Annotated in this window: 47 protein-coding genes (2 of these 47 running past the window's edge); 16 read left to right on the forward strand and 31 right to left on the reverse strand. The window is 65.5% G+C overall.

What is annotated here, in order from left to right:
• A protein-coding gene (locus tag EH231_RS31895; protein WP_090429252.1) for a class I SAM-dependent methyltransferase crosses the window boundary here: on the reverse strand, positions 1–701 show its 5' portion. It extends 262 nt beyond the left edge of the window; only the first 701 of its 963 coding nucleotides appear in the window; it begins with the start codon at positions 699–701; the stop codon falls past the left edge of the window.
• 72 nt (positions 702–773) lie between these two features.
• On the reverse strand, positions 774–1,409 hold the full coding sequence (locus EH231_RS31900) for a TetR/AcrR family transcriptional regulator (protein ID WP_075922178.1): 636 nt from the start codon (positions 1,407–1,409) through the stop codon (positions 774–776).
• A gap of 123 nt (positions 1,410–1,532) precedes the next feature.
• On the opposite strand from EH231_RS31900, the gene EH231_RS31905 reads away from it, so the two are divergent.
• Complete coding sequence (locus EH231_RS31905) at positions 1,533–2,108, forward strand: TetR/AcrR family transcriptional regulator (RefSeq protein ID WP_124714035.1); 576 nt, start codon at positions 1,533–1,535, stop codon at positions 2,106–2,108.
• Between the two features lie 11 nt (positions 2,109–2,119).
• Entirely contained in the window at positions 2,120–4,276 is a 2,157-nt protein-coding gene (locus tag EH231_RS31910; RefSeq protein ID WP_164481104.1) for an FUSC family protein, read from the forward strand.
• Positions 4,277–4,312: 36 nt separating this feature from the next.
• Here the strand turns inward: EH231_RS31910 and EH231_RS31915 are convergent, their stop codons facing one another.
• The 3 genes from EH231_RS31915 to EH231_RS31925 all read right to left on the reverse strand — a co-directional run bounded on the left by EH231_RS31915 (position 4,313) and on the right by EH231_RS31925 (position 10,242).
• Positions 4,313–7,963 (reverse strand): nSTAND1 domain-containing NTPase, encoded by a 3,651-nt coding sequence (locus EH231_RS31915; RefSeq protein ID WP_124714036.1) that lies wholly within the window; start codon positions 7,961–7,963, stop codon positions 4,313–4,315.
• The gene (locus EH231_RS31920; protein ID WP_124714037.1) at positions 7,960–9,327 is read right to left on the reverse strand and encodes a toll/interleukin-1 receptor domain-containing protein; all 1,368 of its coding nucleotides are present in this window, start codon (positions 9,325–9,327) and stop codon (positions 7,960–7,962) included. Before EH231_RS31920 ends, EH231_RS31915 begins: the two co-directional genes overlap by 4 nt.
• Before the next feature lie 174 nt (positions 9,328–9,501).
• Positions 9,502–10,242: a hypothetical protein gene (locus EH231_RS31925; RefSeq protein ID WP_090429264.1), complete on the reverse strand. Its 741-nt coding sequence runs from the start codon at positions 10,240–10,242 to the stop codon at positions 9,502–9,504.
• Positions 10,243–10,445: 203 nt separating this feature from the next.
• Here EH231_RS31925 and EH231_RS31930 point away from each other — a divergent pair, with 203 nt between their 5' ends.
• Positions 10,446–11,291, forward strand: coding sequence for a caspase family protein (locus EH231_RS31930; protein WP_090429267.1), 846 nt, complete (start codon positions 10,446–10,448; stop codon positions 11,289–11,291).
• Between the two features lie 12 nt (positions 11,292–11,303).
• The gene (locus EH231_RS31935; RefSeq protein WP_124714038.1) at positions 11,304–17,030 is read left to right on the forward strand and encodes a CHAT domain-containing protein; all 5,727 of its coding nucleotides are present in this window, start codon (positions 11,304–11,306) and stop codon (positions 17,028–17,030) included.
• 7 nt (positions 17,031–17,037) lie between these two features.
• Here the strand turns inward: EH231_RS31935 and EH231_RS31940 are convergent, their stop codons facing one another.
• Together EH231_RS31940 and ptsP are read right to left on the reverse strand one after the other, a co-directional pair.
• A complete protein-coding gene (locus EH231_RS31940) occupies positions 17,038–18,012 on the reverse strand; it encodes a pirin family protein (protein ID WP_124714039.1) in 975 nt (324 codons plus the stop codon).
• A gap of 81 nt (positions 18,013–18,093) precedes the next feature.
• On the reverse strand, positions 18,094–19,776 hold the full coding sequence (gene ptsP, locus EH231_RS31945; protein ID WP_164481105.1) for a phosphoenolpyruvate--protein phosphotransferase: 1,683 nt from the start codon (positions 19,774–19,776) through the stop codon (positions 18,094–18,096).
• 102 nt (positions 19,777–19,878) lie between these two features.
• On the opposite strand from ptsP, the gene EH231_RS31950 reads away from it, so the two are divergent.
• The 7 genes from EH231_RS31950 to EH231_RS31980 all read left to right on the forward strand — a co-directional run bounded on the left by EH231_RS31950 (position 19,879) and on the right by EH231_RS31980 (position 27,307).
• Positions 19,879–20,646, forward strand: a complete 768-nt coding sequence (locus tag EH231_RS31950; RefSeq protein WP_090429278.1) for a DeoR/GlpR family DNA-binding transcription regulator — start codon at positions 19,879–19,881, stop codon at positions 20,644–20,646.
• Positions 20,643–21,611 carry a 1-phosphofructokinase family hexose kinase gene (locus EH231_RS31955; protein ID WP_090429281.1) on the forward strand — a complete coding sequence of 323 codons (969 nt, stop codon included), beginning with the start codon at positions 20,643–20,645 and terminating at the stop codon, positions 21,609–21,611. Before EH231_RS31950 ends, EH231_RS31955 begins: the two co-directional genes overlap by 4 nt.
• Positions 21,608–23,647, forward strand: coding sequence for a PTS fructose transporter subunit IIABC (locus tag EH231_RS31960; RefSeq protein ID WP_090429282.1), 2,040 nt, complete (start codon positions 21,608–21,610; stop codon positions 23,645–23,647). Before EH231_RS31955 ends, EH231_RS31960 begins: the two co-directional genes overlap by 4 nt.
• A gap of 22 nt (positions 23,648–23,669) precedes the next feature.
• On the forward strand, positions 23,670–23,927 hold the full coding sequence (locus tag EH231_RS31965; RefSeq protein WP_029110534.1) for an HPr family phosphocarrier protein: 258 nt from the start codon (positions 23,670–23,672) through the stop codon (positions 23,925–23,927).
• A gap of 247 nt (positions 23,928–24,174) precedes the next feature.
• Positions 24,175–25,524, forward strand: a complete 1,350-nt coding sequence (gene mycP, locus EH231_RS31970; RefSeq protein ID WP_090429285.1) for a type VII secretion-associated serine protease mycosin — start codon at positions 24,175–24,177, stop codon at positions 25,522–25,524.
• A complete protein-coding gene (gene eccE / locus EH231_RS31975; RefSeq protein ID WP_090429288.1) occupies positions 25,521–26,918 on the forward strand; it encodes a type VII secretion protein EccE in 1,398 nt (465 codons plus the stop codon). The genes mycP and eccE overlap by 4 nt, the downstream gene beginning before the upstream one ends.
• A gap of 50 nt (positions 26,919–26,968) precedes the next feature.
• On the forward strand, positions 26,969–27,307 hold the full coding sequence (locus tag EH231_RS31980) for a YbaB/EbfC family nucleoid-associated protein (protein ID WP_090429293.1): 339 nt from the start codon (positions 26,969–26,971) through the stop codon (positions 27,305–27,307).
• A gap of 157 nt (positions 27,308–27,464) precedes the next feature.
• Here EH231_RS31980 and EH231_RS31985 read toward each other — a convergent pair whose 3' ends face one another.
• From EH231_RS31985 to EH231_RS34050, 7 genes are all read right to left on the reverse strand, one after another.
• Positions 27,465–29,015, reverse strand: coding sequence for a PPE domain-containing protein (locus EH231_RS31985; RefSeq protein ID WP_124714040.1), 1,551 nt, complete (start codon positions 29,013–29,015; stop codon positions 27,465–27,467).
• A 232-nt stretch (positions 29,016–29,247) separates the two neighbouring features.
• On the reverse strand, positions 29,248–31,539 hold the full coding sequence (locus tag EH231_RS34560) for an EspK C-terminal domain-containing protein (RefSeq protein ID WP_241177845.1): 2,292 nt from the start codon (positions 31,537–31,539) through the stop codon (positions 29,248–29,250).
• 113 nt (positions 31,540–31,652) lie between these two features.
• Positions 31,653–32,810, reverse strand: coding sequence for an ESX-1 system-associated protein (locus EH231_RS31995; protein ID WP_124714041.1), 1,158 nt, complete (start codon positions 32,808–32,810; stop codon positions 31,653–31,655).
• A 34-nt stretch (positions 32,811–32,844) separates the two neighbouring features.
• On the reverse strand, positions 32,845–33,630 hold the full coding sequence (locus tag EH231_RS32000) for a WXG100 family type VII secretion target (RefSeq protein WP_164481106.1): 786 nt from the start codon (positions 33,628–33,630) through the stop codon (positions 32,845–32,847).
• Between the two features lie 468 nt (positions 33,631–34,098).
• Positions 34,099–34,698, reverse strand: coding sequence for a hypothetical protein (locus EH231_RS32005; protein ID WP_090429318.1), 600 nt, complete (start codon positions 34,696–34,698; stop codon positions 34,099–34,101).
• Between the two features lie 49 nt (positions 34,699–34,747).
• Positions 34,748–35,068 (reverse strand): ESX-1 secretion-associated protein, encoded by a 321-nt coding sequence (locus tag EH231_RS32010; RefSeq protein ID WP_164481107.1) that lies wholly within the window; start codon positions 35,066–35,068, stop codon positions 34,748–34,750.
• Positions 35,061–35,948: an EspA/EspE family type VII secretion system effector gene (locus EH231_RS34050; protein ID WP_164481108.1), complete on the reverse strand. Its 888-nt coding sequence runs from the start codon at positions 35,946–35,948 to the stop codon at positions 35,061–35,063. The genes EH231_RS32010 and EH231_RS34050 overlap by 8 nt, the downstream gene beginning before the upstream one ends.
• A gap of 127 nt (positions 35,949–36,075) precedes the next feature.
• Here EH231_RS34050 and EH231_RS32015 point away from each other — a divergent pair, with 127 nt between their 5' ends.
• Complete coding sequence (locus tag EH231_RS32015; RefSeq protein WP_124714042.1) at positions 36,076–36,513, forward strand: hypothetical protein; 438 nt, start codon at positions 36,076–36,078, stop codon at positions 36,511–36,513.
• A complete protein-coding gene (locus EH231_RS32020; RefSeq protein ID WP_090429327.1) occupies positions 36,510–36,974 on the forward strand; it encodes a hypothetical protein in 465 nt (154 codons plus the stop codon). The genes EH231_RS32015 and EH231_RS32020 overlap by 4 nt, the downstream gene beginning before the upstream one ends.
• Before the next feature lie 68 nt (positions 36,975–37,042).
• Here EH231_RS32020 and EH231_RS34885 read toward each other — a convergent pair whose 3' ends face one another.
• The 15 genes from EH231_RS34885 to EH231_RS32095 form a co-directional block, all read right to left on the reverse strand.
• Positions 37,043–37,273, reverse strand: a complete 231-nt coding sequence (locus tag EH231_RS34885; protein WP_164481109.1) for a DUF4333 domain-containing protein — start codon at positions 37,271–37,273, stop codon at positions 37,043–37,045.
• A gap of 196 nt (positions 37,274–37,469) precedes the next feature.
• A complete protein-coding gene (eccD, locus tag EH231_RS32030) occupies positions 37,470–39,002 on the reverse strand; it encodes a type VII secretion integral membrane protein EccD (RefSeq protein WP_090429332.1) in 1,533 nt (510 codons plus the stop codon).
• Complete coding sequence (locus tag EH231_RS32035; protein WP_090429335.1) at positions 38,999–40,429, reverse strand: MinD/ParA family ATP-binding protein; 1,431 nt, start codon at positions 40,427–40,429, stop codon at positions 38,999–39,001. Before EH231_RS32035 ends, eccD begins: the two co-directional genes overlap by 4 nt.
• Positions 40,430–40,560: 131 nt before the next feature.
• Positions 40,561–40,848: a WXG100 family type VII secretion target gene (locus EH231_RS32040; protein WP_090429337.1), complete on the reverse strand. Its 288-nt coding sequence runs from the start codon at positions 40,846–40,848 to the stop codon at positions 40,561–40,563.
• A 30-nt stretch (positions 40,849–40,878) separates the two neighbouring features.
• Entirely contained in the window at positions 40,879–41,181 is a 303-nt protein-coding gene (locus tag EH231_RS32045; RefSeq protein WP_090429340.1) for a WXG100 family type VII secretion target, read from the reverse strand.
• A 91-nt stretch (positions 41,182–41,272) separates the two neighbouring features.
• Positions 41,273–42,598, reverse strand: coding sequence for a PPE family protein (locus EH231_RS32050; RefSeq protein WP_090429343.1), 1,326 nt, complete (start codon positions 42,596–42,598; stop codon positions 41,273–41,275).
• Between the two features lie 41 nt (positions 42,599–42,639).
• A complete protein-coding gene (locus EH231_RS32055; RefSeq protein WP_077739742.1) occupies positions 42,640–42,933 on the reverse strand; it encodes a PE family protein in 294 nt (97 codons plus the stop codon).
• A 180-nt stretch (positions 42,934–43,113) separates the two neighbouring features.
• Positions 43,114–44,865 (reverse strand): type VII secretion protein EccCb, encoded by a 1,752-nt coding sequence (eccCb, locus tag EH231_RS32060; RefSeq protein ID WP_090429346.1) that lies wholly within the window; start codon positions 44,863–44,865, stop codon positions 43,114–43,116.
• Positions 44,866–44,867: 2 nt separating this feature from the next.
• Positions 44,868–47,096 carry a type VII secretion protein EccCa gene (eccCa, locus tag EH231_RS32065; protein ID WP_090429349.1) on the reverse strand — a complete coding sequence of 743 codons (2,229 nt, stop codon included), beginning with the start codon at positions 47,094–47,096 and terminating at the stop codon, positions 44,868–44,870.
• Complete coding sequence (gene eccB, locus EH231_RS32070; RefSeq protein ID WP_090429352.1) at positions 47,093–48,535, reverse strand: type VII secretion protein EccB; 1,443 nt, start codon at positions 48,533–48,535, stop codon at positions 47,093–47,095. The genes eccCa and eccB overlap by 4 nt, the downstream gene beginning before the upstream one ends.
• Positions 48,536–48,537: 2 nt before the next feature.
• Positions 48,538–50,262: a type VII secretion AAA-ATPase EccA gene (gene eccA, locus EH231_RS32075; protein ID WP_124714043.1), complete on the reverse strand. Its 1,725-nt coding sequence runs from the start codon at positions 50,260–50,262 to the stop codon at positions 48,538–48,540.
• A complete protein-coding gene (locus EH231_RS32080; protein ID WP_090429355.1) occupies positions 50,255–50,824 on the reverse strand; it encodes a secretion protein EspD in 570 nt (189 codons plus the stop codon). Before EH231_RS32080 ends, eccA begins: the two co-directional genes overlap by 8 nt.
• Positions 50,825–50,838: 14 nt before the next feature.
• Positions 50,839–51,687, reverse strand: coding sequence for an ESX secretion-associated protein EspG (locus EH231_RS32085; protein WP_090429358.1), 849 nt, complete (start codon positions 51,685–51,687; stop codon positions 50,839–50,841).
• A 15-nt stretch (positions 51,688–51,702) separates the two neighbouring features.
• Positions 51,703–52,014: an ESX-1 secretion-associated protein gene (locus EH231_RS32090; RefSeq protein ID WP_090429361.1), complete on the reverse strand. Its 312-nt coding sequence runs from the start codon at positions 52,012–52,014 to the stop codon at positions 51,703–51,705.
• A gap of 31 nt (positions 52,015–52,045) precedes the next feature.
• Positions 52,046–53,617, reverse strand: a complete 1,572-nt coding sequence (locus EH231_RS32095; protein ID WP_124714044.1) for an EspA/EspE family type VII secretion system effector — start codon at positions 53,615–53,617, stop codon at positions 52,046–52,048.
• Positions 53,618–54,006: 389 nt separating this feature from the next.
• Here EH231_RS32095 and EH231_RS32100 point away from each other — a divergent pair, with 389 nt between their 5' ends.
• Positions 54,007–55,509: a MinD/ParA family ATP-binding protein gene (locus tag EH231_RS32100; RefSeq protein ID WP_090429367.1), complete on the forward strand. Its 1,503-nt coding sequence runs from the start codon at positions 54,007–54,009 to the stop codon at positions 55,507–55,509.
• A gap of 11 nt (positions 55,510–55,520) precedes the next feature.
• On the opposite strand, the gene EH231_RS32105 is transcribed toward EH231_RS32100, so the two are convergent.
• Complete coding sequence (locus EH231_RS32105) at positions 55,521–56,303, reverse strand: transcriptional regulator (RefSeq protein WP_090429369.1); 783 nt, start codon at positions 56,301–56,303, stop codon at positions 55,521–55,523.
• Positions 56,304–56,691: 388 nt separating this feature from the next.
• Between EH231_RS32105 and EH231_RS32110 the strand changes: the two genes are divergently transcribed.
• On the forward strand, positions 56,692–56,985 hold the full coding sequence (locus EH231_RS32110; RefSeq protein WP_090429372.1) for a WhiB family transcriptional regulator: 294 nt from the start codon (positions 56,692–56,694) through the stop codon (positions 56,983–56,985).
• Between the two features lie 233 nt (positions 56,986–57,218).
• Here the strand turns inward: EH231_RS32110 and EH231_RS32115 are convergent, their stop codons facing one another.
• The gene (locus EH231_RS32115) at positions 57,219–57,485 is read right to left on the reverse strand and encodes a DivIVA domain-containing protein (RefSeq protein WP_044514378.1); all 267 of its coding nucleotides are present in this window, start codon (positions 57,483–57,485) and stop codon (positions 57,219–57,221) included.
• A gap of 44 nt (positions 57,486–57,529) precedes the next feature.
• On the opposite strand from EH231_RS32115, the gene EH231_RS32120 reads away from it, so the two are divergent.
• A protein-coding gene (locus EH231_RS32120) for a pirin family protein (protein WP_090429374.1) crosses the window boundary here: on the forward strand, positions 57,530–57,671 show its 5' end (the start). The gene runs 827 nt beyond the window's last position; 142 of the gene's 969 nt are visible here — the first part of the coding sequence; it begins with the start codon at positions 57,530–57,532; the stop codon falls past the right edge of the window.

The following is a 57,671-nucleotide window of genomic DNA, read 5'->3' on the forward strand; positions in this document are numbered from 1 at the left end:
TCCGGGGTGTAGCGGGCCGGGTCCATGGTGAAGTCCTCGACCGCCAGGCGGCTGCCCGGTGCGCTGTGGGCGCCGACGAGTTCGAACAGCCGGTCCTGGGCCTCGCCGGGCAGGTACGGCAGTAGGCCCTCGGCCAGCCACGCGGTCGGCTGCTCCGGGTCGAATCCGGCTTCGATCAGGGCTGCGGGCCAGTCCTCGCGCAGATCGATCGGCACCGGGACATGTTGTGCGCGGGCGACGGCCCCGTGCGCCCCCAATGTCGCGGTCTTGTATTCCAGCACCTTGGGCTGGTCGATCTCGTACACCGTGGTTCCGGCAGGCCAGTCCAGCCGGAACGCCCGCGAGTCCAGACCGGCGGCGAGGATGACGACCTGGCGGATGCCGTCGTGGGTGACCTCGGTGAAGTAGTCGTCGAAGTAGTGGGTACGCACGGCCTGGTAGTTGCGGGCCATGACGTGGATCCGGTGGGCCTCCGGGTTGTCGCCGATCCAGTGCGGTTCGCTGCCGGCCAGCTGCGCCCACGCTGGGCCGGCGGCCGCCACCAGCAAGAAGGCGAACTCGTCGCGAATCAGTGGTTCAGGTTGTGCGGTCTCGGCAGCACGAGAGGCGGCCACCCCCAGCGCGGTCGCCCCGACGCTCTCGGTGATGTCCCAACTGTCGCCTTCGGCCCGACCCGGCCGTACATCGCTCAGATCAGTCATTTGCCAAACAATGCTACCGAAGAACTTAGCCAAGCTATACGGTGATGTGGGGCACCTCACGGTGCCGATGTGTCAGTCGCGCAGCTGCCAGAGCTTGTTCGCCATCAACAGTTCGAACTTGTCGACGATGACGGCCACGTCGTCGCGATGCCCCACGTAACCGGCGTAAAAGCCCATCCCCCACATCACCGCGACCAGCATCTCCACGATCGCCGGGATGTCCGTGTCGGTGCTGAGCTCGCCACGCTGGATCGCCTCGTCGACCGCCCACTTGACGAACTCCCGCGAGCTGCGCAGTGCGTCGTGCTCCTCGGAAATCAGTTCGGGATGACGCTGGGCTTCCAGAACGGAGGTGACCAGGAACGCGGCGGCCGACCGATCAGTCGACTCGGCATCCATCGCCGCGGCGAAGAACGCGGAAATCCGGTTCAGCAGAGTGGTCGCTTCCCGGGCCTTGGCAATGCCCGCGGCGATTACTTTCGCGTTGGTCTGCTCGACCACATCGCGATACAGAACGCGTTTGCTGCTGAAGTAATGATTGATTGCCGGGCGGGTGAGATCGGCACGGATGGCGATCGCTTGAAATGTAGCTGCGTCGTAGCCGAGTTCGCTGAAAACTTCACGGGCAGCACGCACGATGCGCTCACGAGTTTCCGCTGCCTTTGCTGCGGGAGGGCGTCCCGGTCCTCGGCTCGCTGTGTGGGCCACACACAAATTGTGCCACACGTCACCTGGGAGTCCCGGTGCCGCCAAGTTTGACTGCGTTAAATGCGGCTGACCAGCAAAGCCCCACCGCGCCCGAAAATCGGCGACGAACTAGCGTGGTCCTTCATGGCGGGGGTTGTTTCACGGGAGTCGTACTTCGAAACCGGTCTGGACGTGTTGGCCGATCGCGGATACGGCGGCCTCAAACTTGCCGAAGTCTGCAACCGGCTGGGCGTGACAACCGGGTCCTTCTATCACTACTTCCCCAACTGGGCGTCCTACACGAAGGAACTGATCGCGCACTGGCGTGAGGCCCGCACCTTGCGGGTGGTGGAGATGGTGCGCGCCGACGAGGATCCGGACCACCGCATCGAAACCCTGATCGGCGAGGCACTGGACCTGCCGTACGGCGCCGAAGCAGCGATCCGGGTGTGGAGCTCGCTGGATCCGGACGTCTACGCCGTCCAGGCCGTGGTCGACCAGCTGCGCTTCGACATCCTCTTCGAATCCGCGCTCGAGCTCATCGGCGACGAGCGCAACGCCAGGTACTTCGCGGCCTGGGGCGTCTATCTGATCGTCGGTTTCGAGCAGAGCACCCTGCCACGCGACGTCGGCGCCCTGCAGTGGATCACCACGCAGATGCGCGACGCGCTGGAGTCGGGCCGATTCAGTCCGGCCGCCGGATCCGACCAACCGGTCTAACATCGGCGATCATGCTGACCCCGGCCGAGATCTGGCGCGGGACGGCAGAGCGTCTCCGTGATCGGCTGCGGGACCGGGACCCCGAATACGACGCGCTGCGCCGCGCCCTGCGAGCCGCCATCGTCCTGCCCATCGCTGCCGCAGTGGGCTTCGCCCTCGGCGGCGACTCCCAGACTCCGCTGTTCGCGATCTTCGGCGCGGTATCCCTGCTCATCACCGCCGATTTTCCCGGCAACCGACCGGCCAGGGCCGTCGCGTACGGCGGCCTGGCCGTCAACGGCGCCATATTGATCGTGTTGGGCACGGTGCTCGCCCCGTATCCCTGGCTGAGCGTGGCGGCGATGTTCGTCGTCGGCATGGTGGTGTCGTTCTCCGGAGTGCTCAGTGAGATCGTCGCCGCCGGGCAGCGCGCCACGCTGCTGCTGTTCGTCCTGCCCCTGTGCACACCCGTCGGCCCGATACCCGACCGGCTGCTGGGCTGGCTGATCGCGCTCGTGATCTGCGTGCCTGCCGCGCTGTTCCTGTTCCGCCCGAAGCACCACGACGAGCTGCGCCGCTACTCGGCGCGGGTGTGCCGGCTGCTGGCCGACCGGCTCGAGGGTCAGGCCTCGGCCCGCGACGTCACCCGCGCGATGAACAAGCTGTACGAGAGCTTCCTCGGTGCGGACTATCGCCCCGTCGCCCTCAGCGCGGGCAGCCGGGCGCTGGTGCGCGTCGTCGACGACCTCGGCTGGATCTGTGACCAGGTCACCGATGACACGGGGGAACTGCTCGGCGCAATGCGCGACCCCGCGGTGCGGGTGCTGCGAGACAGCGCCGCGCTGCTGCGGATCCATGATCCAGCCGAACGAGCCGCGCGCGGAATCGATCTGCGTGCGGCACTGGCCGAGCAGCGCACCGTAGCCCAGGGCAGTTATCGCGACGACATCACCCAGATCCTGGGTACCGCCGACGACGCCGCCGCGGTCGAACTCGGACGGGGACTGCTGGTCCGGCGCACCATCTCGGCGACCATCGCGGTCACCGGACGGGTGATCGGCAATGCGGCACTGGCCGATGCGCGCCCGGTGTGGGCCCGGGTGCTGGGCCGGCGCCTGCCCGAAACCGGCGCAGCCGATTGGGTGATGCCCGAGGCTGTCGCCGTCGCGGCCATCGCCAAAGGTCTGGTGGCCACCCGGGCGGTGGTGCTGCGCAACAGCCTGCGCACCGGGCTGGGTTTGGCCCTGGCGGTGGCCGTCACGCACGTGTTTCCGGTGCAGCACGGATTCTGGGTGGTACTGGGCGCGATGTCTGTGCTGCGCAGCAGCGCCCTGACCACCGGGACGCGCGTGTTGCGGGCCGTGGCCGGCACCGCGATCGGGTTCGTGCTGGGTGCGGTGCTCATCGAGTTCGTCGGGGTGGACCCCGTGGTGTTGTGGATCCTGTTGCCGCTCGTGGCATTCGGGTCCGCCTATGTACCCGAAGTCGGATCGTTCATCGCCGGGCAGGCGGCGTTCACCATGATGGTGCTGATCAACTTCAATCTGATCGTGCCGACGGGATGGCGCGTGGGGCTGGTCCGGGTCGAGGATGTCGTGGTCGGCGCGATGGTCGGGATCGTGGTGTCGCTGCTGTTGTGGCCGCGCGGCGCGACAGCATCGGTGTCGAAGGCGATCGATCAGGCCCGCGCGGTTGGTGCGCAATTCCTGAAGCACGCCGTTCTCCGCGTGACCCGGGGCGCTTCCGAACAGGCCACCGACCGCGTCGTCGCACTGGGCCACGACGCGCTTTCCGCGTCCCGTACCCTCGATGATGCTGTCCGTCAATATCTTTCGGAGAACGGCGGGCCCAGCGATCAACGAGCCCCGGTGGTACGCGCCGCCAACCGGGCCAACCGGGTGCGGGCCGCGGCCGAGCTGATCGCCGACGTCGTACCCCCGCCGCTCGGTGTCTACGCCCGCACGCGCGAAGTGATCGAGGAACACGCCGCGGCCATCTGCGCCCGGCTCACCGGCGACGACGCCACCGCTGTGCTGGTACCGATCGGGGAGAGCTTCGTGGTGTCGTTGCGCGCCGAGGCCGCCGGGACGGATCTCGCCGTTTCGGCAGCCCTGCCCTTGGTGACGGCTGCCGCGCATCTCGGCGAGCTGGAGTTGCTCTACCCGCAGCCGGCCGAGTCGGTGGGTTAGCCGGTCAGCCCAGCGGCCAGTGCGGCATCAATGTGGTCATTTCCCGGGGCAGAGTTCCGCGTCATAGTCGACTGCGTCGAGATCGGAATCGTTGGAAATCAAACGATTCCATTGCTCTTCAGTAAGGTTGGATGCCAGCTTGTCGCACACCAACTCCGTCCAGGCGCCGGGTCCGGGAATCTCCCAAATTCCCCCGCCGTGGCTGCCTGCTCGGTCCTCCACACTCATGGCGGTGACAAACACCTTCCGTCCATCGTCACTCGCAGCCACATAGCTGACCTCCCCCACCGGCCGGATGGGAACATTCATCCCGGCCTGCTCCCCGGAACTGGCGTCCCAGAAGCGGACGGAGGCATCCCGTCCCACGGACACCAGGTAGCGTCCGTCCAGGGTGTAAACAATCGAGACGATGTTCTGGATATGTCCCGTGAGCGGCTGGCCACGGTTCTGGCCGCTACTTGCGTCGTACTGCTGGATCACGTAGTTGCCCTTGATCACGTCGACGACCGCCATCGTGTCCTCGCCACCCGGGCCATCTGCGAACGCCCAGGCGGTGATCAAATGTCCAGTGATCGGCTCGCCGACCGGCTGGAGCTGGTCGTCCCAAATCTGTACTGAATCAATACCTCTGGAATAGACCCGGTCTCCGTCCTCGCTGAACGCGACAGCACTGGGGATGTGTTCGGTATCCGCAGCGGACAGCTGGTTGCCGTTTCGCCAGTCCCACAGTCGGATCTTGCGGTCGTCACCGACGCTGGCAAGCGTGTCACCGTCAGGACTGAACGCGACCTGGCTGACACGTCCGGTGCCCGCCTGGTTCAGACTGGCGCGAACGTCTCCGGTGGCCGCGTCGATTACACGAATGCCCGCACCGGGACCGGCCAGCGCCAACCACTGCCTATCGCGGCTGATGCCAAGGGCGAGCTCGATGTCCGAGCCTTGCTCTATCTGGGCAACATCGCGCAGCGCATCCGACACCATGGTTGGGCCCATCTGCTCGCCTGTGTCGGGGTTCAACCAGCGCAAGGTGTTGTCTCGGATGGCCGCGATTCGCGGACCGTCGCTATCGACATACAGCGCGTACCCATCAGCCTCGACTCGATAGGGCGACTTGCTGCCCGGTAACTCGGCAGCCAGCGTGGCATCCGGAGTCGCGTCCGACATCGAGAGGCTTTGCCCTGAAATCGTGGCGATCCGGTTGCCGTGGAACGCAACCTGGGTTACCGGCTCCATGAATCCGATGGTGTCGCCGATCTGCTTCTGGCCGGCGACGTCGATTATTCTGACGTTTCCGTCGCTGCCACCCGTGACCACCCGGGTGCCGTCTGCATTGAATCCCACCGAGACGTCTCCTGGATTGCCGGACACTTCGGGACTGGGAATGTGACTCCTGACTTCGCCCGTTTCAGCATCCCAAACGCGCACCCACGCCTCGGCGCCTTCACTGCCGCCGGCCGCAATGGTCCGTCCGTCCGGACTGAAAGCGACGTTCCTCACCGAGTTGTCCAAGTTGGTCGCCGGCTGGCCGGGTGGCGTCAATCTACGCGGAACCTGCTGCGTACCATCCCATTCCATGACCGTGCCGAACCACGTTCCGATGGCCAGCGTGCGCCCGTTGGGGCTGAACTTCAGATCCCTCACATAATCACCGCTGAGCCGGTAGCGGGCGATCTCCTGACCGGTCTGCGTATTCCACAGTCGAACCGTTACCGTCAGCACATCGCCGGTGATCTCAGCGGAAGCGACTCGGTTACCTTCCGAACTAACTGCCGTACGCGTCATCGGCACGCTACTGGCGATCGCTTCACCGACCGGTGTTCCGCTGTCCGTGTCCCAGACGTGAACATCGCTGTCGCCCTGCGCAACGACGATGTAGCGGCCGTTCCAGCTCACGGCGCGGAGTTCGGACATGCGATCCCCGAACGGTTTTCCGACCAAGTCGCCCGTCTCAGCATTGACCTTTTGAACACCTCCGTCGGCTGTTGTGAAAACCCACTTGCCATCTCCACTGAACAGACCGCCTTCAGCCGGGAGATCAACCACCTTTTCAAGCCGTGGCTTGGTGATGAGCGCCGTGAGCAGGGGGCCGATCCCCGGCTTGGTCGAGAGCTTCTGCGCGGCCAGTATCTTGCTGAAAGCCTCCATTTCGCTCCCGGAACCGGCATTGAACAACATTGACTGCCCTCGAGCGCTCAGCCGTTCAGCGAGCGCTTCGTTGAGCCGGTTCTCGGCATTTTTGGTTGACCGGATTGCCAGCAAGCCAAAGGTGAGCGCCGCGGCGCACACGAGCGCAAGCGCCACTGACAACCATTTCAGTTTCCGTCCGGCCCGTCGCTCGCGATCGAGTTCTGTGCGATGTCGCTCGGCGGCTTCTTCAAATGTCCGCTTCTCTTGTTCTGCACGGGCCGCTACTTCTGCCTTCTCATCCTCTAATCGTCGTCTGTCGCGGTGATCACGCACTGTGCCCGTGAGCACATCGTGGATTAGCTCGATCCGTTGCGTGCCATGGTATTCCGCGAGGCGCACCAGTCGTGAATCGATCAGCTGGTCGAGTTCCTCGTGGGTCAGATGCGATGGCACCGCATCCTCGACAGCTTCGAAATCACGGAACCCCGTCTTGGTGATCAACTGGTTCTCGATGAATTCCGCGACCTCTGGCCGCATGCCGCCCACGCACGAGATGTAGTAGTTCGGAATCGTCGATCGGCCATGTTCCTCGATGAGCTGCTCATCGAACGTGGCTTTACCGAGGCGCTTACGTTCCTCGTTGAGCTCACGGCAGACCAAGCTGAGCAGCGTAGGTTCGACATCGGCCGCACCACGGCGGTCGACGGCACAGTCGCCGCCCCCCAATGCAGATTCGCCGCCAGGATGCAGACCCTCGCCAGCGATGATACCGACGACTTGATGCGCCAATTCAGGTGTCATCAGGTGTTGAGCCGGCTTGTACACGGCATCGAATGCTTCGTCAGTACCCAAGGGAAGCAGCCGCATTCGCGAGCGCCCCAGCGCAGGAATGAACCGGCACCAGTCCTCGAGGTGCGCAAGAAAATCCTCCCGCAGACTGATCAGCAGCTTGCAGTTGTGCGACCGCAAATTCAATCGACGCGCCTCAGCAGGGTCATTCTTGATTCGCGCGGCCAGATCCGCGGGTATCCGGTTCTCGGCGAGATCGGCAAGGTCGTACTTGAATGCCTCCACCTCGTCGGGTACCCCCTCGCCGAGCGTGAACAGCTCTTCGAACTGGTCGAGCAAGATCACGGGGGTGAGTAGGTAGTTCCGTGCACTCCACAGCTCGAGGTCGGCGCGATGCAGGTATTCCCATAGTGATTCGTCGTCCCCGGGAAGCACTGCATCGGGCGCTTCGGCTTGTATGGCATTGCGGACCGCCTCGTGGAGCTGGCGGCTGAGTGACGCCGCGCCTGGCTTGAGGTCGAACCGGACATAGATCGGCAGATAGTTTTCGTTGCGCAACAACGGGAACAGGCCCGCGTGGAGCAGCGACGTCTTACCCAGGCCCGAGCGACCGAACAAGACCGTGACGGGTGCGTCGAGAACCTTCTTCAGAAGTTTTTGACACTCATGGACGCGGCCGTAGAAGAAGCCCTGCGCGTCTTCGCAATACGACTCGAGGCCTGGCCACGGGTTGTCGGCGTCCAGCCTCATGGTGATCGTCGCGTGCGTCATGCTGCGTCGTTACGTCGGATTTCCCGGATTGCGGAGATCACATCCTTGGTCAGGTCCGCGTCCGGCTCGCCGCCGGGCGCATGACCGAACTGGAAGTCCTTGAACTCCCGCGGCACTTGCTTGAAGCGGTTCGTGTCGCCGTCGTAGTCATCGTCGATGACGACCGGCATGATGAAGCGCTGCCCCAGAATGCCGCGCGTTCGCTCTACGGCCTCGTTCCATTCCCTGAAGACGTAGCTTTCTTTCTTCCGTTCGGTGTTCGCGGAAATTACCGGGACGAACAAGCTGACAGTCTGACGAATACATCTCAGAATCTCGTCTTCCCAGGCGTCTCCGGTGTGCAGCTCTCGCTCGTCGAGCCAGGCCACCCCGCCAAGTCTGGTGATCGCGTCGTACAGACGCCGTGCCGCGACCACATCCTCGTGCTTGTAACTGATGAAGATCTCCGCGTTGTCCAGCGATGGCGGTTCCGTGTCTTGAGGTCCGGGCGGGGAGGGTGCACGAGGACTCGGCTGTCTGGCCTCCCAGCGGCTACGCAACTGCGCGACGAACTCGGTCGGCTCCATGTCCAACTGCTTGACCATCGTTCGGCGGCAGTAGGTCGAGAAGAAGCTCGACAGCGACGGTTCCCGCGAGTTCGCGGCGAAGAAGAACGGTTTGCCGCCGAGCGACAGCCGTTTGTCGCTGGACAGCCGGACGAGAAACCGCCCGAACCAGTCGGGGATCTGGCATCCGATGAACAGCATCGGTTGATGCTTCAACGGGTAGTCGAGCCAGTCAGGAAGGCTGGCTTTCTCCGTCAGTAGTGCGTGGATCCACTCCAGTCGGTCTTCCTCGTGGATCGCATACTCCGGCATGGCCGCGGTTTGACCGAACAGACTCAGCACGACGGTATCGGCCGGCCCTGGCTCTCTGGCATTCCGCTCCTGGTCCGGGGTGGACTTATTCGGGGAGAACGACACCTCACGCACCGGCCGACCGCGGCTGGCACTCAACGCCTTTGCGAGCAATCGGTCGGGCGTGGTCGTCACGAACAACCTCAGATCATCGATGGCCGCGAGGTCTCTCAGCGCGTCGCCGGGTTCCGGATCGAGGTCCACGACAATTTCGTCGATCACGCCGTACAGGTCGTCGACCTCGTCTCGACCGCGCTCGCGCAGAAACGCGGCCACCGCCTGATCGGTGGTCGTGACCCCGGGCGGAACCGTCAGCCCATACCTCTCAGTGAGCCGTTCGCCCACGAGGGTCGTCAATCTCTGCTCAGACCCGTCGACCTCGACCACAGTGACATCTGGACCCACGACGGGCACCAGCACCTGATGCCGGATATGAGAGAGAAGGCTGCCCCAGAATTCGTCGTTCATGTCGAATTGCTCGATTCAAATTGCGCCAGAAAACTACCGGCGTCGCTGGGGTGGCGCAGCACCAGCGCGGGGCGACCAGGGAACGCTCCAGGCACAAACCAATGGTCCTCGCCCATGGGATGGCGGCGTAGCGTAGTCGACTACTCGAATTCGGCGGGAACTGTCGGGGTCAATTCACTCAACACCCGCACCGAGAACCGCCTCGAGTAATTCAGCAAGGCATTCCGGCGCATCCGCCGGCACCGAACGGATCAGCCCGGACCGAACCAGCGCGGCAACCGGTTCATCAACCAACTCACCTGCCAACGCATTCGCGAAAGCGTCGGCTGTCCGTCCCGATCCGGCGATCGCCACGACGGGGCGTCCGGCTTTGACGCTGAGCTCGACATCGTCGTAGGCGATATCGCCGCCGTTGATCAGCACAGTGATCGAAGGTGCACTGTCAGCGAGAACGGTTGCGGCCTCAGCGATCCACGGGGCTTCCGCACCCCACTTGTCACCGGGTACGACCAGGAAATGGGTGTGCCGAGGCTCCAGCTCAAAGCCCTCTCCACGGTCAGGCGCGCAGGCACCGGGCAACTGCACGGTGCCCTCCGCGACCACACCCAGGAGCGGAAACGCGGCACCTGCGCGAACCTCGCCGAAGAGCTGCATGACGCCGGCCAGCGTTCCGCCGTCCACACCGACCGCTCCGTACTTCTCCATCACAGGCGCAATCCCCGACGCGAACAGTGGGCGCAGGCGGTCCATGTCAGTGGCATCGAGCCCGGCAGCACCACCCACCACCACCACAGTCGGTCGTGGCGGAAACAGCTCCAAAGCGGTGAGCACCGAGCGCAATTCCGCAGTTTCCGCGACGCGTGCCGCAAATGCACGGCCGGTGTTCGGAAAATCCAACCGGAACGGTGACGTCACGGGTGGCCCGTCCTCTCCGCGCCGCAAATTCGAGTACCCGACTACTCACGACCCCTACGCGTCACGTGCACATACTGCAATTGCCCACCTGACGTTTCGCTGTCTCAGGAGAGGATACTGCGATGCCCGAGCCGGCCTGCCGCTTCTCCGGACCGGAATTTCACCATCAATCCTGACCGAGGCCCAATGCAAAGGAGAGCACCATGACCAAGAAAGCGGTGCTCATCGGCGTCAATCGTTACCGAATTCCAGGCAACGACTTACGCGGCTGCGTTCCCGATGTGAAAAACATGGCCAATCTGCTTCAGCGACAGTACGAATTCGAGTCCGGCGATATTTCCTTGATCACGGATTTCGACGCCACCAAAGAAGCCATCCAGAGCGCCGTCACGGGGTTGATCCGAGAGGCTCGGCGCGGCGATGTCTTGCTCGTGCACTACTCCGGTCACGGGTCGAACGTGCCCGATGACAACGGGGATGAGGACGACAACCGCGACGAGATACTGTGCCCGACCGACCTCGACTGGAACGACCCGCTGCGCGACGACTGGCTCCGCAATGTCTTCGACGGCCTGGGTGCCGGCGTGAGCCTCACCGTGATCACCGACTGCTGCCATTCCGGCACCATCACGCGGGCCCTCGAACCGCCCGACGCTCCTCTGATCGAGCGATACCTGCCGAGCCCGTGGGACCTGGAGGCGGTGGAGTCCGGGCGCAGCCTGACCGGGAAAACGCGGGGAACTCCCCGCCGCAAGTCCGCGGCCGACCACGGCACCAGCGACATCGTTCACGTCGACATTCCCGAGGTGCTCATCTCTGGCTGCCGGGCTGACCAGACCTCGGCCGACGCCGCGATCGGCGGTGGCTTCGCCGGAGCACTGACCTATAACCTGGTCGAGGCGCTGACCGAATCCGCCACCCCGCTGTCATATCGGGAACTGCACGACCAGACCAGCACGAAGCTGAAACGCGGCCGCTACGAGCAGGTTCCACAACTCGAAGGCAGCGAAGCACGCCTCGAGCAGCCCTTCCTGTCGCCCCTCGACTAGCACTGTCGAACCATGACCATCAAGCTGCAGATTTCCGGTCTCAAGGACACGGCCGACACCCATTCGGTACGCGGAGGCATGCCCGGCATCGAAGCCGCAAATCCCGACACCGGCCTGCTCAACGTGATCCAGGTGGTCGACTCCTACAACCTCTCTCCGTCGGCCCGCGAGCAAAGTCCGAAACCCCAAGGTATCTCGGTGGAGGACGACGCCGTACTCGAGATCGAGATCGAAGGCGGGATCACCACGTGGGTCTCGGCCAAGCGGTATTACGAGGACGCCCCGCTGCTCAAACCCGAAGCGATGGTCGGCGACGCCGTCAGCGTCAACTCGCTGCCGCGAGCTTCGGAGCGGGGCGTCAAAGAGTGGCTGACCACTCGGCTTCGGGTGCTGCGATTGAATCCTGACGCCATCACCGACAAGCTCACCGATCCCACGCAATGGCCGATCGATCTCGTCGACGAAGCCAAAGACCTCGGCGTCAACCTGCTGGCGAAGATCCCGGCCTGGTACGCCACCAAAGCGTTGATCAGAATGATCGAGAACAATCTCGAACCCGGCCCCGGGCTGTACAAGTGGGACGACGCCACAGGTAAGACCGGGACACCGGCTCAGGCCGTCAATTTGAGCGACTTCGACGCCGACAAGCGCATTTTGGTCTTCATCCATGGCACTGCGTCCTCCACCCGCGGTAGCTTCGGCGCCTTCCTCAGCACCGAAGCGCAACCACAGTGGCAAGAGTTGCAGCGGCGGTTCGACAACAACATCTACGCCTTCGAACACCGCACCTTGAGCGAAAGCCCGATCGACAATGCCATCAAGCTACTCAGGGTGTTACCCCGCAATGCCCGGGTCAGCATCGTGTCGCATTCACGCGGCGGACTGGTCGGCGACCTCGTCACGCTGACGTCGATCAACACCGAACTGGTCGCGAACTTCAAACGTGGCAACTCCGATCTGGACCTGGCAGACCTGCACGACCGCAGACAACTCGGCCGGCTCGCGGAACTCGTTGCTCAGAAACAGCTTCGGGTGGAACGGTTCGTGCGCTGCGCCTCGCCGTCCCGCGGCACGCTTCTGGCGGGCGAGAACATCGATGTCTTCCTATCGGTGCTGACCAACCTCGTCGGTTTCATTCCGGGCGTCGGCGGAACGCCGCTCTATGAAGTGGTCAAGCGGATCGCACTTGAGATCGTCAAGAATCGGACCGTGCCGTCGCTGGTGCCCGGGCTCGAGGCGATGATGCCGCAATCACCGCTGGTCGCGCTGCTCAACAATCTGACCGATCCCGCACTCGGGGCGATGGGGGTCATCGCCGGAGATATCCAGGGCGGCAACTGGCTCAAGAAGATCGGAGTGTTCGCCAGCGATCACATCATCTATGAAGGTCGGGACAACGATCTCGTCGTCAATACCGACGCGATGTTTCACGGGGCCCGCCGGACGGTCGCCGGCTACATATTCGATCAGGGCGCCGACGTCAGCCACTTCAACTACTTCAGCAATCCGAGCACGCGTGGGGCGCTGGTCGAGTGGCTCGCGGCGACGGACATGCGTCCGGCGATCTTCCGGGACATCGTGACCGAAGCGCTCGAGCCGGTGCCGATGCTGCGGTCACTCCAGACCCGTGCCAACGCAGATCAGCCGATTGTCTTTGTCCTTCCGGGAATCATGGGCTCTCACCTCAATGTCGGCGAGCGTGAGGTGTGGATGCGCTACCTCGCCTTGTTACGCGGTGGGCTCGGCGATCTCGCCGACGTCACCGCGGAGAATGTGCGCCCCGTCGCCTTGGTCGGCGATGGCTATCGCGAGCTGTGCGAGTTCCTGCAGAACACACACGAAGTCATCCCGTTCGCCTACGACTGGCGCCGGTCGGTGACCGCCGCGGCGCACTTGCTGATCGTCGAGCTCGAGAACGCCTTACGACGAACGCAACAGCCGGTACGCATCATCGCCCACAGCATGGGCGGGCTGGTGGTGCGCGCGATGATCGCGCAAGCACCCGACCTGTGGGACCGCATCTGCAAACGCGACGGCGGGCGCCTAATCATGCTCGGCACCCCGAACCGCGGCTCGTACGACATCGTCGAATCCTTGCTGGGCACTGCAGCAACCGTGCAGAAACTAGCACTGCTGGACCTCACCCACGACACGGCGAGAATCGTGGACATCATCTCGAAGTTCCCCGGCGTACTCGAGTTGCTGCCCGACGACGAGCGTTACTTCACCGTGCCGCACTGGCAGGAGTACCAGAAGAAGCTCCGCGGGTCGGCCATTCCCGGTGAAGCGCTGCTGAACGACGCGCGCACGACGCACGACGCCATCAAAGACCACCTCTCGGGTCTACCCCACCCCGATCGGGTGCACTACGTGGCAGGAACCTCGCCACGCACCGTAAAGGGCATCGACCGCGTCGGCGACCGGATAGTCCTGGAATGTACGACGGAAGGCGACGGTCGGGTCACGTATGCCTCGGGCCGCCTGCCCGGCGTCCGCACCTGGTACATGGATGCAGTGCACGGCGACCTGGCGTCTCACGCGCCGAGCTTCCTCGCGCTGCAGGACCTACTCGATTCCGGTACCACCTCACGACTCTCGGAGACTCCGCTCAGCTCAGCACGCGGAGGCCCGCAGGACTTTCGGGCCCTGCCCGAACCGGTGCTCTATCCGACAGAGACGTCGCTGGCCGCTGACCTCCTGGGAAAGTCCGCGCAGAAGCCGTATCAGGAAGGTGCGCAGCCGAGCTTCCGGGTATCAGTGGTCCACGACGACCTGCGCTACGCGCGCTATCCCATTGTGGTGGGGCACTATGAGGGCGACACCATCATCGGCGCCGAGGCCCAATTGGACGGGCTGCTGCGGGGCGCGCTGACGGAGCGCTACGCGCTCGGCCTCTACCCCGGCGTGTTCGGATCTGTGGCGGTGGTCTTACGCAAGCCGACGGCGCTACAGAAGGCGCTGGCCCTGCCAACCGGTGCGATTGTCGTAGGCCTCGGCAAATGGGGCGACCTCAGCGCGGGCCAACTCTGCGATCTGCTTCGACGTGCCGCACTCCAGTACGTTCTCGAACGCCGCGACGGTCTGTCCGCATCACCGGATGACGACTCCGCAACGGAGAAGATCGGCTTGTCGGTGCTACTGGTCGGCGGCAATTCGACCGCCAACATCGCGGTGGGGGACTCGGTCGGCGCCATTCTGCGCGCTATCGGCCAGGCCAATCGCGAACTCGCCGACGGTAATAGCACCCCCCTCACCATCCAGGAAGTCGAGATCGTCGAGCTCTACGCCGACACGGCGATCGAGGCCGCGCATGCGGTCAAGCGCCTGGCTCCGCTGATCGGCAAGGAGCTCGAGACCGAGATCGAGGCGGCTCCCCTGCTACGGCGCGGCCGCGAGGGCCGTCGGCGCCTGACCGCCTCGGCAGGTCGCCAGCACGCCTGGCGCCGGTGGGAGGTCAGCGTGGTGGTGCCGCCGCACAAGTCCGAACCGGCGTGCCTGCCCAAGCCGTTGGCCGACCGGCTCAAGCGCGCGGTGCTCGAATCGGACAACGCTGACCCCGAACTCCTGGCCGCGCTGGCGGAATTGGCGATCAGCGCACCTGCCGGCCGGGCTGAAGCGCACCGTCAGATCAAGTTCCTCACCCTGTCGGACCGCGCCCGCGCCGAGGCAACCGCGCAGCAGCGGCAGCCCGAGCTGGTGGACCGGCTGATCAAGGACTCGATCTCCCAAACCCGATTCAGGGCAGACGAATCGCGTGTGCTGTTCGAACTCACGGTTCCCAACGAGCTCAAGTCCGGGCTCGCACAGGTCGACAACCTGGTGCTCGTCCTGGACGCCGAAACCGCCGCCTATCCATGGGAACTGATGAGCGCCGGCGACAAGGCTCTCTGTCTCGACAAGGCTCTGGTACGGCAGTTACAGACCTCGAACTACCGCCCACAGATCGGCGCACGGGCAGGCACGGCGGCTTACGTCGTTGGCGATCCGCTGGTCAGCCCACCGTTCAATCAATTGCCCGGCGCGATGGCCGAAGCCAGTGCCGTGTACGACCTACTGCGCGGGAGATTCGACGTCGACAAGCCAGTGACCAAGCCGACGGCGCTCGAAGTGCTCGCCGGGCTGTACCGAAAGCCCTACCGCGTCGTGCATTTGGCCGGCCACGGCTACTACGAGCCGCCCGTGACAGCGGACGGCAAGGCCCGTAGCGGGATGGTGCTCGACAACGGGGTGTTTCTGACCGCTGTCGAGGTCGGCCAGATGCAGCAGGTACCGGAATTGGTCTTCCTCAACTGCTGCCACATCGGCCAGACCGGACCCGAGGCACCAGCGCAGAGGCCCACTGTCGAGTTCAATCGACTGGCCGCCAGCGTTTCCCGCGAACTGATCGAGATGGGCGTCCGCGCGGTGGTAGCCGCCGGTTGGGCTGTCAAGGATGACGCCGCCAAGGAGTTCGCCCAGAAATTCTACGAATGCATGCTCGGCGGAGAGACTTTCGGCTACGCGCTCAAGGCCGCTCGCGGCCACACCCACGAAGAGTTCCGCGACAGCAACACCTGGGGCGCATACCAAGCGTATGGCGACCCGGACTACCGGCTCGATCCCACCGCTACCGGAACTACGGCGGCAGGGCCGGGGCGGGTGGACGTGGCCGAGTTCATCGAAGCGGTGAGCTACGTCGGCCGCAAACCGGAAGCTGGTTCGGCGCCCACGATTGCGCCCAGTGAAGCCGCCCAGCAACTCAACGCGCTGGTGAAGGAATGCCCCGCCGACTGGCTTGAGCAAACCGATGTCCAGATGGCGATCGGCTACGCCTACGGCAATCTGAGGCGGTTCGAAGATGCCCGCCGCTATCTGATCGCCTCCCTGGCCGGAGAGGGCGAAACATCAACCACGACGATGCGTGCCGTTGAACAACTCGCCAATTTCGAGGCACGCATGGCCAACGATCTCGCCGACAGCGAGGCCGACCGCGCCCGGGAGTTGTACGGGGAGGCCATCGCGCGCCTCGAACGGCTGCTCGAGGTGTCCAAGACCGCGGAGCGGTACAACCTGCTCGGTAGCGCTTACAAGCGTCGTGCCGCCTCCGAACCGACCGCCAGGGCCGCCGCGGAGATGCTGTGTCAAGCGCGCGAGCAATACCGTCAGGCGCATCTGCTCACCCTGCAGCGTCAATGCCTCGATCCCTACTCCGTGCTCAACTGGTTGACCCTGACGGCAATTCTCGACCAACAGGTGCCGGACGCCGATGCGTTGATCGATCGTTGTGAGGCCACCGCGCGCGAGCGATTCTCGGTCGACCGCACGTTCTATACCGCAGTCGCGATCGCCGACGCAGCCTTGGTGCGCGCGCTCAGGTCGGGCAGGCTCGGGCGGAATGGCCATGCCGGACAACAGGAAGTAGCCCGATTGCTGACCCGTTTCGAAGAGGTGGTTCAGCTGGCGGCACCTACTCAGAGCAACCTCGATTCGGTCTGTACGCACCTCGACGTCACCAGCAGGCTCTTGACAAAGATCCATCCCAACCGCGCCAGCAGCCGGATCACAGTGGCTCACCTCGACGAGCTGCGCCGGCGAATCGGCGGTGATCAGCGCAACGGGCAGAGCCCCGAACCCAAGGTCTCCATGAACCAGACCAACGGGTCCTCCCCGAACCAGACCAACGGGTCGTCCCCCAAAACGACTGCCGGACAGCCTAAGCCGCCCAGTCGCAGACCGGGCGGCGTCGGTATTTCCGGGTAGTTGGCTGTCAGCTCAGGGGCCGGTGCGGCATGAGCGCATTCGGCGGGATCTGGCCGAACTTGCCCGCCTGGTAGTCCTCCAGCGCCTGGATGAGCTCGGACTTGGAGTTCATCACGAACGGGCCGTAGTGGAAGACCGGTTCCCGAATCGGCTGACCGCCCAGCAGCAGAACCTCCATCGCGGGCCGGTTCGAGTCCTGAGTTCCCTCGGCCGAGACCGTGATCCGGTCACCGGGGCCCAGCACTGCGAGTTGGCCCTGATGGATCGGGTGGCCGACCGGGCCGACGCTGCCGCGTCCGCTCAGTACGTAGACCAGTGCGTTGAAGTCGCGGTTCCACGGCAGGTTGAGCTGCGCACCCGGTTCGATCGTGGCGTGCGCCATGGTGATCGGGGTGTGCGTGCTGCCCGGGCCCTGCGCACCATCGATCTCGCCGGCGATGATCCGGACCAAGGCGCCGCCGTCCTGCGAGGACAGCAGTTTCGCGTCGGGACCCTCGATGGCCTGGTAGCGCGGCGTCGCGAACTTGTCCTTCTTGGGCAGGTTCACCCACAGCTGGATGCCGTGGAAGGTGCCGCCGTTCTCGACCAGTTCGGCCGGCGGCGTCTCGATGTGCAGGATGCCGGATCCGGCCGTCATCCATTGGGTGGCGCCGTCGGTGATCAGACCGCCGCCGCCATGTGAATCCTGATGGGCGAAGCGGCCGTCGATCATGTAGGTGACAGTTTCGAACCCGCGGTGCGGGTGCCAATCGGTGCCCCGCGGTTCGCCGGGCTGGTACTCCACCTCACCCATCTGGTCCATGTGGACGAACGGGTCGAGGTCGGCGGCGCTGACTCCACCGAATGCGCGCACGACGGGGAATCCCTCGCCTTCGTACCCGCGCGGGCCGGTCGTGATCGAACGGACCGGGCGTTCGGTGTCCGACGCCTGAGCTGCCGCGATACGGGGCAGGGTCAAGGTGTCTGCGGTGATGGCTGGCATCTCCTACCTCCTGTTTGTGTAAGCCTGATGCCAGCTATAACCGGACTGCGGTCCGATTATTCCCCGGGGGTCTCTACCCGGTCAGGACAGGCGGGCCAGCGCAGCCTCGCGGGCCTCCGCGGCGGAGCCCGTGGCCAGGACCGCCTCGGCGGCGGCGCGGCACTGCTGCAGCGTTACCTGCGCGATCCGCGAACCCACCGCGGCGATGGCCGCCGGCGCCATCGACAACGACGTCACACCCAGGCCCACCAACACGGCGGCCAGCAACGGGTCGGCCGCGGCCTCGCCGCACACCCCGACCGGCTTGCCCGCCGCCGCGCCGGCTCGGGCGGCCATCTCCACCAGGGCCAGCACCGCGGGCTGCCACGGGTCGGTGAGGGCGGCCAGGTCGGCCGACATCCGGTCCGCGGCCATCGTGTACTGCGCGAGGTCGTTGGTGCCGATCGACAGAAAGTCGACGTGATCGAGAATCTTGTCGGCCAGTAGAGCCGCGGCAGGCACCTCGATCATCACGCCTGGCGTGAGCCCATGCGAACGCGCCTTGGCGGCAAAGCTTTTCGCCTCCGCAGCGGTGGCAATCATGGGCGCCATCACCCACGGCTGGTTTCCGGTGGCCTTGCCCGCAGCCGCCACCGCTTCGAGCTGGTGCGCCAGCAGGCCGGGATTACCCTCGGCGATCCGGATCCCGCGGACACCGAGCGCCGGGTTGGCCTCGTCAGGGTGGCCCGCGAACTTCAGGGGCTTGTCCGAGCCGGCGTCGAGGGTGCGGACCACGACCTTGTGCCCGGCGTACGCCTCGAGCACCTCGCCGTAGATCGCCGCCTGTTCCTCGACGGTCGGCTCGGTGTCGCGATTGAGGAAGCACAGCTCGGTGCGGAACAGGCCGACGCCTTCGGCAGGGGTTTCGCGTGCCGCCTTGGCGGCCGCGCCGTCCTGGACATTGGCCAGGATCGCGACGGTGTGGCCGTCGGCCGTCGCACCCGGTCCGGTCCACTGCCGGGCCGCCAGGGCGTTCCGTTGCGCGGCGGCCACGTCTTTGGCCGCAGCAGTGGGGTCCGGGTCTGTGGTCACCGTGCCCGCGGTGCCGTCGAGCAGCACCATCGCACCGGCGGCAACCGAATCGAGCCCGCTCACGGCCACGACGCACGGAATCCCCAGCTGACGGGCGATGATCGCGGTGTGGCTGGTCGGCCCGCCCAGCGTGGTCGCCAGTCCGACCACCAACTGCGGATCCAGCCCCGCGGTGTCGGCCGGGGCCAGGTCCTCGGCGAAGAGGATCGACGGGATATCCGGCAGCGGCACACCAGGTTCGGGCAGTCCGGACAGCTCGGCGATGACCCGGTCGCGGATGTCGCGCAGATCGGTGACGCGTTCGGCCATCAGCCCACCGAGCTGTGTGAACAGGTCCACGAACTGGTCGACGGCCTCCGATACGGCGCGGACCGCCGGCGCCCCCGCGGCAATCCGTTTGTCAGCGGCACCTATCCAGGCCCGGTCCTGCGCCAGCGTCGCGGTCGCGGCGAGCACCTCCGAGGCCGCACCGGTGGCGTGCGCGGCCCGGTCTCGCAGCCGGGTGGCGACCTCCGTCGCCGCGGCCGCGAAACGCCCCGCCTCTGCCGGCCGGTCCGCTTCGTCGATATCGCCGGCGGGGACCTGGATCTCCGGCAGCCTGCTGACCCGGATCACAGGTGCGTACTGCACACCCGGAACCACCGGAACCCCGCGCAAGACGATGGGTGACGCAACCGATGATGTAGTGCCCATGTGAGACAGATTACAAGAAAGCGTTGACAAGTCAACACAGTCAAGCGTAAAACAACATATACCAACATTCGAACGGGCTTGACCCCACATAAACGGAGGCTCATGTACGCCGAGGAGCGCCAGCAGGCCATCGCCGCGCTGGTCATGAGCAGGGGCCGCGCCTCAGTCGCCGAACTGGCGCAGACATACGACGTCACCACGGAGACCGTCCGCCGCGATCTCGCCGTGCTCGACAAAGCCGGTGTCGTGCGCCGCGTGCACGGCGGGGCCGTGCCCACCCGGACACTGCACCTCGTTGAAGCCGGCGTCGGCGAACGCGACACCACCCGCGCCGCGCAGAAAGATGCCATCGCCGCGGCCGCGGTCGACTTCTTCCCCCTCAGCGGTGCCAGTGTCCTCGTGGACGCCGGGACAACCACAGCCCGCGTCGCCTCCCAATTGCCGACGGACCGTGAGCTCACCGTGGTGACCAACTCGGTGCCGATCGCCGGCATCCTCGCCACGGTCCCGACCGTAACCCTGCAGTTGCTCGGCGGACGGGTCCGCGGCCTCACCCAGGCCGCCGTCGGCGAGCAGGTACTGCGCGTACTCGAAACCCTGCGGGTGGACATCGCGTTCATCGGTACCAACGCCATCAGCGTGCGGCATGGATTATCGACCCCGGACACCGAGGAGGCTGCCGTCAAGCGGGCCATGGTGCAGGCCGCGAATTACGTTGTGGTGGTCGCAGACTCATCGAAGGTCGGCGAGGAGGACTTCGTCAGCTTCGCCCCCATCGACAGTGTGGACACCCTGATCACCGACAACGAGATCTCCGACGCCGACCGCACACTGCTCACCGAGCGCGGCGTCGAGGTGGTGATCGCATGATCATCACCGTCACTCCGAACCCCAGCCTGGACCGCACCGTAACCCTGGGATCGCCGCTGGCGCGCGGAGCGGTGCAGCGCGTCGACTCCGTCACCGTGGAACCCGGCGGCAAGGGCATCAACGTGGCCCGAGCTCTGACCTTGGCGGACGTGGCCGCCGAGGCGGTGCTGCCCGCCTCCGACTCCGATCCTCTGCTCGGCGCTCTACTCACGCTCGGTGTGCCGTTCACCAATGTTCCGATCGCAGAGCCCGTCCGTACCAACCTGGCCATCACCGAATCCGACGGCACCACAACCAAACTCAATGAACGTGGCGCTGTTGTGGACGCTGACGCGCTGGAGGCGCTGACCCGCTGCGTGCTGGCCAAGGCGCAGGAAGCGTCCTGGGTGGTGCTGTCCGGGTCGCTGCCGCCCGGGATTCCGGAAGACTGGTATGCGCAGGTGGTGTCGCTGCTGGCGCCGCTTGACTGCCGGGTGGCCGTCGATACCTCCGAGGCGCCGCTGGCCGCGCTGGCGGCCGGGTTCCAGGTGGCCGCGCCCGACCTGATCAAGCCCAATTCCGAGGAGTTGGCCGACCTGGCCGGCGTTCCGGCCGCTGACCTGGACGACGCTGCCGCCCAGGGTGACATGTCGCCGGTCGTGGCCGCCGCCGACGCGCTCGTCTCGCGCGGTGTCGGCACGGTGCTGGCCACCCTCGGCGCTGCCGGCGCGGTGCTGGTGAACCGTTCGGGCGCCTGGCTGGCCACGCCGCCGCCGATCGTTCCGCGCAGCACTGTCGGCGCGGGCGATGCCTCGCTGGCCGGCTACCTGCGCGCCGCCGTCGCCGGTGCGGAAGCCCCGCAACGACTGCAGATGGCCGTCGCCTACGGCAGTGCCGCCGCGGCGCTGCCCGGTTCGGCCCTGCCCGGCCCCGCTCAACTCGACCTCGACGCTGTCCGTACCCACCCCGTGAAGGTGCCACTATGACCCAACCGATCATCACCCCCGGTCTGGTCCTGCTCGATGTCGATGCGGGCGGCGACAAGGAGGCCGTCATCACCCGTCTCGTGGGCGCGCTCGCGGAGGCGGGCCGCACCAGCGACACCGACGGCTTGGTGGGCGCGGCGATGGCACGTGAGGCCCAGTCCGCCACCGGACTGCCTGGCGGCATCGCGATTCCGCACTGCCGCTCGCCGTACGTCGACACCCCGACGATCGGCTTCGCCCGGCTCTCCCCCAAGGTCGACTTCGGCGCTCCGGACGGCCCGGCAGATCTGGTGTTCGTGATCGCCGCACCGGAATCCGGTGGGGCCGAGCATATGAAGCTGCTGTCCAGCCTGGCTCGAGCGCTGGTTCGCAAGGACTTTGTGGCGTCATTGCGCGAGGCTGCGAGCGTCGATGAGGTGGTGACGCTCGTCGACGGTGTCGTGAACCCGGCACCCGCCGCTCCCCCGGCCTCGGCTCCTGCTGTGGCGCCTGAACCCGTCGCTGAGCCTGTCAAGGCGGTGTCGATCGTCGCGATCACGGCCTGCCCCACCGGTATTGCCCATACCTACATGGCTGCCGATGCGCTCAAGCAGGCCGCCGAGACCGCCGGCGTCGACTTCACCGTTGAAACCCAAGGCTCGTCCGGCAGTACGCCACTGTCCGCAGCGACGATCGCCGCAGCCGATGCCGTCATCTTCGCCACGGACGTCGGCGTCAAGGACAAGCAGCGTTTCGCCGGCAAGCCCGTCGTCGCCTCCGGCGTCAAACGCGCCATCAACGAGCCCGACACCATGATCTCCGAAGCCGTCAGTGCCGCAAGCAATCCCAATGCTGCGCGGGTGGCCGGCTCAGCCGAGGCCACCGCCGCTCCAGCCACGGCAGGCGACGTGGGCTGGGGTACCCGGATCCGGCAGATCCTGCTCACCGGCGTGAGCTACATGATCCCGTTCGTCGCGGCCGGCGGTCTGCTCATCGCGCTGGGCTTCCTCTTCGCCGGCTACGACATCGGCAATACCCCGGACGGTGCGGAACCGCTGGCCTACGGGATGAACTCGCTGGGCCACCACATCGCCGTCACCAACACCCTGGCCGACCTGCCGCCCGGTGGCCTGACGCAGTATCTCGGAGCGGTGCTGTTCACCCTGGGCGGGCTGGCCTTCATGTTCCTGGTGCCCGCCCTGGCCGGCTACATCTCCTTCGCGATCGCCGACCGGCCCGGTATCGCGCCGGGTTTCACCGCAGGCGCGGTGGCCGTGTTCGTCGGCGGCGGGTTCATCGGCGGCATCGTCGGCGGTCTGATCGCCGGGTTCGCCGCACACTGGATCAGTTCGTTCAAGGTTCCGCAGTGGTTCCGGGGCCTGATGCCCGTCGTGGTGATCCCACTCGGCGCCTCGTTGATCGTGGGCCTGCTGATGTTCCTGCTGCTCGGGCGACCGCTGGCCGCGCTGACCACAGGCCTGACCAATTGGCTCAGCGGCATGACCGGAACCTCCGTCGTGATCCTCGGTGTCATTCTCGGGTTGATGATGTGCTTCGACCTCGGCGGGCCGGTCAACAAGGCGGCCTACGCGTTCGCCACCGCGGGCCTCAACGTCGCCGACCCTGCCACGCTCCGCATCATGGCCGCGGTGATGGCGGCCGGCATGGTGCCGCCGCTGGCGATGGCGCTGGCCTCGACAGTTCGACCGGGACTGTTCACCGAACCGGAGCGTGAGAACGGGCGTGCGGCATGGCTTCTGGGCGCTTCCTTCATCTCCGAAGGTGCCATCCCGTTCGCCGCGGCCGATCCGCTGCGCGTGATCCCGTCGATGATGCTCGGCGGCGCCGTCACCGGCGGGCTGATCATGGCGTTCGACGTCACGCTCAAGGCACCGCACGGCGGCATCTTCGTGTTCTTCGCGATCGGCAACCTGCTGTGGTTCCTGGTCGCCCTCGCTCTGGGCACCGTCGTCGCCGCGCTCGCGGTCATCACCGCCAAGCAGTTCGCCAAACCAACCGTCACCACGCCGGAAGCCCCGGCGCTGGCCACCACCTAAGTCACGACCCTAAGGAGAAAACATGCCCAGCAAGACTGTCACCGTCGGTTCGGCCATCGGCCTGCACGCCCGCCCCGCCGCGATCATCGCCGAGGCTGTGGTCAACGCCGGAGTCCCGGTCACCCTGTCCATGGATGGCGGCGAGCCCGTCGACGCCGGCTCGGCCCTGATGATCATGACGCTGGGCGCCGGCAACGGGGCGCAGGTGACCGTGGAATCCGACGACGCCGACGCGTTGGCCACCGTTGCGGGGCTGGTGGAGCAGGACCTGGACGCGTAGCGGGCTCTATCGGTGGCAAATCCACCGGGCTGAGGAACCCCGTCACACTCCCGCCTTGCCGCGTGCAACACTCACCGCAGGCACAAAGCGTTATCAGCCTCACCTGGGCACCCTTATGATTGCCTGCGTGCAACTAGCCGGACGGCTTGAAGTGAGAAGATGCATTGTCGAGCAGACCGGACTTTGTTTGCTGAAAGTGCATCAGCACACTGCAGACATGTCCGATGTCCTTGGGGGAGTGTGAGGCGTGCAGCGCTTAGCCGTGATGCTGCTGGCAGTTTTGTTGGCCCTATTCAGTGCGCCTCCGGCGTTTGCGATCGATCCGCCGGCGATCGATGCCGCGGCCGTTCCACCTGATGAAACCGGGCCCGACCAGCCGACCGAGCAACGCAAGATCTGCGCTGCGCCGACTGTCATGCCGAATTCGAACTTCGCCGACAAGCCATGGGCGGCCGACTACCTCAAGCTGGCCGAGGCGCAGAAGTTCGCAACCGGCGCCGGCGTAACTGTCGCGGTGATCGACACCGGGGTCAACGGGTCACCCCGCGTGCCGGCCGAGCCGGGTGGCGACTTCGTCGACGCCGCCGGCAACGGGATGTCCGACTGTGACGCCCACGGCACCCTGACCGCGTCGATCATCGCCGGGCGCCCGTCCCCCACCGACGGATTCGTCGGTGTCGCCCCCGATGCACGACTGATTTCGCTGCGTCAGACGTCAGTCGCGTTCCAGCCCAAGGGTTCGCGCCAGGATCCCAACGACCCGAACACCACCCAGACCGCGGGCTCGATCCGCAGTCTGGCCCGTTCGGTGGTCCACGCGGCCAACCTCGGCGCGCAGGTGATCAACATCAGCGAGGCCGCCTGCTACAAGGTGACCCGCCGGATCGACGAGTCCAGTCTGGGCGCGGCCATCAACTACGCGGTGAACGTCAAAGGCGCGGTGATCGTCGTCGCCGCCGGTAACACCGGCCAGGACTGCACGCAGAACCCGCCGCCGGATCCGTCACTCCCTGCCGATGCCCGGGGCTGGAAGGGCGTCCAGACGATCGTCAGCCCGGCCTGGTACGACCCGCTGGTGCTCACCGTCGGCAGCGTCGGCCAGAACGGCCAGCCGAGCAACTTCTCGATGTCCGGTCCGTGGTTGGGCGCGGCCGCTCCCGGCGAGAACCTCACCGCGCTGGGCTACGAGGGCCAGCCGATCAACGCGACGCCCGGTGAGGACGGCCCGGTGCCACTCAACGGCACCTCGTTCTCGGCCGCCTTCGTTTCCGGTCTGGCCGCGCTGGTCAAGCAGCGTTTCCCGGATCTGACCCCGGCCCAGGTCATCAACCGAATCACCTCCACCGCACGCCATCCCGGCGGCGGCGTCGACAACTACGTCGGTGCCGGCGTGGTCGATCCCGTGGCCGCCCTCACGTGGGAGGTCCCCGAGGGCCCGGCCAAGGCGCCGTTCCGGGTCAAGGAAGTTCCACCGCCGGTGTACATCCCGCCGCCAGATCGCGGCCCGATCACCGGTGTCGTGGTCGCCGGAGGCGCGCTGGCGCTGATCCTCGGGATCGCCGCGATGACCCGACGCGCGTTGCGGCGGCGCCAATGAACTTTCTGCGGCGGCATTTCGGTTTCCGCTTCACGACGGGGCACGCCATCTGGGCGGCCACCCTGATCCCCGCGTGCATCGCGGTGTGCCTGCACTTCAAGCTGCTATGGCTCGGGATCACACTGTCGGTGCTGATCGCGATCTTCTCGGTGCTCACCATCCGCGGATACCGGCTCACCGGCTGGGTCAAGGCGGTCTTTTCCTGGCGGCGACGCCACCGCAGCACCCCTGATGTGCCGTCGGAGCCTGCGGTCGGAGCCACCGTCATGCCGGGGGATCACGTCGCCGTGCGCTGGCAGGGTGACTATCTGGTCGCGGTAATCGAGTTGATACCAAGGCCTTTCACCCCGACCGTGATCGTCAACGGCGAGGCCGTCTCTGATGACACGGTCAGCACCAAGCTCGTCGAGAAGCTGCTGCGGGCGCACTGCCCCGACCTGGAGGCCGACGTGGTGTCGGCCGGCTATCGCGTCGGCAAGACCGCACCGGCCAGCCTGGTGGCGCTCTACGAGCAGGTGGTGGGCCCGTACCCGGCGCCGGCGAACCGGCGCACCTGGATCGTGCTGCGCGCCGACCCGGAGCAGACCCGCCGCTCGGCTCAGCGCCGCGACAGCGGGGTATCCGGGCTGGCCCGGTATCTGGTCGCTTCGGCCACCCGCATCGCGGACCAGTTGGCCAGCAACGGAATCGACGCGCGGTGCTCGCGCAGCTTCGACGATTACGACAAGGCCACCGAGATCAGCTTCGAGAAGGAAACCTGGTCGGTGATCAAGGGCCGCAGTACCTTCACCGCTGCCTACAACGCCCCCGGCGGCCCGGATGTCTGGTGGTCGGCGCGCGCCGATCACACCACGACGTGCGTACGGATTCGGCCCGGAGCGGCACCGACGTCGACGGTCTTGCTGACCACCTTGTCCAATCCGACTACGCCGCGCGGGTTTTCCTGCCTCTACGGCGGGCAGCGGGCAGCCCTGCAGGGCCTCACTCCGGTGACGGACAAGCACTACGACCTGCCGATCGGCTCGGCCGGGGTGCTCGTCGGCGAGACCTCGGACCGCTACCCGGTGTACATGCCGTTCGACAACGTCGACGTCAGCATCAACCTCGGCGACGCCCGACTGTTCACCCAGTTCGTCATCCGCTCCGCCGCATCCGGCGCCGTCGTGACACTCGGTCCTCAGTTCCGTGAGTTCGCCACGATGATCAACGGCCGCGTCGGGCGGGTACCGCGCGTCGCGTGGCCGAATGCCACGACCTACCTCGGCCCGCATCAGGGTGTCGGTCGAGTGATCATGCGTCCCAACTTCATTGACACACCACGACACCGTCAGCTGCCGATCACGTTGATCAATCCGCGTGAAGAGAGCCGCTACCAGATGGCGCTCGAGCAGTGACATCAAGCTTCCTGGGAGAGGGGTCCCAGAAAGGTCGGGAGGAATAAGTCATGACAGAGGAGATGCATCCGCAGGTCGCTGCGGTCCTGCGCCAAGCGCAGCAGCTGCAGTCGCTCATGGACGATCAACTGCACAAGATGAACAGCGAAACATTCACGGCGGCAGACGAAGCCAAGAGTGTCGAAGTCACGCTCAACGGGCATCACCACTTGATCGACGTGTACATCAAGGAGGGATTGCTGCGGCTGGGCGCCCAGGCGGTCGAGCAGCGACTCAACGAGGCGATCCAGAAGGCAACAGCCGCGGCGACGGCATCCATCGAAGCCGACCGTGAACGGCTCGATGCGATGGTCGCGGAGCTCACGGCCGATGGGCCACAGCCGGGCTGAGGCCCGCAGAGTTCTTTCCGGTCAGCCCGTCTCGCCCAGATGGTGAGGCGGGCTGATTTATTTGGCTCCGCGCTCTACGGAAACGGTATGGAGTACAACGAAACTCGCCGACGACACGTTGCGTGTCGTCGGCGAGTCTCTGTCTACTGGCGTCGGTCTACTTGCCGTCCTTCGGATCCTTGCGTGCACGGCGGCCGATGACCGCCTCCGTGTACGCGCGATCCTCGACGTAGAGGTCCTCGTCCTCTGTGAGGTTCGGGTTGCGGCGCTTCTCCTTGCCCTGGCCGCCCTGACCGTGGCCGCCACCCATACCGCCCATGCCACCGCCCATGCCGCCGGCACCAGCGCCACCTGCCATGCCTGCGGGTCCAGCGCCAGCGCCTCGTGCTCCGGACGGAGACGCCGCCACCGTTTCCGCACCGACGGCGGGCCCCAGGGGACCGGCGCCCATACCGCCGCCTCCGCCACCCATACCGCCGCCACCGCCGCCAGCACTGGCGGGCTTGAGGCTGGGTTCCTCGAGACCGGGCATCTCGGGCATGCCTTCAGTTCCCTTCGGGAGACCGCCCGACGGGGCACCGCCGCTCGGCGAACCACCACTCGGTTGGCCACCGCCCTGCCCGCCGGACGGCGAGCCGCCGCTGGGAGAGCCTCCCGATTCCTGACCGGCCGACGGATCGGCGCTGGCGGGCGACATCGAAGGCGTGTCCATCGACGGCATCTCGGGCATCTCCGGGGTGCCGCCTCCGCCGCCCGGCGTCTGGGTACCCGGCGTCTGGGTACCTGGTGTCTGGGTACCCGGTGTCTGGTTGCCGTTGGTGTTTACAGCGTCATTGGACTTAACCGTCGGCAGACCGCTAATTGTCGGCGGCTTGCCTGGCCGCATTTGCGTGAGGTTGATGCCGTTTTCATATTCTTCACGATCCACCTCTGACTGGATCTGGAAATTCGCCCAATCGATGGGATCCCACAACGGGTCAGTGTTTTCGACGTCGTACATATTGGGATGAACATTCACAAGCTGGTTGTGTGCGTCGATGAATTTTCCTGCTTCTATGGAGAGATTATTGCACTCTCCCTCCATATCCACCCACCACCCACGAAGCCGTTTCAAAGCGTTCTTGCAGGCTACGGCGGCGTCGCCTTCCCAATTACCTACTTCCTGCGGGATGTTAGCGTCAGCCCAGTCACCGAGTTGGTTCTTGTATTGTTCCCAAGCAGTCTTGAAATCTTTCAGCGATGCGGCTTTGTCCCCTTGCTCATGAATCTGACGCGCGGCCGTCGTCCACTTTGCCCATTGGTCATCCGGCGAGGAGGGGTAACCCCCATAGTCGATCTCTGGTACGTCGACATGTGGGATTGCTTCAGGAGTTACTGGTTCAATCGATGGCTGTTTGCCCGAGGACCCGTCGACCTGAGTCCCCAACGCTTGGGCGCTCAGCTCGTCCATTTTGGTGTAGGCGGCGGCCGCGGATTTCATGGACAGAGCAAGCCGTCTTTGCTCAGCATCTCCAGCCCGAAGTGCTGTGGCCACTACATTGGCACTATTCTTGAGCTGGTTGAGTGCTTCAGCACTCTCTGGCAGTCCGTCCGGAGCCTTCAGTCCGCAATCCGGTCCAAGTGTTTTTTCCGGCCCGTCGGGGCGACCTTCCGATAGTTTCGCTGCGACTGCATCCAGTTCCTCCGCAATGACCTTAAATCTACCCATTGCAAATCATCCTCTCTAAGCCCCGCGGCTCAGCCGTGCGACTGGTGACGCCCATGTCAATGCCGTACCCGTTGTGTGAATGGCTAGCTTCACTCCATCGTGCCCCGAATGTCAGAAAACAACCTGCGACATAGCTCAAACGCACACACCGAATCGGTGATCGCTGAATTGTTTTTGGCCCGACCCAATTCACCGTTGCTACTTGCCGAATCACTCTTATCGCCGACACTGCCTACCCGCCAATACCGTCCGCGGTCAACTGGCCAACGTGTTGCCAATAAATAAAATCTTCGACGGCTCTGCGTTGATCTTCCATCGCCGCAGCTGTATGCGCGTCGTAGAGGGCCCGCTCCTGTGCATGGACAGCGAAGGCGGAGAACCCGTTCAGATGCGCCTTGACCCGGCTGGCGGATCTGCTTATCACCGGAGCCCACACGTCCTCCCACAACTGCGTGCGCTGGTCCTCATCAGGCGGAGTCGCTACTACCGGCGCCGGCGGCAGTACTTTCACTAGATCACCGTCAGCGATCTGCCCCAGCCGAGCGGCTATCTGCGGAGCAATCACCTGCAGGCGGTCTCGACCAGCCATCTTGCCGCTAGCCGGAATATCCTGCGGGGTCAACAGTTCTCGGTGCACACCGGAATCGCTGCTGAACTGGTTCTCGAATCCAACCAGCGCTCGCAGTTTCATGTCGTGGTGTTGCGCCCAACCCTGCAGCGCCACAGCTGGATAGGTAGCCCAACTGGCACGATCACTGGGCGGGATCGACTCGTCAGCGCTGACCATCACCACAGACTCCGGCAGACGCACCTGCTCCGGCATAAAGGCCATCCCATAGTTATTGGCCACTGCAATCCGCCCCTCCTGGGTGACGGCCGTGATCCAGTGGAAGAAAAGGTCCTCCTTGTTGACCATGTCAGGTGCGTTAAGTGCCGCTGCGATCCTGCGCGCCATCTCCAACGGATCCGAACCCGACCGCTTCGCCGCATTCAGCGCGGCATCACGCTCGGCCCGAGCTGCGGACACCGGAATCGGCGCGACCTGAGCACCACCGGCGATACTTGCAGGCGGGGCGGACGCAGGCGGCGGGGCGGCGGGCGGCGCGACCGGTGCAGCAGGAGGCGCAGTCGGCGGCGGACCCAGCGGCATACCGCCCATGCCCATACCGCCCATTGGGCCGCCCGAACCCGGAGCCTGCACCGGAGCAGTCGGTGCTTGTGCACCTGTTTGCGCCACCGGCGCAGGCGTCGTACTGGCCGGCGCCATTGCATCGCTGGCCGGAACCACAGGCGATGGCGCCAACGGTGGGGGCGCGCCGCCAGAGGACGCCGCATGCACAGGCGTTCCCGCTGAATCAGCGAACGCCTTCGAGAACTCCTGCAACGGATTAGTCGGCGCACCACCGACCGGAGCTTGGCCTGCCGCCTTTGACGGATCTATCCCGGCGCTGGCCGCAGCAGAAGCCGCACTGCTCAGCGGGCTGCTCGCGGCACTACCGCCACCACCAGCCCCTCCAAGGCTCGGCGCGGTCGGCGCCGCAGGTGCGGATGGCGCAGGCGGAGCAGTCGGAGCTGTAGGCAGTTTCGCACCGGCAGTCGGCTGGGTGAAACTTGGCAGCCCAGTCGCGGGAGCGTCCTGGTCAGGCCGCGCCTGAGAGGCTGGACCCTCCTTCGCCGAAACCGGCACCACACCCTCAGCACCCGCAGGACCGTCCTGCCCAGGCCGCGCCTGAGAAGCCGGACCCTCCTTCGCCGAAACCGGCACCACACCCTCAGCACCCGCAGGACCGTCCTGCCCAGGCCGCGCCTGAGAAGCCGGACCCTCCTTCGCCGAAACCGGCACCAGACCCTCAGCACCCGCAGGTTTCTCATCGCCGCCTTGCGGGGCACCCTGCTTCTGGCCAGTTAGCAGGGACGCAGGTGCCTGCCCGTTTGAATCGGAAGTGCCTCCATTTGAATCGGAATTCCCCCCACCTGACGGCGCCGATCCAGCCGTACCAGTCCCATTGTCGAGTGGCGCCGCGGCATGGCTTTCAGACGGGGCGGTTCCAGCCGTTTCGTCCTTTCCGGGAAGATTGTCGGCTAGGTTGTCGAGAAATTGCTGATTCGCGGCATACGCCTGCTCGGCTATCTTTTGCGCTGCGTCCTCGGCCTCTTGAGCGTCCGTTCCGTCCTGTTGCGCCTTATCCAACAGCTTGGTGATTTGCTCGAACTGTTGGTCGACATAGTCGGCGATCGCCTTTTTGGCCATCCTAGTAGTCACCCAAGCGCTACCGCACCATTCAATAGCGTCAGCGAGTTGCTTTTCGATCTCTTCCATTGCCTTGCTGTGCTGCTCGGCCTTCGCAGCTGCGGCCGAAGCGCTGCCTCCGACCCACACGAGCAGCCCATTGAAAATGCCGGCGCTCACCCGATCCCAGTTTGCTCGGGCTTGGGTTACGGCCGATTTAACATGGCTCAGCATTTCTTTGCGTTGATCAAATACTGACTCGTCGAACTCTGGCCACGCGCCCGGACCCACCATATAATCTTTATACGGCCCACTCGGCTTCGCAATGCTGCCCCCGAGGACCGAGAAAATGTCTGATATATCGTCGATTAACACTGGCCCAACGTGCGTCGGGCCAGCGACCGCACTCATGACGCAGCCTTGCACGCCCAATAGATCCCATTAGACAGAGTGTTTGATGTCAGCGACATATAAACGGAATTTGGCGTATAAGTAGGAATACCTTGGACATACGCGCGCATGTACTGCGCCGCGAAAATTGCGAAGTCCTCCCAGATCGGGTTGCCGCTGTCTCGGCCCACATGTTCCATATCGTCGGCATACCTCGACAGCACTGGTGCTACCGCATCCATGACCGCCTTGTGCTCCGGAGTCCATTCCGCCGCCTTGACGTTGGCGTCGAGATCGCCCCATGCAATGCTGTCCTTATCTTTATCGAACCACTCGACTAGGTCGATCCAGTCGCTACACCCTGCGGTGCTGTTATTCAAAAACCGTTCCGGGATCTGCTCGCCATCCTCATTTGGTGCCTGCCGGACTGACGGAGGCGAGGGAGCGGCGATCAAAGGAGCGGTTTGCTGGGCAGCGCGAAAATAGATAGCGTCACACACCCTGTTCAGCGCGCCAAACATTTTGTTCGAGGCGGCAACAATCTGATTATCAGTCGAAGAATAGGTTGGAATCGCGTCAACCACAGCCTGGGCGTACGCGTTGACCTGACCATAAAGTTCACGCATAACCCGATGTGGGGTTTGCTTGGCGAGGTTCGCAACACTCGGGATTACGTCCGTGAGCGCTGCACTTTCTTTCTCGAATGCTGCCCGTTGCTCAGGCGTCCACTCTGCCGCAGGCACCGAGTAGTCCAGCTCGTTCCATTTCACAGCATCAGAAACCGCAGTCAGTTCGTTCGAAACCTTACGCCATGCATCGCATGTGGGATCTTCGGTGATGATGTTGGCCGGGCCCGTGTCTTTTGCGCTGGCGAACTCCGAAGCAGTGTTGGACGTATCACCGCTAGTGCCGCTCGAATCGGGGCGCAGCACAAGCACCGTGCCGACGATGCTGACCGCGATGATCGCGACAAGAGCGAGACCTACCAGGATCCACTTGCCCTTACCGCCCTTGTTCGGGGGCGGGGCACCCCAGTTCGGCTGCTGAACCCACGGTGCGCCTGGCTGCCCGTATTGCGGTTGAGGACCCGGACCTTGCGGTGGTGGCCCACCCCACTGCGGTCCACCACCGGTGGGTTGTGAACCGTAGGGACCCTGGGGAGGAGGAAGCGTCATCACCACACCTTCACATCAAAAGAACTGTTGGTCACTACAACACTGAAGGATCAACCGGCGGCCGGCGCGTTGGCTGGGCCGGCGCAGCCTCTACCTTCGGCCCACCGGGGGCTGCCTCCGCCGAAGGCCCAGCCGCCGGAGCACGCTGCGTATCAGCGTCGGGGGCCGCAGCACCTTCACGCTGCTCACCTTCGTCTTTCTGCTCATTTCGGTCGTCGCGGTTCTGACGGTCATCGCCATCAGTCGCACCCTCTTGCTTCGCTGCAGACCCTGGCCCGCCTGGACTTCCTGCACCGGCGCCATCCGGCCCCGCACCGCCTTGCCCAAGCCCGCCACCCATCTGGCCAAGCTGCTGCACACTCTGCATGATCGTCTGCGGAATCTGACCCAACTGTTGAGCCATCTGCATCGGCACCTGGCCCAGTTGTTGGGCCATTTGCATTGGCATCTGCATGAGCTGACCGAACTGCCCCATCGCGTCCATGGCCCCACCGCCGCTATCCGACGAACCGAATTTCGAATCGAACTCCGCCAACCGGGCATTCACATCAGAGTGGGCCTGCTGGTCGGTCTTCTCATACCGATCGGCGGCCGTGCCAATATTGGTTGCGGTCGTGCGCGCATCGCTTCTGGTCGTCGGCATCGTGTCGTGCAGCGACGACTCCACCTCATTGGTGCGGTTAGTCAACGCCTGCGCCAACCGATCTGTACCCAACGAAGGAAACGCACTCGGCGGATCCGGGAGCGCATCGGCCGCATCTCTAAAGCCGAGGGCACCCGCCCTCAGCTCTGCAATATTGACCCGCAACTCACCAGTCACCACACACCCCCATGAACTAGACGCGAGGAGACCCAACGCCCGAGCCGACCAGCAGCGTCGAGGCCTCAGAACGCGATGCCACGGCTACGGCCGCCAAAGACAACATTCCAACGCCGCGACCGTTGACAGTCCCCTCTACCAGTGGTTGAGCAAAATGCTACCCGAGCTCAGGACACGCCGAACGCACAACTTCTGGCGCTCAACTTCGATGCCTACCGGACGCTGCGTTTATCGTTTCGCTCTGGCAGACCGTCTCCGCCTACTTGGGAATACTTGGCTGCAGATGCCTTGTCCATTAGCAGCCGCGAGCTGGGAATCGCCGTCGCCACCAAGCCTGCCGGCATCTCACCCTCGTCCAAAGCAAGGATCAAAGTCACCGCCGGGCTTCCGATACGGCTGCTCGAGCCGACGATTACCCGTTGTCCACTGCAGACTCGACTGAGCTGGGATTGCAGACGTTGGAGGCCGTCAGTGCAACTGGTCGGAATGCCGTGCGATGAGCGCCAGTTCGGCCTCACCGGCTTGTTCCGGCGTTGCATACGGCATGTGCGTCCCCACGAAATCCCGTGCCTCACGCAAGTCCATGCCCTGCTCGACGAGCATGTTCACCACACCGATGTGCATCACCGCTGTCGCGCGCTTGGCAGCCACTCCGGCCACGAACCGGATCTCGTCGGCCAGATCGTCCTCGGTCAGGGCGGTCACCTTCGGGTCCAGATCTACCTGCGCAACTGAGCCGTTGAGGTACGCCGTGACAGTGACGGTGCCTGGCGGGTTGATAGCTCGGACCACCGGGACAGGCTCTTCAACTTCGGTCTCAGTGTTGGCATCGCTACCGCCGAAGCCATCGTCATCGTCTTCTGTGACTTCGTGGTCGGCGTAGTCGTGGACAGCGTCAAAGCCGGTGTCGTACACCGCGCCTTGATCGGTGGAGTCTCCCGTGCCGTAGTCGGGTAGGGCGTCGAGATCGGACCCATCGTAATCAAACGCGGGGGTGTCGAAGTCGAGCGCATCGAGGCCGTCTTCGGCGCCGGCGTCGTCCCAATCGTCCAGACCGTTTGGCGTCATGTGTCAGTCATACCAATCTCCGTGCGCCGACCGATACCGTCGCCCGAGCTCACCGCGGATGCATCTCCTTGTCCAGCCACCCTCCGGCTTGCGCATCTGTCTGGTCATAACCCGTCGCGGCGACCTTCAGCTTCTCCGCCAGGTCTTCCGACACAGAGGCCATCGCCGCACATGCGGCCTCGCGGGCATTGTTGGCGAAAGCCAGGGCCGCGATGCTCACAGCGCAGACCGGTCCATGGTTTACCAGCATGGAGGCGCTGACCCCGTCGGTGACTTCAGAGACCTGTTCGAGATACCTCGCCACCGTGGTCTGCCCGTCGGCCAATTCTTGAACATGTGACGTGGTGACGTCGAGTGTGCCGTCAGACATTGATCGACCCGCCCCCGGTGCCTGTCGATGCGCCACCGGACGGGGACCATGGCCGTGACGTCGTGTTTCCGCCTGGCGGCGACACGAGTGCTGGTGGGGCTCCTTTGGGCTTGGCGCCAGCGGCGACCTCTTGGTAGGCGTTGCCTGCTTGCTGGAATTTCTGCGCATTCGCCAATGTCCGTGCCTCCATCGTCCCGAACGCCCCCAATGCGATGGGCATGGAGCCCGCGACAGCGCCGATTTCGAACGCCATCTGTTGCGCCGGTCCGGTCGGCGGGACTTTCCCGATGGCTATCGCAATCGGGATCATGAACGTCAGTGACGTCGCGACAATCTCGAGGGCTTTGCGCGTGCTTTCGATCTGTTTCGCCTGATTGGCGATGATGTCCTTGACTTCCGAGTCAATTTTGCCCATTGCAGACGCGCGTTCCTGCTGCTGCTCATTCTGGGCGGCGTATGCGTTTGATCCGCTGCTCTGCCACTGATCTGTAGGTGCTGCCCGCTTCAGACTGTCTGAGATCGCTGTGAAACCGTTCGCACCCTTTGCGAACCGGTCGCCAGTTTCCGGAGCGCCAACTCCACACATCAACTGCATTCCATTGATCGCGAGCAGGGCCGCACCGATGATGGGTGTCCCGAAGCCCTGAATCTGTTTTGCCGGCGAGCTGTAAGAACTGAAGCTAGTCGGCGTAACCCCGAAGAGCTTGTCCGCGCCAAACTCGCCGATCATCTGCGCTGCGCCTATGCCGTCTGCCGCGAAGCCGAGTTTCGCGAGGCGTGCATCCCCAGGATTGTCTGAACCGTTGGCATCCAAATGCTCCAAAAAACCCTTGCCGGCGAAGGTGATCTCGACGATCTTCTGGGCCTGTTCCAGCGTCATTAGTCCCCTATCCCTCACTCCGCAGCCTAACAACGTGATTGGGGAGCTCAGTGCACCAATTGAGTGGCTGGCGCCGTCTCACCGACTACGTCTGCTGGGGTCGTCCGGGTCCGATTACACTGCGAGCATGCTGCTTCTGGGGGGAGGATTTGTCCCGCTGTCCGGGCGTAGTTGGCCGGACACTCCGCAAGAAGCACTGGCGCGCGTGATCTTCCTAATCATCTTGGCGGCCGTGGTAATCCCGGCCGCATGTTGCGTCTGGTGGTGGTTCAACACCAATCGGCCAAGCGCTTACCGACGTGGCTTGGAAAGGGAATCTGCCGAGTTCCGTGTCCGCTGGCCCGATGACCAACTGAGTGGTGCACCCTATCGTGAGTTGGACAAGGAAGCGCAACGGTGTTGGTTGCTGCTTCTTCTCCTCGAGGAGCGCCAGTCGGACATGCGTCGCAACCAAGGATCGGACAGCCCCGCTGCGCTGCGCCATCGGATCGACACCGTGGTGGCAGCACTCAACGCGGCCGCCGCTCGAGATCGATCTGGAACCGGCGCGGGAGGTTTCGGGTGACATCGAGCGCCGCGTTCGACGTAGGTTCCTTCATCGCAGGGTCCATTCCTTTTGCGATGATTGGGTTGGCAACCGTCGCCGGCGGGGCGGCCTTCTTCTTTGGGCTCGATTGGTACAGCCGGAAGTCGGCGTATCGGGAACTTGCGTTGCTGTACACACACTCATCGGCGTTCTGGGCCCGCTGGCGGGGGGACCGGCTTTGGATGGCGCCGTACGACGAGTTAGCCGCCGAAGCGCACAGGTGTGAGGAGCTCGTTCGGAGCGTGGGCGACAAAAGGCTGTACATCGGACTGAGACGCGGGCCGGCGAAGAAGCAGGCCCAAGACCTACGCGCTGAGTTCCGTCGGCAGATAGACCGCGAAATCGCAACTTACCAAGGCATGCTCGTAACCTTGCACAGCGCCATGAATTACGCGGTTGCGCAAGGCAAGGGACCGCAGTTGCCGCCCCGCACGGCGTGAAGCGCGACGATACTGGGTCGACGTTCGGGTCCGGTTACCGAGACAACAACCCCTCCCGCGAAACCCACTTAGCCCACGGGCTCATCGTCAACCTTGACACCAAACGTGACGTTGTCTCGCTCAACAGAATTGGCCGTGACCGTCACGCCATACTTCGTGCCGTCAGCGGTCAACACACAATGCTGCGTGGCCCCACCTTGGCTGGGAGGGTCGTCGTCACGCACGACTGACTCGGCCGCGGACCCTACTTGAGCGTCAAGCTTCCGCTTCACCACCGCGGCCAGCTTGTCCTTGTCCACGCCTGACGTCTTCCGACCTCCGCGTGCGCGGAGCAACTACCGCTGCCTCGCCCGCGGACATGCGCATTTTCGACGCCTTCTTCATTTCGGACATTCGCCCACTTTTGAGCTGCACCCGACGTTGAACGTTGATGCCGCCTCAACACAGGCGGCATCAGCGTCGGTAGTCGAACATCCGCGCCGATGCCAGAAACCCTCAGTGCAAGCGCAGATTCCGCAGCAGGTCGTACACGCCGGCAATCCACAGCAGCAGCGGGATCACCGCAGCGATGGCTGCCCCGTCAGCCAGTTCCAGGATCCGCTTTGTCACCGGCGACACCCGGCGCACGCCGTCGGTGGCGCCGACCGCGATGACAGCGACCAGACCGAGCGCGGTGTAGATCGCCAGCACCAACCAGGCGCTGCCCGGATTCCACAGGCACAGACGGACCATCACACCCGTGGGCACGGCGATGGCCGCCGCGAGCAGCGACCAGGAGCACCACCGCTCGGCGTACAACCGCGACCGGAAGCCACAGATCACGGCCACCAACACTGCCACGATCATGCTGTGGATGAAGAAGTGTCCCTGCACCACAACCGCAATGGCACCGACCGACAGGACCAGCGAGCCAGCCGACAGGAATCCGATCAACAGCTGGCGGGTCAGCAAGCTGCGCTCCTGCAGTCGCGCAGCCGATTCGGGCACCGAGGCGATGATCGCCTTCCACGTGGGTGATGCTTCGTCGACCTCGTCCGGTGTGATGACCGGGTCGAGCAGCTCGTCGTTGGACACCGTCTCACCGGGCGCCGGGATCGGCGGCAGGGCGATACGGGCAACAGCGACAGTGAGTTTCGCGGCGTTGGTCACCACGATCAATCCGAAGGCGATGGCACCCGCCGGCACCCAGGCGCCCCCGCCGTATCCGACGGCGATTGCCGCCCCGGTGATCGCGATCGCCAAGACGGCGATGAACGATGCGGCATCGGCGCGACGGCGCGGCCCACCGCGGGTGGCCAACGTCAACAACAGCACCACCGCACCGGCACCGGCAACCTGTGGCGCGCCAAGGGAATCCGCGTCGTAGGGCAACGGCACGGCTAGTGCGGCAGCACCGCCCAACACGATCGTCGCGGCCAGCAGCAGGCTCTCGGCCATATCCAGGTTCTGGTAGCGACTCTGCGCCGCGACGCTACCGCCCAGCAGACCCAGGCCGAACAACGCCAGCGCCAGCGCCCACCACCAGCCTTGGCCGGCCCCGTTCCAGGACACCAGTGACATGACGGTGATGGCCCCGGCGACGACAGGGATAGCCAGGCCGACAAAGCGATTCAATGCGGTGCGGTCGAAAATCGGTGACTCGTCGAGCACGGCGATCGCGTCGATCACGTCCTCGACCAGCGGGCGGTACCGCTCGGTGCGGCTGACCGACACGAGCGTCAGCAATGATCCGTCGACCACGCCGGCGTCATCCAGGGATTCGTCGGCCTTCAGCGGCGGCGCACCCGGGCGGGCGAACGCCCACATGCCCTGCTCGGAGAAGTCGAAACCCGCGAGGGTGTCCTTTGGAGTGTCCTCGAGCAATTCGCCCAGCACACTCACCGTTTCATCGATGTAGGTCTCGATCGCCGCGGCGGCCGGCAGGACCAGATCCGTCATCCGCTTACCGGTGAGGATGGTGACCCTGGTGGTGGACGGCCTGTTGGGCGTCGCGCTCGATGTGTCAGCGGCAGCTGCGGTCGCGGTCAACGTCGTTCAAGCCTGTCGAAATCGTCGGACAGGGCAGCCGCCAGCTCGGTGATGCGGCGCTGGAACGTATCGCTGAGCAGCTCGAGCTGAATCTCGGTGCCCGCGGCGATGTGCTTGTCCCACGGCAGCACGATGACGCGGCCCGGAGGCACGTGCCGCTCGAACTGCTGCACCAAGTCCTCGACGTCGACGTTGGGCTTACCGGGTGTGACGTGGTTGATGACGACACAAGACCGGCCGAGCAGATCCTGGTAACCGTTCTGACGCAACCAGTCCATCGTGATGGCGGCCTGCCGGGCGCCGTCGATCGAGGCACTGGCCACGATGACCATCCCGGACACGCTGGAAAGCACACCGCGGGAGGCCTTCTGGAACAGACCGGCACCGCAGTCAGCGAGAACGAGGTTGTAGTAGCGCGACACCACAGAGGTGGCGCCCTTCCAGTCGTCGTCGTTGAACTCGCGCTGGGCTCCGCTGTAGTCCTCCGAGGACAGCACCTCGAGGTTCGACCCGTTCATGCTCGTGTATGCACGAATGTCGTTGTAGCGGGACAGTTCCTGGTCGGCGAGCAGGTCGGAGATCGTCGCCGCGGACTGGCGTCCGGCCCGGTCGGCCAGGTTGCCGCCGTCCGGATCGGCGTCGATGGCCAGGATGCGGTCACCACGGACCTTGGCCATCGCCGATCCCAGGGCAACGGTGACGGCGGTCTTACCCACGCCGCCCTTCAGTCCGAATACGCCGATCTGGTACGAGTCGCGGGCATTCCGCCGGATCCGGCTGTGCAATTCAAGTTCGTAGACCTCGTCCGGCGACAGACCCAGGTTGATCCGCGTCGTCAGGTAAAGCCAGTGCCGCCATCCTCGCTGGGACGGCATCTTCACACCGGTCTTCACCCCGACGTGTGAGAGCGCATCGATCGCGCGGTGGTTGCCCATCGAGGCAGCCGAGGTGGGGCCGGGCGCGGCTGGGCTGGGGATCGCCTGCCCGGCTCGCCACTGACCACTGACCTCGGGATCGAGATCGGCGAACTGCGAGGGCGCCGGGCCCGGCGCAACGCGCGCGGCCGGGCCGGGCAGGGTGCGGGCCTGCTCGTGACGTGCGCCCTGGCCGAATTGCTGTTGCTGCGGGGCCCGAAGCATCGGGTTCTGCGGCCACTGCGGCGCCGTTGCCGGCGGCTGCGGCATCGGCGCAGGCATCTGCGGTGCGGCCTCCGCGTGCCGCGGCTGCGCGGCCGCCTGAGTCTGGGTAGCTGCCGTGGGGGCCACGGGTACGTCCGTGGAACTGGTCTCCCCGACCGGAACCGGCGGCGGTGGCGACGCGGCCGCGGCGGCCTTCAGAATGGCATCTCTGTCCACGATTGCAGTGGCGTCGTCGACCGGTTTACCCGGTTCAGACGAGTGGAAGAGCCGGTCATAGTCGGCCGACATGGGGACCCCTCAGATAGTCAAGTACAGATGGCTAGATCTTTACACCCAAGCACAAGTGGTGGGCGGGTTCGGGCTATCACCAGATAGCACGAGTACCCGCCCACCAAAAGCATGCTTGATGCCGCGCCGTGTCAGGCAAACATTCCCGTGACGCCGGCTTCGGTCTGGGACATGGTCTGTCCCGCCTCGCTGATCGTCTGGGCGAGATTCTGCAGCGCCTGGTTCAGCTCGTTGGCGGTGTTGTCCCAGCGAGTCTGAACGGCCTGGTAGGCCTCCGAACCCGAGCCGCCCCACGCCGAGGCCAGCGAAGCGAGCGAGCCCTTGCCCTCGTCCAGCAGGCCGGCGGTGGTGCCGACGGCACCCTGGATCTCAGATGCGCCGCCTTCGATACCGGCGAAATTCCAAACCTGTTCCGTCATGTCTTGTCTCCGTTCTTGAGGTCAGCTAGGTCAGATCTGCATCGACGAGGCCAGGTTGCCGGCCTGATCGTCGTCGGTGCTCGAGTACTGGGTACCCGAGGTGTGGATGTTGGTCGAGATCTCGTTCAGTTCCTGGATCTGCTTGTCAGCAGCCTCGTGGAACCGAAGCAGAGCCGCCTGGGCGGCCGTGCCGGCCTGGCCCTGCATCTGAGACGCCAAGGTGCCACCGGTCGACTCGACCTGCGCGATGACGCTCTTGAGCTCACCGGAGATGCGCTCGAAATTAGCAGCCTCCTTGGCGAGGACGGCGGCATCTGTATTCATCTGTGCCATGTTGGATTCCCCTTATTTTTCCTTTGTCCTCACCAGTTAGAGATTTGGCGAGTCCTCCGGCCGGGTGGCCGGAAAGTCTTGTCATGGACGCCTACCAGTCGTCGTCTGCGTCTTCTGTCTGGTCGTATGTGAGGGCGGTCGGTGCGATCAATCCGTCCTTGGTGCCGCCGCTCTGCTCTTCCTTGTTCCTGGCGGCCTGCACCGGCGCCCCGCTGCCACCGCCGGCGCCGCTACCCACCGGCGCCATCGGACCCGCTGCACCCGCGGCTGCACCGAACGCCGGCTTCGCCTCCCCGCTGATGCCCAGCATGCTGGACAACAGTGCCGTGCGCGGCGGAGATCCGAGCGCGCCCGGCAGCGACGCCGCGCGCACCAGGCCGGCTCCCGAACTCGGGCCCGTGCCCCCGGCCAGCGGATGGTTCGAGAAGGGCATCGCGCCCATCAGCCCGGACTGCATACCCGACTGACTGCCACCCATGCTGGAGAACTGGCTGACCATCTGGGTCACCTGCTGCAGCGGTTGCGTGAAGGTCTGCATCTGGGACTGGAGCATCTGCGGGATCTGCCCCGCGAGTTGCCCGGCCTGCTGCCCCATCTGCATGGCCATCTGCATGCCCTGCTGCATCGGGTTCTTCTCGTTCGGATCCTTTTCCTGCTGTCCTGCGTTCTCACCCTTGCTCGCCGCGCCGACTGCCCGCTGCTCGGCGTGGTTGGCCTGCGCGGCGGCATTGCCGGTGGCCAATTTGATCGATGAGAGCGTGGATAGGGCGCTGATCCCTTCGATCGTCATGTTGCGGGCCGCACCCTGCGCGGTCCGGGGGGCCGTCGATGCGAGCGCCGCTGCCGCGGTCGTCTCACCGATCCCCGGCAACACGATCGGCGTCATCGGCACGATCGGCTCGAACAGCAGGTTCATGGTGGTTTCGGCGTGGTAGGCCTCCATCGCCCCGGCTGCCTGGTTCCACATCCGGACGAAGTAGTCCATCTCATTGAGCCCGATCGGCATCGTGTTGATGCCGAGGAAGTTGGTGGCTTCCAGGACTCCGTGAGTGATGTGATTCTGCTCGATCTCCGGAATGGGCGGAGTGGTCGTCAGAGCCAGGGTGTACGAACTTGCCTGGGCGCCGGCCTGCAAGGCCCGCTTCTGCGCCTGCAGCACCATCGTCCGCAGCCAGATGATCATCGGCATGGTTGCCGAGACCGCACGCTCACTGGCCGTGCCGCTCCACACCGAGGTCAGGTTGCTCAGCGCCCCGGCAAGTTCGTCAGCCTGGGTCTCCAGCAGGATCGCGAGACCCTCCCAACCCGTTGCCGCCTGGAGCATCGGTGCCGGGCCGGCACCGACCATCAAGCGGGCGGTGTTGATCTCTGGAGGCAGCGCGAACCATGTCGGTGGAACGGGTGGTACCGCAACCATGACTGGATGACCCTATCTCTGACGAATTTGCCTACGGCTTGCTAGAGCGTGGTGGCCTGAGCCGCGTCGACCGCGTTGTAGATGCCCGCGATCTCCTGGTACGCGGCGCCCGCCCGGGTCAGCTCCTCCTGGGCGAACGAGTTCGCCGCAAGAGCCTCGACGCCCTCGCTGGCGAAGGCCATGGCGGCCAGTGCCGAGACCTCGTCAGCGCCGGCCGGAACCAGCGCGGTGACAGCCGCAGCAGCGGTGGTGCCGCCGGCCAGACCACGGGCCGCGTTTGCGATCACCTGTGCGGCAACACCTTCGGCGCCCGGGTTGTGCATCATCGGTTGCATTTGCTTGCTCCCCTGTTTCGATTGCAAATAACCAGGGACAAGCACTCATAGGCGGCTTGGCAGAGAGTTTGCCAAGCCGTCAAGGAATCTGTCCCCCGATCCCTTTGCTGACGGGCCGCCGCCAGCGTTGCTGAGTGCGCTGTTCAAATACTAACTGCCCTTTTGGGGTGCTGAGAACACTTATTCCGCCGGTGGATCGACGTAGGCCGCCTGGATGACTTCCTTGCCGTCCGGTCCGACCATAAATGCCTGGCCAGGCGGCCTTTTCTTGACGATGATCTCCCGCGACGGGAAGTCGTTCTTCTCGCCGGAGAGGAACAGAGTCGGCGAACCTGCACCGTAGGCGGCGCCCACGAACTTATCCATCGTCGACCTGTGCGCCAGGCTCATCTGGCACGCCACGATGATGTGCAGGCCGATATCGGCCGCCGCGGGAAGCAGCGGAGCCAACGGCGCCATCGGCGACATCATGCCCGCGGCGGCGGTGATCATGTGCCAGTCGTCGACCAGCAGCACGATGTCCGGACCGCTCCACCACGACCGCGCCCGCAGCTGCGCGGTGGTCAGGTCGGGCGGCGGCAGCCGCTTCTTCAGATTGACGGCCAGCGCCTTGATCGACTCCTCCAACGACGCGCTGTTCCGGTTGATCGCACCGGCAGCCAGCAGATGCGACTCCGGCACCGCGTCGAGCAGGCCCGACCGGTAGTCGGCCAGCATGAACCGCACCTGGTCGGGACTGTTGCGACTGCAGATCGCCTTCGCGACCGCATGCGCGATGGTGGTCTTGCCCGACTTCGGGGCACCGAAGATCAGCAGGTGCGGCGTCATGTTCATCTGGTTGTAGGCAACCGTGAGATCGGACTCGCGCACCCCCAGCGGCACCTGCCAGCGGGTCCGGTAGTCGGCGTCGGGTCCCGGCGGATTCGGGTCGAGCTGATGCAGGTAGATCCGTTCCGGCAACACCCGCACCTGCGGCGCCTGATCGGTGTAGCGCGAGGCCACTTCCTGCACACCCGCCGAGATCGCGTCGACGATGTTGGCCGCGCTGTGGACGCCGTCCAGCCGAGGTACCCCGATCATCAGGTGATGTTTCTCGAGCGAAACGGCGCGGCCCGGCCGGTTGGCCGGGATGTCCCGGGTGATCCGGTCGATCTGGGTCTCATTCACATCGCCCAGCCGGAACTCCAGCTTGGTGCCCAGGTAGTCACGCACACGTGACTTGAGCTCGGTCCAGCGCGGGGTGGAGATGATGACGTGCACGCCGTACGCCAGGCCCTGACCGGCGAGATCCTGCACGGCCGGTTCCAGATCGGGGAACTCGGCCACGAAGGCCGGCCAGCCGTCGATCACCAGGAAGACGTCACCGAACGGATCCTGCGCAGCCGGGTTGTTCGGATCGTCCCGCATCTCGCGGTAGGCCGAGATCGAGCCCACGCGGTACTGCTTGAACACCTGCTCACGGGCCCTCAACACCGCTTTGACCTCGGCCACCACCCGGTTGACCCGGTCCGGCTCGGCACGGGTGGCCACGCCACCCACGTGTGGCAGGTCCTCCATGTACATCAGGCCACCACCGCCGAGGTCGATGCAGTAGAACTGCACCTGCCGCGGCGTGTGGGTGGCCGCGGCCGACAGCATCAGCGTCTGCAGGAAGGTCGACTTCCCGGTCTGCGGTGCACCGCCGATCGCGATGTTGCCGCCGGCGGCCGACACGTCGACGCCCCAGATGTCCTGGCGGTGCCGGCGCGGCTCGTCCATGATTCCCAGGGGGAAGCGCAGCGGCTGCCGCTGGTAGTCACGCTCGATCAGTTCGTTGACCGGAGTCGGATCCGTCAGCGGCGGTAGCCACATCTTGTAGGCGCGGCTCTCACCGGTGCCCAACTGCTCGAGGACCACCTCGCGCAAGATCCTGGGTTCGGCGCCTGTAGTCATGGCTAGCTCACCGCCGTATCGAAGATCGGGGTCGTCGTGAACTGGTGAATCCGCACCCGGGACTGCCGCTTCTCCCGAGGCCTGGCCTCGCCGTCCCCGGAGTCCTCCACCTCGGGTACATAGTTGGCACCGGTGTAGAGGGTGCTGAACTTCACCGGGTCCTCCATGCCCACCCGCAGGAACCCGACGCCGCTCTCCTTGTTGGTGATGTACTGCGCCTCCGGGGTACCGATCACCGCCTTGGACTCAGAGGAGCTGGTGGTACGCAACGCGATTCGGTAGGTCAGGTTCGGCTCGAGCTTGTCGATCCGGACACCGCCGGTGTTCAGCGACTGGGTGGCCAGCAGCAGGTGCACACGCAGCGAGCGACCCACGCGGCAGATCCGGTCGAACAGCTGGATGAAGTCCGGATGGTTCTGCAGGAGCTCGGCGAACTCGTCGACCACCACGAACAGCGTCGGCAACGGCGGAAGGTCGGCGCCGCGCTCGCGGTGCTTCTCGTACTCGGCCACACCGGACAGCGCACCCGCGGCACCCACCTGCATACCGGCCTGACGCAGGATCTGCTGACGCCGGTCGAGCTCACCGGTGAGCACCTCGCCCATACGTCCGACGAGCTCGGCTTCCTCTTCCATGTTGGTGACGACGGCCGCGGTGTGCGGCAGCTTCTCCATACCCAGGAAGGTCGAACCGCCCTTGAAGTCGGTGAGCAACAGGTTGATCTGGTCGGGATGGTGGGTGGCCACCAGCGACAGGATCATGGTCCGCAGGAACTCCGACTTACCCGAGCCGGTGGTGCCGATGAGCATGCCGTGCGGACCGGCACCGAACTCGGCGCCCTCCTTGATGTCCAGCTTCATGACCTCACCGGACTTGAGTTCGTGGCCGAACGGGATCTTGAGCCGGTCCCGGTCGGTGTCGGTGAACATCCGCCAACGAGCCGGGGTCACCTCCTCCACCGACTTGGCGCCCACCAGGTGGTGCCATTCCTTGGAGACCTTCTTCTGCACCCGGACGTTCTTGTCGATGATCGTCCCGGTGATCGACCAGCCGGCCAGCTTGCGGGCGACCCGGCCGGCCTGCGCCGGGGTCATCCGGTCGACGACCCGAGTCACCTCGCGGTAGTTCTGGTTGGGCAGCTTGTCGTCGGCCGTCCCGTCCGCGTCGACGCGCAGCCGGTAGGCCGAACCGCGGTGGTTACCCAGGGTGAGTACGGTGACGCCGGCCCGGCCGTCGACCGGGAAACCGGCCTTGCCACCGGTCAGATCCACCACGATCACGTACGGGCCGCCGGGCGCGGCGTCGGCGCTGTGCGGGCCGCGCGCAGTCAGATCGCTCAGGCCGTCGGGGCGGGTGTAGACCAGGCGGGTGGGCCCGGCCGCGTCGGTGTCGGTCTGGTGCTGGACGTGCGGCAACCACTTGAGCCACGCCCAGTTCGGATCCTCCGGATTGTCGGTGAGCACCCGGATCTGCAGCAGGTCCGGCGGATGGAACACCGCCAGATGACAGATCATCGCGGTCAGCAGCGCCGAGGCCCCGTCGGTGTCGCCACCGACGGCGATGGTCGGAAATGTCCGCAGCTGAACAAGTTTCGGGCAATCCTGGATCAGGCCGTGGGTGCGCAGGAACTTGGTCACCCACATGTGGCTGACCGGCTCAAGGTGCGGCTGCGGCGCGCCCTGTGGGCCGGCCAGCTCGCCGCTGGTGTTCGGCTTGAGCAGCCGGTCCACCGCGATCTCGGCGCCGATACCGATCCGGGTGGCGGCGTAGAAGTCCGAGTTGGCCTGACGGGACCACTGCCGGTGCGTGCCGATGATCGACAACAGATCGTCGGGATGCGGTGCGTGGTACCCGAAGAACGCCACCTGAGCCGACGCCGACGACGTCACCCGGGTGCGCAGACCGGCCAGGTATCGCAGGTATTCCTTACGGTCGGCATTGATCTCGGGTACCCGCTTGCCGCCCTGACCGCCGCCGGACATGAAACCGACTGTGCCCATGATCATCATCAGCGGCATCATCAGCATGTACGGGGACAGCTGACGCACCCCGGTGAAGATCATGATCGCGATCATGCCGATCATGCAGCCGCCCATGACCCAGGGCATGGCCTTCTGCATGCCCGAGGGCGGGATCTCGATCCCGAGGTCATCGGGTGCGGCGACATTGATCTCGCCCGGTGTCAGCCGCGGCCCCCGCTTGATCGTCGGGGTGAACTTCTTCGTCGTCATGAGCCTTGCTTGCTTTCGACTTTGCGCGGATGTGGGTCGGCAGGAAGCGTGTCGTGCTCAAGCAGCGCCGCGTCCTTCGACAACACCGGGCCCTCCACCAGCAGCCCGACGACCTGCCACGGTGCGTTCACCGAACCGGACAAGCCCAGATTCTTCGCGGCATCGTCATTCGCGATGCCGTACCTCACCCCTTGCGGGTCGATGTAATACAGGCTCTCGCCCACCCGGGGATCCGGCGACTGCAGCCGGACGAACTGCCCGCCTTCGATGTACACCGTTGCGTCGCCGCCGATCTGGTCGATCCCGGTGCCGACGGCCGACGACGGGATCGGTAGCCGGCGGCCGGCGATGACGGTGGTCTTCGGCGCCTGATCGCCCGGTTCACGCTGCCAGGCCCAGCACAGCACCGGTGAGTCCTGGCGCAGCAGTACCTCGAGCGGCTTGTCCGGCAACGGCGAGACATACACCTGCTCGGTGATCTTGGAGACCACGCTGGCCTCGACCGACGGCGGCTGCAACAGCCCGTAGGAGTTGGTGGCGCGCAGCGCCGCAGCGGTGGTGGCGTTGACGCGGGCCACGCCGTCCGGCAGCACCACATAATGCTGCGGATCCGACTCGGTCGCGGTCTGGAAGACCGACCCGATCACCAGATTCTCCGGCAGCCCAACGGTATTCGGGGCTCCTGCGGCCGGGATCGCGGGCAGCTGCCACGGGCCCATGTTGGCCAGCGCGTTGAACAGGCCTTCTGAAACCGGTGTGGCCTTCGCGGTGACCGGGATGCCCACCGCGGAACTCACCGCCCGATCGGACAGGTCGATACTGTGCCGGCCCTCGGCGGTCACCAACCAGTTACCGCCCTCGAAGTTCACCAGCATGCCCTGGTTCGGGCGCATCGGACCGACCGCGAGATCTGTTGCCAGCGAACGAATCAGGATCGATGCTTCAACCTTGGGTGCCGAGCTGTCGGGCTTGGCCACGGTGTCGCACAGCGTCCAGCGCGATGCGGGCACGCCCGTCGGCGTCGCGTACGGCGCACCGGGAATCCCGATCGGCTGGCCTTTGGGCAGCCGGTTGAGCTCCTCGGACTTGACCGCGGACGGGGTGCCGGAATTACCGAGAGCCAACCGGGCCGAGGTCAGGTTGTACACCGGCCGCAGCAGGTTGCTTCCGGGCAACATCACATAGAGCTGATTGGTGGTGCGGTCCACCAACAGCTGATCGCTGCCCTGCTTGCCCAGCGGCTTGAAGTACGCCATCAACGCCGCGCCGAGGCAGATCAGCACCGAGACCACGACGCCGGCGAACACCGCGCGGCTGTAGAACTGCAGCGGATCGTCGAACATCCGGGTATCCCGGCGCACGATCGCGTGCTCGACACGGCGCAGCAGAAAACGCCAGCCGCTGACCTGGACCTTGGTGGTGAGCCGGAACCCTGCCATCTCTATTCGCCGATGTTCAGGCGGCTGTGGACCGCCGCGATCGCCGCCGCCATGTCTTCTCCGTTGACCTCACTGAGTTGATCGACACCCAGGTTCTCGAAGTCGAGCGACCGGGCCAGCCGCATGTCGCGGTTCTGCTCACCGGCCTCCACCAGCTGCCGGGCGTAGCGTCCGTTACCGGCGATATCCAGTGCCGGCTTGCCGTTGAGGGTGCGCTGGCTCAGCAGGTTCGCCGCTTCGTGCACCCGCTTGGCCGCGGTGTCGTCCAGCTGCGAATCATTGGCCTTGGCAATGACTTTGGTGATATCGACGATGTCGTCGGGCGAATACGAGTCGAATTCGATGCGGGTCGCGAAACGCGAACGCAGGCCGTCGTTGGTTTCCAGCAGACGGTCGATGTCGTTGCTGTACCCCGCGATGATCACCACCAACCGGTCGCGGTCGTTCTCCATCCGGGCCAGCAAGGTGTCCAGCGCCTCGGTGCCGAACGGGTCGGCGCGGCCATCGCGCTCCTGCACCAGGGTGTAGGCCTCGTCGATGAACAGCACGCCACCCAGCGCGCGGTCGATCGTCTTGGCCGTCTTCACCGCCGACTGGCCTTCGTACTCGGCGACGAAATCCTTACGCGAGGTTTCGATCAGCTTCGGCTCCGCGATGACCCCGAGACCGGCCAAGATGTTGGCCACCACGCGCGCGATCGTGGTCTTACCCGTACCGGGCGGACCCGCGAAGATCATGTGCTTGGAGGTCTGGGCCACCTTCATGCCGCGCGCGGCACGGATCCTGGCCATCTGGGTTGCCGCCCGGTAGGCCTCGATCTGCTCCTTGACCCGGCCCAGACCGATCTGCCGGTCGAGTTCGGCCTGCGCCTCGGTCAGCAGCTTGTCGCGTGCCGAGGTATCTGCCACCACACTGGAGGGATCCCATGGATCGGTGCGGGCGGCGATCTTCTCGGCGGTCGTGGTATCCAGCCGGTAGGCCGGATCCCGCAGCGCTGCAGTGACTTTGGGCTCAGGGAAGTTCGCCTGCAACCATTCCAGGAGGACCTGGGCCGACTCCTCGTTGCCCTGGTTGCGCCGCGCCATGGCCAGGTACCAGGCGATGGCCGGCGCGCATGCCTGGCCTGCGGGCGTGTCATTGGCCTCGGTGAGTCTACGGTCGGCCTCGGTGAACAAACCCAGGTTGGCCGCGGCCACACCGTGGGCCACCCCGGCCGCGGCAGCGAGGAACTTGTCCGGCCACTGGTCGGCGCCGCGCACCTGATCGATCACATCGGTCCAGCGTTGCGCCGCACCGTAGATCACCGCCTTGACCCAGGCCACCAGGTGGTCGGACCCGCCGGAGGGCGCATCTTCCAACGCCTCCATCGCGTCGGCGAAGTTCCCCTCGGTCGCCTCCTGCACGGCGAAGCCCATGGTGATCGCCAACGGCGAGTTGATGGGGTAGGAGATGTCCTTCCCGTAGATGCCGCCGATCGGGATCCGGGCGCCGACACTGTTCATCGAGATCTCGGCCGAGCCGGCCAACTGACCGAAGTTCGAGCGTGAGTACCAGGCCCGGAACAGCGTCACCCGGTCGTTGGCACCACAACGGATCCGACCCACCCACGCGTCACACGCGGATTCGTCGTAATTGGTGATCTCGGTGAACATCTCGAGCGAACGTGCCGGAGAACTGCTCAGCATCCCGACTGCCGAGCCGAACATCCCAGCGAGGTGGTCAACCATGATCGCCTCCATAGCGGGTCGAAAAGACCTGGGCCCGAGCATCATCGGCTTGCTCTGGGGTGAGCAGATCCAGGTCGCGGGTCAGAAAGTCGCGGGTCGCCGCGTCGTCGTGTCCGTGCTCGCGCATTCCTGCGAGCATGAACGAGTACTGGGCGGACTTGGCCTGTTGAGCGGCCAAACCCGCGATCACCAGGATCTCCTCGGCGAGATCCCGTTCGGTCAGATGCGTGACGTTGGGTGCCAACTCGATCCGCTGCACCCGGCCGTCCATGAACGCCGTCACCGTGACGGTTTCGGGCGGATTGGTGACAGCGAACAGCGGCACGGCAAGGTTCTCGTCCTCGTTGACGGAGCCGTCCAGGTACCCACCGCCGCCGGATACGTCGTCGGATTCCGAGTCGTCGGATGCGACATCGCCGAAGACAACGCCGTCGTCGCCGTACGTCCCGAGCGCATCCAGCCCCGCGGCGTCCGATCCGTCGTCCGGGTACGAGAAATCGAGCGCCGAGAGGTTGTCGTAGTCGTCATCGTCGTCCGGATGATGTGGCGGAAAGTCACCCACCGTGGCGGCCTCTTTCAGTGCAGGTAGGAGCGATCCGGTTCAGACTTTTCGAACCACGAGCCCGAGGGCAGGAATTCGATCAACCCATCCAGGGCGCGTTGCAGGTTGTCCTTGGTGCCGGTCAGGAAGCTGCCGTAGAGCTCCCCGTTCACCCGGCGGGGGATGGACACGATGCGTCCCAGCTTGGAATCGAGCACACCCGCGGCAACGTCGACCTGAGCGGTGGTGCCGCCGGGATTCCGCTCGGACACCACGAGTTCCACCCAGCTCTCCGGCTCGGAGATGATGTTCGCGTACACCCGGGCCGAGGTCGGCGGAATCCCGTAACCGGTCAGCTCGTCGGCGGTCCGGCAATTGGCCAGGGTCGCCGCGACACCCGTCAACGGCTCGACGTTGGCCGGCATCCCTTCCCCGAGCACGGTCATCACCATGCCGGCCAGGCCCACTTGCGCGGCCACCCGCTGCAGCACCAGCATGTCGTTGTCGCGGGCGGCGACCACATGCCGACCACCCTTGCGGCACACCACAAACCGGATCATCTTCCCGCCCACGTCGCGGCGCCACCAGCGCCCCTCCAACGTGCGATCGGGCCGGCTCAAGCTGTCGAGCATGGCGGCCACCTCTGGATGCGGGGTGCCGAAGACGTCCAGCACACCCTGGGCCATGAGATCCCGCTCAACCTGTTCCCACACGGTCTTGCGCAGGTCGGGTTGCGGAATGTTCAGCCGGATTCCCATCGAAGGCGGGAAATCGGTCAGTCCCAGCTTGTCGGCGACCACCAGGATTCCGTCGATGGTCAGCTCGGCGCCGACGACATCGTCGATCGCCTGCGTATTCGCGTCGGCGCTGTACGGATTGGTCATGGGTTCGCTCCGCCGCTACCGAACGGTTCCACGGAGGGCGCCGGCCATGGTCGAATCCGTCCGGTCGTACCCACCCGCGGCGCGCGTGAGCTTGTCCCCGAGGTCTTGCGACACATTGGCCATACCGGTTCCCGCAGCTCGACGCGCATTCAGCGCGGCCTCGACAGCCGCAGCCGTCGACGACGAAATCGGTCCGTGCGTGACGCGCACCGAGGCGGCGACACCGTCGACCACTCCCGTAGCCATAGTCAGGCTGGTCGCAGCCTGACCTTGTTTGGCCGATAGCTCGTGCAAATGAGCGGTGGCAACCCGCAAATCACCCGCCATGAAATTCCCCTCGATCCCTGTCCCCGGATTCTTAACTGTCGATCACGGCCGCAGATCCGGGTACACCGCGATCTAATGTAGCCGCCGCTGCCATATGCAGCTGGCCCTGCTCGAAATCCGCCCCGACATGCGCCGGAGCCGGACCCACCGCGCCGCCGCCGGCAGCCATGGCTTCCAGGTCAGGCGGCAGTGTCTTGGCTGCCTCTTGGTCTACGCCGGCGCCCAGCGGATCGGCCGCCGCACCCGCAGAATCTGCGGCGGGCGGGCCTCCTGCCTGGCCGTCCTCGAGCTCGTCCGTACCTTCGCCCGCCTTCTCGTCCTCGTCCTTCTCGTCATCCTTCGCGCGGCCGTCACCGTCCTCACGGTCTTCGCCGTCTCGGTCGTCAGCGTCGGAGCCGACGCTTCCCGACGCCTCGCCGAGCTGGGCGGCGTCAGCGTCGCCGCTCCGGTGCCCGGCCGCCTGACTGGCCATCTGTGCCGCCTGGGTCCCGCCCTGGGTCGCTGCCTGCGCCGCCTGCCCGGCGGCCTGCAACACACCGCCGAGAATCCCGCCGATCGGGCTGACCAATGAGCCCAGAATCCCGCCGAGGGCGCCCGCGGCATCGGCGGTCATAGCCGAGGACGGGGAGGCCCCCGCCGCCGCCGGCGACGGCATCGCAGGCGCCGATACCGGCCCAGTCGAGCCTGTGGGCATGCCACCGCCGCCGCCACCAGCCGACGCTCCTCCGCCGCCGCCCGACGAGCCACCGGTCGAGCCCCCTGCCGAGCCACCCGGCGTCGTGGCCTCGGGATCTCCCGGCGCCTCGCGCTCCTGAGGGTCGCCGACCGGAGGCGCGAACTCCGCACCGATCGGGGTGGTACCGCCGGCCAGGGTCTCGTATTGCGCTGCTGCGGTGCGCAATACGGCCGCGTTCTGATCGATATGTCCACGCAGGGTTTTCAGGTCACCGCTCGAGTCGCCGACGGCCTTGGCCACCATCGCGAATTCGGCTGACAGCTGAGCCGCCGTTCCGAAGCCCGGAATGATTCCCGCGCTCGTGGTCAGCAGGCTCATCGCGCCGAGCCAGTCGGAACGCTCGTCGAGGCTGTCGCGAGCGGCCGAGATCTGGCCGGCTTCCGCGGACAGCACCCCGGCCACCATGTTGTCCAACCCGAGCATCGTCTGAGCCCGGCCGACCTGCTCGGTGTTGCGGATGGCGTAGGCGCTGGCGCCGCCGCTGTTCCAACTGTCGTCCGGGAACGCCGACGCGAGCACCTGCCCGACCGCGCTCATCTTGTCCGCCCCCTGACCGAAACGTTGCCCGTTCTCCGGATCGCCGACCCCGGTGCTGTGCTTCATCGACTCGATGGTCTGCTGACCGGCGGCCAGGATGGGCGACCGGGCCGTTCTGATCAGCCGCTGGCCGATCTGCGAGGCGAAGAAGTTGGCGGCCCTCTGGCTGAGATCGGCGATTTGGCCGCCGAACTTGGCAGCCTGGTCGAGTTCGGCACCGACTGTGTTGCGAGCGATGAACTCGCCGACCCTGGCGGCGCGCTCGGTCCACTTCAGATTGTTCTCGATCACGCCTTTGCCGAAATCGGCAATATCCCCCAGCAGTCCCATGCCCCGTGTCCCCTTCGCCGGAACAGAGATTACCAGCGCATCTGACCCGGTCAGCACACCAATTTCGGCCCCGAAGCGCGCCCGGCACAGGGTCAGGGAACTCCCTCCGACCACCATTTATTGCAGCTGAGGGAACGTTTCTTGCCGGACGCGCCAATGGATGCGCACCGTGCTCGTGTGGCATGCGCGGTGCGGCGATTCCGGGGTGGTTCTCGGTGTCTGCCCGACACATTCAACCGCCGTCTCGCCCAGTGCCGGCGTTTGCCGAACGAATTTGCTACCTGTAATTTCCGGCCGATTGCGGACGGATCGTGCAAGCCGGACGGGTTGTAGTCGATACTTGAGCACGGTCAAAGTTCCCTTGTGTGAGTTCCGGAGGAGATTCAGGCGTGCCCGACCCAGACGACACCTTGCGTAGAGAGCTCGGCTGGACGGGTCCGGAGGAATCGCACTTCGAACCCGATACCCGCCCGACCCGCCGGAAACCGCCCGAACCACCGTCGATACCCGGCCGTCCCCCGGTCAATTTCGTTCCGTCGAAGGCCCCGGAGACCACCGATCCCGACGACGCCGGGCCCTCACAGGGCGTTCCGACCGACCCCGACGCCGAGCGCGCCCGCACCACATTCCGGGAGGCGCCTCCCGCACCGCCGACTCCGCCGCAGCAGCAGGCTCCGCCTCCACCTCCGCCGCCGGCACCACCCCAACCTCCGCACGACGCCCGTCACGCTCCTCCAAACCAGGCACCACCCAACATGGGCCAGCCGGATGCCCGGACCGACGTGTGGGAGCAGCATCCCCCGGGCTGGCAGCTTCCGTCGCAGCGTCCGCCCGGCCCCGGGGGTCCGCCACAGCATCCCTACGGACCGCCACCCGGTCAGCCCTGGCCCGCCGAAGGCGGATTCGCCCAGGATCCAGGTGCGGTTGCACCGGCCGTACCCCCGCTGCCGACGGGCTCGTACGCCGATCGCATCCGGGTCAACGACCTGGTGCCGCCCAAGCGTCAACCGCCGGGCAGTGGTTGGCGACTGTTCGTGTACCGGACAACATTCGGCCTGGTCAATCCCGGGCCGTCGCCCGAAGACCTCCGCCAGGCCGAGCTGGAGACGAAGATCAAGGGCGTCCTGCGCGGCCACTACAAGGTCGGGGTCATGGGCAAGGGCGGGGTCGGCAAGACCACCGTCTCTGCCAGCGTCGGATCGATCTTCGCGCAGCTGCGTCAGGACGACCGCGTGGTGGCCATCGATGCCGACACGTCCTTCGGCAAGCTCGGCAGCCGCGTCGACCCTCAGGCCCAGAGCTCGTACTGGGAACTGGCCAACGACAAGCACCTCGACTCTTTCGCCGACGTGCGAAGCAGGGTCGGCAACAACGCCGCCGGGCTGTTCGTCCTCGCAGGCGAGGGCACACCGGCCCGCCGCCGGGTGCTCGACGCGGCCATCTACCGCGAGGCCACCACTCGGCTCGACAGACACTTCTCCATCTCGGTGGTGGACTGCAGCTCGACGATGGACTCACCGGTGACGCAGGAAGTGCTGCGCGATCTCGACGGCTTGATCGTGGTGTCCTCGCCATGGGTGGACGGCGCCGCCACGGCCGGCCAGACACTGGATTGGCTTGCCGCCCACGAGATGACGGACCTGCTGCAACGCACCGTCGTGGTGCTCAACGACTCCGACGGCCACGCCGACAAGCGGACGCGTTCGATCCTGGCCGGACAGTTCTCAGGTCAGGGTCAGCGGGTGATCGAGGTGCCGTTCGACGGGCATCTTCGCCCCGGTGGCGTCGTCGACCCCCGGGAGATGTCGACGCCGACCCGGCGCCGCTTCCTGGAGATCGCCGCGGCACTGGCCGAGCACTTCCCGACCCACGACGACCGGCGGGACCGCTAGCCGGACCCTGATCAGCGCATCGCGCCGATCAGTCCCTCCAGGGCATGGACTGCGGGGGCGTCGATGGGATATTCCGCCTCGGCGCGGGCCACGGTGTCCTCGGAAACGCCCGCAGCCGTTGCGGTCTCACCGATCGTCAGATTGGCCTGCCGACGGGCGGCATACAGACGCTGCCCGAGGGTCGCCCCGGGCGCGGTGGCCGCGAGGGTGGTCAGCTCATCGATCTGGCGCCGCACAGCGCTGAGCGCCTTGATCAGCGCGGGAGTCACCATGCTGAGCCGCGCGGCGCGGGCGGCCACCGCCTCGAGCTGACGCAGGTCGGCCAGCACTGACGTCACCCGCGGCGTGAACTCGGGTTCTCCGACGGTGGGCAACGTGGCGATCGTCGACTCTAGAGTGCTCACCGCTGTGAGCACCGCCTGGGCGATCAGCGGTACCTCTTCACTGGCCGGCGGCGTGGTCGTCAACGGCGGTTGTGCGGTGACGACGGTCGGCGGTTCCACCGGTGCCGGTGGAGGCATCGCCGGATCTGGCACCGGCCCGCCCTGGCGCAGCCGGGCGATGGTGCCCGGCGGCCAGCGCAACACCTCTTCGAGCTTGAACCGGGTGCGTTCGCGGGGCCAGCTGCGACCCTTCTCGAACGCGATGAGGGCTCCGGCGTTGATGATCCCGTCGGCGGCGAGGCTGCGCTGGCTGATGTCGAGCTCGCGGCGTCTGGCGGCGGCTGCAGCACCAGCGCGGATGAGTCCGACATCGAACTCGCCCGTGGCGAGATCGTACTCAGCGTCGGTCATACGGGGCTGTTTCCTCGCCGATGTGCTCAGCCTCAGCCGAAGTGCTGAAGCGGTTGCCGGGACCCGTCAATCCTAACCCCAGACCGAAGCACCGCTACACCTTGGGTTTTTTGTATTTGTAGCAAACAACCCCGATGCTACGGCTTCTCCGCCGGACAAACCGTACACCTGCTACGGGTACATGAAGGTACCCATCGGTGTTCTGACGTGCGGTTTTAGATCCAAAGCGCCTTTCCCCTGGTGATTCGCCATCGTTACCAATGCAAATTTCCGTAGCGTTGCACCGCTGCAGTCCAAATCAAACTGTTGCATCGCTACGGTTCTTGCTATAGCGTTCCCCCCAACGCGGTACACACCGCAACAGAAGTCCTCTAACAGGAGCAGCAGCATGAACGCACTCATGGCCAACGGCATCCCGCTCGGCGTGTGCACCAGTGAGCCGGAGCGGTGGACCTCCACTCCCGACGATCAGGCGAAGGTCATCTGCCGCGAATGCCCGCGGCGTTGGCTGTGTGCCCGCGAGGCCTGCGAATTGCCCCGCGCCGAAGGACTTTGGGCCGGCATCATGGTTCCCGAGGCGGGCCGGGGCCGCAGCTTTGCGCTCAAGCAGCTGCGCTCGCTGGCCGAGCGCAACGGCTACCCGGTGCGCAAGCTCGGCCTGGTCTTCCCTGAAGCCGCCTGATCCTCGATCCCGCGCAACGCACCAGAATCTTTTCTGGCCCTTGCGCTGCCGATTCGAGGGGACGGCAGGGCAGGGGCAAGTTTCCACCGGGGGAGGAATAGGGGCCCGGGGTGTGTCGTTACACCCGGGGACGGTGTCGGGCATTGCCCCGGGCCCCACACCAGAATCGTCGCTTCGAGCGACCACTCGCCGAGAGGCGCAGTGACGGCACCGTCCCCAAACTCTCCCTTTGACTACTGCTCGAGCGTGGCGACCACCGCGTCGAGCAGGGCATCCACATCGTCCTCGGCGTAGCCGCGCTGGAACAACGGCGGCCTCGGGAACGCGATGTTCCGGACATCGTCGGCACCGAGGTGCCCGCGTCCGTCGAGCCTCCGGGCGACCAGCGCGAGAAAGTCGTCCACCGACTTCTTGTCGTAACCCCGCTTGCCCAGTGGCGGCTTCGAAAACTCGGTGCTGCGAACATCTTCGGCAGTCAATCCCCCGGTCATGCGCGTCATGCTAATCGCGTCGGGTTCGCCCGAACGCGGTTACCGTGAGGTTCATGAGCAATACCGATACGGCGCCTGCCGAAGTCACCTGCGCCAATTCGGAGTTCACCGGCGTCCTGCACCCGCGAGAGGTGCCGTTGGGCGGGCCGCGCGCAATGCTCGTTCGTCGCACCCTGCCGCAGCGGGACCGGTCCA

It is taken from the genome of Mycolicibacterium nivoides (assembly GCF_003855255.1).
In the GTDB taxonomy this organism is placed as follows: domain Bacteria; phylum Actinomycetota; class Actinomycetes; order Mycobacteriales; family Mycobacteriaceae; genus Mycobacterium; species Mycobacterium nivoides.

Coding starts and splice junctions, on each gene's coding strand:
- EH231_RS31905 (WP_124714035.1), top strand. CDS start 1,533: ATGGCGGGGGTTGTTTCACGGGAGTCGTACTTCGAAACCGGTCTGGAC.
- EH231_RS31910 (WP_164481104.1), top strand. CDS start 2,120: ATGCTGACCCCGGCCGAGATCTGGCGCGGGACGGCAGAGCGTCTCCGT.
- EH231_RS31915 (WP_124714036.1), bottom strand. CDS start 7,963: ATGACGCACGCGACGATCACCATGAGGCTGGACGCCGACAACCCGTGG.
- EH231_RS31920 (WP_124714037.1), bottom strand. CDS start 9,327: ATGAACGACGAATTCTGGGGCAGCCTTCTCTCTCATATCCGGCATCAG.
- EH231_RS31930 (WP_090429267.1), top strand. CDS start 10,446: ATGACCAAGAAAGCGGTGCTCATCGGCGTCAATCGTTACCGAATTCCA.
- EH231_RS31935 (WP_124714038.1), top strand. CDS start 11,304: ATGACCATCAAGCTGCAGATTTCCGGTCTCAAGGACACGGCCGACACC.
- EH231_RS31940 (WP_124714039.1), bottom strand. CDS start 18,012: ATGCCAGCCATCACCGCAGACACCTTGACCCTGCCCCGTATCGCGGCA.
- ptsP (WP_164481105.1), bottom strand. CDS start 19,776: ATGGGCACTACATCATCGGTTGCGTCACCCATCGTCTTGCGCGGGGTT.
- EH231_RS31950 (WP_090429278.1), top strand. CDS start 19,879: ATGTACGCCGAGGAGCGCCAGCAGGCCATCGCCGCGCTGGTCATGAGC.
- EH231_RS31955 (WP_090429281.1), top strand. CDS start 20,643: ATGATCATCACCGTCACTCCGAACCCCAGCCTGGACCGCACCGTAACC.
- EH231_RS31960 (WP_090429282.1), top strand. CDS start 21,608: ATGACCCAACCGATCATCACCCCCGGTCTGGTCCTGCTCGATGTCGAT.
- EH231_RS31965 (WP_029110534.1), top strand. CDS start 23,670: ATGCCCAGCAAGACTGTCACCGTCGGTTCGGCCATCGGCCTGCACGCC.
- eccE (WP_090429288.1), top strand. CDS start 25,521: ATGAACTTTCTGCGGCGGCATTTCGGTTTCCGCTTCACGACGGGGCAC.
- EH231_RS31980 (WP_090429293.1), top strand. CDS start 26,969: ATGACAGAGGAGATGCATCCGCAGGTCGCTGCGGTCCTGCGCCAAGCG.
- EH231_RS31985 (WP_124714040.1), bottom strand. CDS start 29,015: ATGGGTAGATTTAAGGTCATTGCGGAGGAACTGGATGCAGTCGCAGCG.
- EH231_RS34560 (WP_241177845.1), bottom strand. CDS start 31,539: ATGGTGGGTCCGGGCGCGTGGCCAGAGTTCGACGAGTCAGTATTTGAT.
- EH231_RS31995 (WP_124714041.1), bottom strand. CDS start 32,810: ATGACGCTTCCTCCTCCCCAGGGTCCCTACGGTTCACAACCCACCGGT.
- EH231_RS32005 (WP_090429318.1), bottom strand. CDS start 34,698: ATGACGCCAAACGGTCTGGACGATTGGGACGACGCCGGCGCCGAAGAC.
- EH231_RS32010 (WP_164481107.1), bottom strand. CDS start 35,068: ATGTCTGACGGCACACTCGACGTCACCACGTCACATGTTCAAGAATTG.
- EH231_RS34050 (WP_164481108.1), bottom strand. CDS start 35,948: ATGACGCTGGAACAGGCCCAGAAGATCGTCGAGATCACCTTCGCCGGC.
- EH231_RS32015 (WP_124714042.1), top strand. CDS start 36,076: ATGCTGCTTCTGGGGGGAGGATTTGTCCCGCTGTCCGGGCGTAGTTGG.
- EH231_RS32035 (WP_090429335.1), bottom strand. CDS start 40,429: ATGTCGGCCGACTATGACCGGCTCTTCCACTCGTCTGAACCGGGTAAA.
- EH231_RS32040 (WP_090429337.1), bottom strand. CDS start 40,848: ATGACGGAACAGGTTTGGAATTTCGCCGGTATCGAAGGCGGCGCATCT.
- EH231_RS32045 (WP_090429340.1), bottom strand. CDS start 41,181: ATGGCACAGATGAATACAGATGCCGCCGTCCTCGCCAAGGAGGCTGCT.
- EH231_RS32050 (WP_090429343.1), bottom strand. CDS start 42,598: ATGGTTGCGGTACCACCCGTTCCACCGACATGGTTCGCGCTGCCTCCA.
- EH231_RS32055 (WP_077739742.1), bottom strand. CDS start 42,933: ATGCAACCGATGATGCACAACCCGGGCGCCGAAGGTGTTGCCGCACAG.
- eccCb (WP_090429346.1), bottom strand. CDS start 44,865: ATGACTACAGGCGCCGAACCCAGGATCTTGCGCGAGGTGGTCCTCGAG.
- eccCa (WP_090429349.1), bottom strand. CDS start 47,096: ATGACGACGAAGAAGTTCACCCCGACGATCAAGCGGGGGCCGCGGCTG.
- eccB (WP_090429352.1), bottom strand. CDS start 48,535: ATGGCAGGGTTCCGGCTCACCACCAAGGTCCAGGTCAGCGGCTGGCGT.
- eccA (WP_124714043.1), bottom strand. CDS start 50,262: ATGGTTGACCACCTCGCTGGGATGTTCGGCTCGGCAGTCGGGATGCTG.
- EH231_RS32085 (WP_090429358.1), bottom strand. CDS start 51,687: ATGACCAATCCGTACAGCGCCGACGCGAATACGCAGGCGATCGACGAT.
- EH231_RS32090 (WP_090429361.1), bottom strand. CDS start 52,014: ATGGCGGGTGATTTGCGGGTTGCCACCGCTCATTTGCACGAGCTATCG.
- EH231_RS32095 (WP_124714044.1), bottom strand. CDS start 53,617: ATGGGACTGCTGGGGGATATTGCCGATTTCGGCAAAGGCGTGATCGAG.
- EH231_RS32105 (WP_090429369.1), bottom strand. CDS start 56,303: ATGACCGACGCTGAGTACGATCTCGCCACGGGCGAGTTCGATGTCGGA.
- EH231_RS32110 (WP_090429372.1), top strand. CDS start 56,692: ATGAACGCACTCATGGCCAACGGCATCCCGCTCGGCGTGTGCACCAGT.
- EH231_RS32115 (WP_044514378.1), bottom strand. CDS start 57,485: ATGACGCGCATGACCGGGGGATTGACTGCCGAAGATGTTCGCAGCACC.